The sequence below is a fragment of the Pseudonocardia bannensis genome (genome assembly GCF_012911875.1).
Lineage (GTDB): Bacteria > Actinomycetota > Actinomycetes > Mycobacteriales > Pseudonocardiaceae > Pseudonocardia > Pseudonocardia bannensis.
In genome coordinates, this window is record NZ_JAAXKZ010000016.1 from 1 (window position 1) to 56,480 (window position 56,480).

Below are 56,480 nucleotides of genomic sequence, written 5' to 3' on the forward strand. Positions count from 1 at the left end.
CCCGGGCCCACCGGCCCCGGGTGGACGGCCACCGGTCCCGCCGGGGGGAGCAGGGCCCCGGCCGCCCGCCGGTGGCCCGCCGCGCCCGTCCGGGCCGGGTGGTCCCGCACCGCGTCCCGGGATGCCGCCGGGCCCCCCGCCGCCACCCCCTGGCCGCGCCGGCCCGCAACGCTTCCGGCCGAACGGCCCGGCCACCGGACCGCAGGGCGGACCGGGTGGGGCGCCGAACCCCGCTGACATGGGGCTGCTCACCCACGACGAGACGGGCGCCCAATCGGTCGCCCGGGCCGGCGGCCTCGCCGTCGCCGAGCGCTCCGACGGAAACCGGTCGCAGTCCGGTCCAGGCGGGCCGTCGGGCGAGCCGGGCGAGGGACGGAAGATCATGTGGCGACGCATCCGGCGGGCGTTGTACGTCCTGGCCGGACTCATGGTCGTCGGCCCGCTGCTGGCGTTCGTGATCGGCTGGATGATCTTTCCGGTGCCGTCGGCGGACGACACCGCGGTCACCCAGGTGGCGAACTTCACCTACGCCGACGGCAGCCCGCTCGCCACCGTGCGCCCGGACAACATCAACCGCACCAAGGTGACCCTCGACCAGGTCCCGCCGGACGTGCGGGAGGCGGTGCTCTCCGCTGAGGACCGCAGCTTCTTCTCCAACCCGGGCTTCGACATCACCGGTATCGGCCGTGCCGTGTGGAGCCAGCTGACCGGCGGCATCGGTGGCGGGTCGACGATCACCCAGCAGTACGTGAAGGTCACCACCGGCCAGGACCAGTTCTCGCTGTGGCGCAAGTACAAGGAGCTCGTCCTCGCGGTCAAGGTCTCCAAGCAGCAGAGCAAGGAACAGATCCTCGAGAACTACCTCAATGTGATCTACCTCGGGCGCGGGGCCTACGGCATGCAGGCGGCGAGCCAGGCCTACTTCGGTAAGGACGTCCAGCAGCTGGGCGCCTCCGAGGGGGCCATGCTCGCCGGCCTCATCCAGTCACCCTCGCGCTGGGACCCCGCGAAGAACCCGGACAAGTCGCTGGAGCGCTGGAACTTCGTGCTCGACGGCATGGTCGCGCAGGGCTGGCTGCCCGCTGCCGAGCGGGCCGGGTTGAGGTTCCCGCAGTGGATCCCGCCGGCCCCGGCGAGCGGTGGCATCCCCGGGGACAGCCGTGGGCACATCTACAACCAGGTGCGTGCGGAGCTCGAGGAACGCGGGATCACCGAGCAGGAGATCAACACCGAGGGTCTGACGATCACCACGACGATCGACCCGGCCAAGCAGGAGGACGCGGTCGCCGCGGTCGAGAAGGTCATGAAGGGCCAGCCGGACAACCTGCGATCGGCGCTGGTCTCCGTCGACCCGAAGACCGGGGCGATCCTCGCCTACTACGGCGGTGACAACGGCGTCGGCCTGGACTACGCCCAGGTGCTCAAGCAGCCGGGTTCGTCGTTCAAGCCGTTCGTACTGGCCGCGGCGCTGCAGAGCTCCCGGCCGATCGGCCTCGGGACGCTCTACGACGGCTCCTCGCCGCAGACGCTGGCCGGGACCGTGGTGAACAACTCCGAGGGCTTCAACTGCGGGCAGTGCTCGGTGAAGACCGCGATGACACAGTCCATCAACACGATCTTCTACCGGATGGCGCTGGACGTCGGGCCGGCCAAGGTCGCCGAGGCCGCGCACAAGGCCGGTATCCCGGAGGACCTGCTGCCCGGACCGACCGGCGGCATCTCGCTGGGCGACAAGGAGGTGCACCCGGTCGACATGGCGTCGGCGTTCGCCACCTTCGCCGCCGACGGCGTCCGTCGCGAGCCGTACCTGGTCTCGCGGGTGGAGGCATCCGACGGCCGCGTGCTCTACGACCGCGGCACCACCTCGGGCCAGCAGGTCTTCTCGCAGCAGATCGCCCGCAACGTCACCGAGTCCATGACGGACGTGGCGACGTCGTCGCGGATCGGGTTGTCCGACGGCCGGCCCGTGGCCTCCAAGACGGGCACCGTGCAGCACCCGACGATCCAGGGCCAGAACAAGGACGCCTGGACGGTGGGCTACACGCCGTCGGTCTCGACCGCGGTGTGGGTCGGAACCGACGACAACTCGCCGATCAAGAACGCCGGTGGACGCCCGGTCTTCGGCCGGATGCTGCCCGGGTCGATCTGGCAGGCCTACATGAACACGGCGCTGAGCGGGACGCCGCGGGAGCAGTTCTCCCGGTTCGTCCCGCTCGGCGCGCCGCCGGTCTCGGAGAACTCCGGTGGCTCGTCGGAGCGCACCCGCTCGGGAGACTCCTCGGACGGCTCGCGCTCGCCGCGCTCCCGGGACTCCGATTCGGCGGACTCGACCCGCGACAGCGATTCCGAGGACTCGCCTCGCCCCGGCCGCTCCGGCGAATCGGACGGCAGGGGCGGCTCGGACGGCAGGGGTGGGTCGGACGGCAGGGGTGGCTCGGGCGGCTCGGAGGACCCGGGCGACTCGTCGTTCGGCCCCGACGACCAGTTCGACTTCCAACCCGACAACCGGGACGCACCGGCCTCGTTCCGGGAGCCTGCGACGGCGGCACCCGGGTGATCGGGCGCGGCCCCGGGACCGGGGCGACCCGGGTCCGGACAGGCCGCGTCGTCCCGTCGTGGAGCGAGCCGCTCGCGATCGCGGCGAGCCGGCTCGTGGGTGGGCCACTCGGACGGCACGCGCTGGTCGGGCGCAGCCGGTTCTGGACACCGCTGCGCGTGGTGCTGCTGCTCGCCGTCGCGGTGCTGGCGCTGAGCTGGCTGGGCAAGGCACCGTGCCTGCAGCAGTACGCGGGCGAGGACGGCACGCCCGCCCTGGACTGGCGCAACAACCGCCAGTACGTCGCGATGTGCTACTCGGACACGGTCCCGCTCTACGGGATCGAACGGCTCGACGTCGGCGCGCTGCCCTACCGCGACCCCTGGGTGGAGGAGCCCGGGACGCCGTCGGAACGGACCCGGTACATGGAGTACCCGGTGCTCACCGGGTTCTTCCAGTGGACGAACGCCCGGCTCGCCGACGGCTGGTTGTGGCTGGCCGAGCGGTTGCCGCTGCCGTCGGCGCTGCCCGTGGTCGTCTACTTCGACATCTCGGCCACCTGGCTCGCGCTCGCCTGGCTGGCCGCGGTGTGGGCGGTCTGCCGGCTGCGGCCGTCCCGGCCCTGGGATGCCGCGCTGGTGGCCCTGTCCCCGCTCGCGCTGGTCCACGTGTTCACCAACTTCGACGCGCTCGCCGTGGCCGCCGCGGCCGCCGGGCTGCTCGCGCTGGCCCGGCGCCGGCCGGTGCTGGCCGGGTTGCTGATCGGTATCGGCGGGGCGGCGAAGTTCTTCCCGATGCTGTTGCTGCTGCCGATCCTGCTCGTCGGGTGGCGGCGCCGGGACGTCGGCACGGCCCTCCGGACGATCGTCACGGCGGTGGCCGCCTGGGGGGCGGTCAACGCCCCGGTCGCGCTGGCCTACACCCCCGGGTGGTGGGAGTTCTTCCGGCTCAACCAGACCCGGCCGGCCGACCCGGACTCGCTCTACTTCGTGCTCAGCCACTTCACCGGGTGGCCCGGCTTCGACGGGGTGCTGCAGCCCGACCAGCCACCCGCGGTGCTCAACGCGGTGAGCCTCGCCCTGTTCGTGCTGTGCTGTGCGGGGATCACGGTTCTCGCCCTGCGCGCACCACGGCCGCCCCGGCTCGCGTCGCTGGGGTTCCTGGTCGTTGCGGCGTTCCTTCTGGTGAACAAGGTGTGGAGCCCGCAGTACTCGCTGTGGCTCGTACCCCTGGCGGTGCTGGCGCTGCCCCACTGGCGGCTGCTGTTCGCCTGGATGGCGATCGACGCGCTCGTCTGGGTGCCGCGGATGTACTACTACCTGACCCCGGAGAACAAGGGCCTGCCCCCGGACTACTTCCTCGGCACGGTGCTGCTGCGCGACGCCGTCGTCGTGCTGCTGTGCGTGCTCGTCGTCCGGACCGTGCTCCGCCCGTCGACCGATCCGCTGCGCATGTTCGACAGGGACGATCCCGACTGGCCCGCGCGCCCGGGGCGTCCCCGGCTCCCGGTCATCGCTGCCGGCGGCGCACGGGTTTCGGTGCCGACCACGTCGCATCCACCGCGCACACCTTGACGTCCACCCGGCCCAGCGGCAGCGCATGGTCGCGCATCCGGCCCTCGGTGAGGTCGGTGCTCACCCCGGAGGCCTTCTTCGGCCAGGTCACCCACACCGCCCCCGGACTTCTCGCCGACACCGGGCCTGCGCGGCAACGGGGAGCCGGAACAGCCCGGTGAGGTGTGCATCACAGCGGCACAGCGTAGGCCGGGGGCGCACGGTCCGGCAGAGTCGAGCGGCGGGCCCGGTGCGAGTGGAGGACGTCGGCGTGGCAGACCTGAGAGAGTCCGTGGCCGATGCCCTGGGCGCCTTCGACCGGCGGCCGGTCGACCGGCCGGAGCTGAAGGTGGCCGCGGTCGCGATCACCTTGGTCACCACGGGGACCGACGACGCCGACCTCGCGGACGGCCTGGCTTTCCTGCTCACCCGCCGGGCCACGACGCTGCGCAAGCACGCCGGCCAGTGGGCGCTGCCCGGCGGCCGGCTCGACCCCGGGGAGACCGCGGCACAGGCCGCGCGCCGGGAACTGGCCGAGGAACTCGGGCTCGAGCTGGGTGCGGACGCGGTGCTCGGGCTGCTCGACGACTACCCGACCCGTTCCGGCTACGTCATCACCCCGGTCGTGCTGTGGGCCGGGCCGGTCGGCGAACTGGCGCCGAACCCCGACGAGGTCGGGGAGGTGTACCGGATCCCGCTCCGCCAGATCGACGTCGAACCGCGCTTCCTGACGATCCCGGAGTCCGACGCCCCGGTGATCCAGGTGCCGCTGTTCGACCGGTTCGTCCACGCGCCGACCGGTGCGGTGCTCTACCAGTTCCGCGAGGTCGTGGTGCAGGGCCGCCCGACCCGGGTGGCACACCTGGAACAGCCGGTCTTCGCCTGGCGTTGAACGCCCGCCCCGTCCGGATGCGTCGTGGTCCCTCGACGCGGTCCGGCGGCTCGGTCAGGTGGCCGAGGGCTCCGGGTCCCGGTCTCCTGGGAGCACCGGGGCCGCCCGCAGGAACAGCACGAACAGCACCGCGAGCAGCGCGGCACGCCCCCATACACCGAGCGCGACGGCCTGCGCCGAGAACCCGCTGAAGATGTCGAACTGAACCCCGGACTTGATCGCGTAGAACCAGCGGAAGATGCCGATCCCCATCGCGAGATCGGCCAGCAGGTAGGCGGTCACGACGCTCCACGGCACCTGCAGCAGCACGAAGTACGGCACCAGCCAGAGCGTGTACTGCGGGGAGTGCACCTTGTGCAGCAGCAGGAAGCCGCACAGCATCGCGGCGCTGACCCCGATCCACGGGTAGACGCCCTCGCGGCGCCAGCGCCGCCACCCGACGGCTGCGGCCACGGCGAACGACAGCAGCACCAGCGCCGGGGACAACCAGTCGACCGTGTTCTGGAAGGCCGCGTTGCCGGGATCGGACGCGGGCCGGAAACCCCAGAACCAGATCGAGTTCGTGGTGATGTCGACCTTGCGCAGCTGCTGGAACGTGAACGACGCCCGCCAGCCCTCGTAGCCGGCGATCGCGAACGGCAGGTTGACCAGCACCACCGTCAGCGCAGCGGCAACCGGCACCCGCAGCGCGCCACGCCAGTCGAGACCGGCCCCGTGCAGCCCGTCGGCCCGCCCACCCCGGGTCAGCACGTACAGCGCGAGGGGCAGCACGAACGCGCCCGGGTAGAGCTTGAACGCGAACCCGAGGCCGAGCAGGACGGCCGCGACGGTGGCCCGCTGCGGTAGCGGCCGGGTGGTGCGCCGGCCGTGGACCGCGAACACCGCGCCCACCGCGCACGCCACCACCGGCAGGTCCCAGTTGTGGAACGCGTAGAGCACCAGCGGCGGGCCCAGCGCCCACAGCAGCGCCCGCCACCGGGCCAACCGGCCCAGCAACCATCCGGTGAGTAGCCCGAACGGGGCCATCAGCAGCGCCGACCCGAGCAGGAACCCGCCGTCGGTGCTCGCGAAGAGCGCCCCACCCCAGATCAGCAGCCCGGTGAGCACCGGGTACTCCACGGTGCCGCCCACGAGCTTGCCCTCGGGGGTGATCGAGCCGTCGACGTAGGGGAACACGTGCCGGTCGACGTCGCGGCCCAGCCAGAGGTGCTGGATGTCGGAGTAGCAGACGTCGCGGTCGATCCGGACGTCGTAGTCGGGGATGGAGCGGCCGGCGCCGTCGAACCCCGGGCCGACGCAGCGGGCCTTGTGGGCGAGTCCGAGCGCCAGCGCGACGCCGGTGAGCAGCACGAGGACGGCGAGCACGAGCGCCCCGGGCGAGTGTCCGCCCCACGGCCGGCCGGCGGCCGACGGCCGCACCCGGGCGAGCCGCCGGGCCGGACCGACGACCGTCCCGGTCACATAGCCTCCGTGCCGTCGCCCGCCGGGTGCGGGACCGCCGGTGGTGTGTGCGACGGCGGCCTCGCCGGCCCGGTCACGGTCCCCCGCCGAGGCTCGTCGGCGCCGCGCCCGGCCGTGCTGCGCTCCATCGTGACCTCGCAGGCTCGGTCACGACCCCAGCCGCTCGCGCAGGAACGCGATGTCCGCGGCCTGGCCCTCGGCCGGGGTCTCCACGACCACCGGCGCTCCGGCGGCGGCGCACACCGCGGTGAGCAGGTCCGGGGAGATGGTGCCGGCGCCGATGTTGGCGTGCCGGTCGCGGGCGGAGCCGAACTCGTCGCGCGAGTCGTTGAGGTGCACCAGGTCGATCCGGCCGGTGATGGCCTTGGCCCGGTCGACGACGTCGACGAGGTCCTCGCCCGCGGCGAACGCGTGGCAGGTGTCGAGGCAGAAGCCGACGCCGAACTCGCCGACGGCGTCCCACAGCCGGGCCAGCGCGTCGAACCTGCGTGCCATCGCGTTGTCCCCGCCCGCGGTGTTCTCGATGAACACCGGGACCGCGAAGCCGCCTTCCTCGACCTGGCGGGAGATGAACTTGCGCCAGTTCGCGAAGCCCTCCGCCGGGTCCTCGCCCTTGGTCACGTGGCCGCCGTGCACCACCAGGCCGATCGCCCCGACCTCGGCGGCGGCCGTGGCGTGCTGCACCACGAGTTTGCGGGACGGGATGCGGATGCGGTTGTTCAACGACGCCAGGTTGACCACGTACGGGGCGTGCACCACCACGGTGACATCGCCGTCGCGCAGCTGCTCGGCCTGCGGATGGGTGGGCGGCTTCTTCCACCCCTGCGGGTCGGACAGGAAGAACTGGACGATCTCGGCCCCCCGCTCGGCGGCAGCGCCGGCCGGATCGTCGTCCCGGACGTGGGCCCCGATGAGCATGTTCCAGAGACTAGTGTTCGGTCCCGACGCCCCCGCCGCCGGACTCGCGGCGCATCCGCCCTGGTAACCTCGACCAGTCGCCCTGACCGCCGTCCTACCTGGGACGGCGTCCGACGAACCGCTCCGGGGGTACCCGGCGGTCCGATTCTGTCGGGGCACGGTGAGAACCTCCTGTCGCGGATGCCCCGCGGCCGTTCTGAGTCCATAGGAGGTGAGTGGTTCTCATGCGTCACTACGAGATCATGGTGATTCTCGACCCGAGCCTGGACGAGCGCACTGTGACGCCGTCCCTGGAGACCTTCCTCAACGTCATCCGTGGCGATGGTGGGTCCGTCGAGAAGGTCGAGGTCTGGGGCAAGCGCCGGCTCGCCTACGAGATCGCCAAGAACCCCGAGGGCATCTACGCCGTCCTCGAGGTCACGGCCGAGCCGGCCACCGTCGCCGAGCTCGACCGTCAGCTGGGTCTGAACGAGTCGGTCCTGCGGACCAAGGTGCTGCGTCGCGAGCGGCGGCGTTCGCCGGCTCCCGCCAGCGCCTGAGGAGGCCGTCATGGCTGGCGAGACTGTCATCACCGTGGTCGGCAACCTCACCGCCGACCCGGAGCTGCGGTTCACCCCCTCCGGCGCCGCGGTCGCGAACTTCACCGTTGCGTCCACCCCGCGCACCTTCGACCGCCAGTCCGGCGAGTGGAAGGACGGCGAGGCGCTGTTCATGCGCTGCAACATCTGGCGCCAGGCCGCGGAGAACGTGGCCGAGACGCTCACCCGCGGCATGCGGGTGATGGTCACCGGTCGGCTCAAGCAGCGGTCCTTCGAGACCCGTGAGGGCGAGAAGCGCACCGTCGTGGAGCTGGAGGTCGACGAGGTCGGCCCGTCGCTGAAGTACGCCACGGCCAAGGTGAACAAGGTCAGTCGTGGCGGCGGCAGCGGAGGCTTCGGCGGTGGTGCCTCCGCCGCCGGCGGCGGAGGCGGTTACGACGACCCGTGGGGGTCCGCGCCGCCCACCGGTAGCGCCCCGGCCGCCGACGACGAGCCGCCGTTCTAGAGCACGACCCAGACAGACCACTCTCCCGCCCGGTGACGGGCGGACACCGAGCACAACCAGGAGTAAGCCCTCATGGCCAAGCCCGTCCTGCGCAAGCCGAAGAAGAAGGTGTGCGCGTTCTGCAAGGACAAGGCTCAGGAGATCGACTACAAGGACACCGGCCTGCTCCGGAAGTTCATCTCCGACCGCGGCAAGATCCGGGCCCGCCGGGTGACCGGTAACTGCCGTCAGCACCAGCGGGACGTCGCCGTCGCGGTCAAGAACTCCCGCGAGGTCGCCCTGCTGCCCTACACCTCGACCGCTCGCTAAGGAGGAGACGTGAAGCTGATCCTCACCGCCGATGTGCCCAACCTGGGCGCGCCCGGCGACATCGTCGAGGTCAAGGACGGCTACGGCCGCAACTACCTGCTGCCCCGCCAGCTGGCCATCCCGGCCACCCGCGGTGCCGAGAAGCAGGTCGCGGCCATCAAGCGCGCCCAGAAGGCCCGCCAGATCCGCGACCTCGGGCACGCCCGCGAGGTGGCCGGCCAGCTCGGGAACCTGTCGGTCACGGTCAAGGCCAAGGCCGCCGGCGACTCGGGCCGGCTGTTCGGCTCGGTCACCGCGGCTGACGTCGTCGACGCGGTGCGCGCCGCCGGCGGCCCGCCGATCGACCGTCGCGCCGTCGAGGTGCCCGGCCAGATCAAGACCGTCGGCAACCACGCGGTGACCATCCGGCTGCACCCCGAGGTCACCACGGAGCTGGGCGTCGAGGTCGTCGCGAGCTGACCGGTTCGGACCACGCGTCAGAGTGGTCCGTCTGATTACACACCGTCACAGGGGCGGGACGCGGGCTTTCGGGTCCGGTCCCGCCCTTGCGTCGTTCCGAGTCGATCTCACCCCCTGCCGCACGAAGCGACCGTTCACCGTTCGAGGTCGCCCGTGCGGGGGTGTGTATGGTGACGCCGGCATCGCTCAGTGACATCCTGACCGCGCCGGGTGGCCCTGCGCGACACGCCGAAGACAGGGGTGTCGCACGACACGCCAGACAAAGTTGTCCACAACCGTGGATAGCCCTCTGAGCTGGGAAAACGACTTTCTGCTCGAGGTTGTCCCCATGCAATCCACAGCGGGGTCCCGACGCCGTCCTGGGAACGGCTGATTTCGTCCCCAGGCCGTCCCCAGGTCTGTGCACACCGGCTTTTGATCCTCGGCGACCGCAGGCCTAGCCTCGCCGTGCCGGAGCACGTGTGTTCGCTCCGCCGCGCCGACCGTTCACCGAGCAGCGACCGGGTGACCATCGCGCGGATCGAACTTTTGTTCGATACTATGCCGAGTGGGGGTGACGCTGCGTATGGCGGTGACGGACGATCGGCCGGCCGGGCGTCCGCGTCCGGTGCGGGCGGACGACGCAGCCGAGGCGCCGTCCCCGTTCGACCGGCAGCCGCCGCAGGACCTGACCGCGGAGCAGTCGGTGCTGGGCGGGATGCTGCTCAGCAAGGACGCGATCGCCGATGTCGTCGAGGTGCTGCGCCCGGACGATTTCTACCGGCCGGCGCATCAGACGGTCTACGACTGCATCCTGGATCTCTACGGGCGCGGCGAGCCGGCCGACGCGGTGACCGTGTCGGCGGAGTTGCAGCGCCGCGGGGAGCTGATCCGGCTCGGCGGCGCCCCGTACCTGCACACGCTGATCGCGACGGTGCCGACCGCGGCGAACGCGGCGTACTACGCGGAGATCGTGGCGGAGAAGGCGATCCTGCGCCGGTTGGTGGAAGCCGGGACCCGGATCGTGCAGCTGGGCTACCACGGGGCCGAGGGCGCCGAGGTCAACGACGTGGTGGACCGGGCCCAGGCGGCGATCTACGAGGTCACCGAGCGGTCCACGAGCGAGGACTACGTCGCGCTCGAAGAGCTGCTGCAGCCGACGATGGACGAGATCGACGCGATCGCCTCCCGGGGCGGCGTCGCGTTGGGGGTGCCGACCGGGTTCGCCGATCTGGATGCGGCGACCAATGGGCTGCATCCGGGACAGATGATCGTGGTGGCGGCGCGGCCGGGGCTCGGGAAGAGCACCCTGGGGCTGGACTTCGCGCGGTCCTGCTCGGTCAAGCACGGGCTGACCAGCGCGGTGTTCTCCCTGGAGATGAGCAAGTCCGAGATCGTGATGCGGTTGCTGTCGGCGGAGGCGCGGATCCGGCTGGCCGACATGCGGGCGGGCCGGATGAGCGATGACGACTGGACCCGGATGGCGCGGCGGATGAGTGAGATCAGCGAGGCGCCGTTGTTCATCGACGACTCGCCGAACCTGACGTTGATGGAGATCCGGGCCAAGGCGCGGCGGCTCAAGCAGCGCAACGACCTGAAGCTGATCATCCTGGACTATCTGCAGCTGATGACCTCGGGCCGCAAGGTGGAGTCGCGCCAGCAGGAGGTCAGTGAGTTCTCCCGGCAGATCAAGCTGTTGGCCAAGGAGCTCGAGGTGCCGGTGGTGGCGATCAGCCAGCTCAACCGGGGCCCGGAGCAGCGCACCGACAAGCGGCCGATGCTGTCGGACCTGCGCGAGTCCGGCTCGATCGAGCAGGACGCGGACATGGTGATCCTGCTGCACCGCCCGGACGCGTTCGAGCGGGACGACCCCCGCGCGGGCGAGGCGGACCTGATCCTGGCCAAGCACCGTAACGGGCCCACCAACACCATCACGGTGGCCCACCAGCTGCACTACAGCCGCTTCGCCGACCTCGCCCACGGCTGAGCAGCCCGGACGGGCTGCCGGCTTTCGGCTCCGAGGTCGGATGCCATCGCGCTGTGCCGGGGCACGTCCGCGCACGTCGGTCCGGCCCGCTCCGCCGGTCCAGCCTGCGGTGATCGCCTGTGGCGGACCACGGCGGGGTCGCCGCCACCTGCCGGTGTCGCCCACCGGTTCCGGCCTGCGGTGACCTCCTGTGCGACGTCCTGTGGCGGACCCGCGGCGGGGCCACGGTCACGTGCCGGTGTCGCCCACCGGGTGCGTGTCGCCGTGGGCGGCGGCGGTTCCTGCGCTCAGGACGCGGACGCGGCGGAGTCCCGCAGGGGTGGCGAGGACGATCAGCCGATCCTCGTCGGCGAGGGCCTGGTCGGGTGCGGGCGGCGGGCCGCAGCTCGGGGTCGAGCTCCTGGCCCCGCAGCGCGGTATGGATGCGGTACGGATGTTGCCCACGTCGTCCTGGTCCACCAGCGCGAGAGCCTCCGGCCTCCTCGACGACCCGCACCATGGGTAACCGGCTGATCCTCGGCCCGTGGTTGCGCTCCCCCGAGCGCAGGAGGAGGGTCACGTGGTCCTCGGTCCGGGAGACCAGTTCCTCCGCCGGCCGAAGGGCCAGCGGGTTGTTCCCGCTCACGACGAGGGCCGGAGCGCGACCCGGACTCCCTGCGGGGCGACGGTCAGCGCTCAGGCCGGGCCGGGCCGCGGGGTGCTGGCCTCGGTGTAGGCGAGGGCGAGGGCCAGGAGGGTCAGCACGATGCCGGTTCCCGCGATGGGGATGGCGGCGGTGGCCCCGCCGAACAGCAGCAGGACGAGACCCATGATGAGCAGCACGCGGGGCATCACGCCTGCACCGCTCATGCTGCGGGGGCCGGGCCGGCCCGCGCGCTTCTGACCGAGGGTGCCGAACAGCCGGACGAGGTCGGGATCGCTGACGGTCAGGTCCTGCTCGATGCGGGCGAGCACCCCACGTTCGCGGTCGCTGAGCAAGGACTACCCCCAGAGCTGTCGGCCGGTGCGAAGACAGGGACGAGACCCTGGCTCCACGCTGACCCGGGGCATGACGTCGCCCATCAGGGTAAGTGACCCAATCGTGATCTACCCGGCGGGCCGGCGCCCCCGGCACGGGAGCCTCAGCGCGCGAGGTGCTCGACGATCAGCCGGGATGCGTCGTCGGCGCACTCGATCGTGGCCAGGTGTGCCGCCGGCAGCACCTCGAGCCGGGCTCCGGGGATGCCCTCGGCGATCGTGCGAGCATGCGGCTCGACGGGGGTGGACGGGTCGGCCGCGCCGGCGATCACCAGGGTCGGGGCGGTGATGGACGGCAGCCGGTCACGATGGTCCCACACCTCGATGGCCTGACAGCTGGCCAGGTAACCCGCGTCGGGCGTCTCGGCGACCATCGACGTGGCCTCCTCGACGACCTCGGGGTGCGCGGCCGCCCACTCCGGCGTGAACCAGCGCTCCACCACGGTCGCGGCGATCGGAGCGGTGCCGCCGTCGGCGACGGCGGCGATCCGGTCGGTCCAGGCCGTGCTGTCGGGGAAGTGCGCGGAGGTGCAGCACAGCACGAGCCGGCGCACCCGGTCCGGGTGTTCCGAGGCCAGATGCATCCCGACCATGCCGCCCATGGACAGGCCGCACCAGTCGAACTGCTCGACGCCGAGCGAGTCGAGGGTGGCCAGCACGTCGCCGGCCAGGTCGGGCATCCGGTACGGCCCGTCGGGGACCGGCGAGCCGCCGTGCCCGCGGTGGTCGAGCCGGATCACCCGGAACCGCTCGGCGAGTGCCGGGATGTTGGGCCGCCACATGTCCAGCGTGCTGCCGAGGGATCCCGACAGCACCAGGACCGGCGCCTCGGCGTCGTCCTCCGGCCCGTCGATCACGTGGTTCAGCAGTACGGCGTCGCTCATTCGGTCGCTCCCTCGGTGGTGCGGTCGGGGTTGCGGTCATCGGGGTGGCTGCCGACCGTACGCATACCGCGCAGCGTCTCCAGCTCGCGGGCACTCGGCGCAGCGGTGACCATCAGGTCCGGGGAGACCTCCAGGTCCCAGCCCGTCTCCGCCCGCACCTGCTCGACGGCGATCCCCGGGTGCAGCGCGGTGAGCACCAGCTCGCTGGTCTCCGGGTCGGGCTCCAGCACCCCGAGGTCGGTGATCACCCGGACCGGGCCGGCCCCGCGCAGCCCGAGCATCCGGCGGTCCAGCGGTCCGGTGCCGTACCCGACCGACGTCACGAAGTCGACCTGCTCGACGAACGCCCGCAACCGGTGGCGCATCACGATGGACACCTCGCGGCAGGACGCGGCGATCTCGGGAGCGCCGCCGGACCCCGGGAGCCGCACGTCGGGTTCGGTGTACTCGCCGATGACGGTCGTGTTGATGTTGCCGAAACGGTCGAGCTGGGCGCCGGACAGGAACCCGACGTCGATCCGCCCGGGCTGCAGCCAGTAGTTGAAGACCTCCGGTACCGAGACCACGGTCAGGGCCGAGTCGGTGAGGATGCCGTCACCGATCGACAGCGGCAGCTCGGCCGGTCTGGTGTCCAGCGTGCCCGACTCGTAGACCAGAACCAGGCCGGGGGCGTGCAGCCGGCGGGCGAGGTTCGCGGCGGTGGAGGGCAGGCCGATCCCGACGAAGCAGACCTGGCCGTCACGCAGTGATCGGGCGGCGGCGATGCTCATCATCTCGTCGGCGGTGTAGTCCGGGGACGAGGCGGCCGCCCCCATCGCGGCCTCCGATGCGGTACTCACCTCTGCACCCCCAGCTCCCGCAACCAGCCGGTGAAGGCCTGCCGGTCGCGACTGATCGTGTCCCATGCCCGGTAGGCGGCGTTGTCGCGGTCGTAGTAGCCGTGCGCGTAGGACGGTGCCGCCCCGCCCGGCACCTCGGCCACCGCGGTGACCGCCCACGACGGCAGCACCACGGCACCCGGGACGGGGGTGAGCTCGTCGACGATCTCCTCGACGGTGACCAGCGATCGCTTCGCGGCGAGCACGGCCTCCTTCTGCACCCCGGTGATTCCCCAGAGCTGCACGTTGCCGGCGCGGTCGGCCCGCTGCGCGTGCACGATCGTGACGTCCGGGTTGAGCGCGGCGACGGCGGCCAGCTCCTCCCCCGTGAACGGGCAGGTCACCGTGGAGATCGTCGGCGTGTGCAGGGGCAGGTCGGTGCCGGCGTAACCGCGCAGCACGGCGAACGGCAGCCCCGATGCTCCCGCCACGTACCGGTTGGCCATCCCGGCGTGGCTGTGCTCCTCGATCTCCAAGGGGGCCGGCCAGCCGTTGCCCAACGCGTCGCGCAGCCGGTGCAGGGAGCCGACCCCGGGGTTGCCGCCCCAGGAGAACACCAGCTTCGACGCGCACCCGGCGCCAATCAGCTGGTCGTAGATGAGGTCCGGGGTCATGCGGACCAGGGTGAGCTCCCGCCGTCCCTGCCGGATGATCTCGTGCCCGGCCGCGAACGGGATCAGATGGGTGAAGCCCTCGAGGGCCGCGGTGTCACCGTCGTGCACCAGTTCGGCCACCGCCTCGGACAACGACACGATCTTGGCCACGGCCGAACGCTAGCTGCCCGTCCCGACCCCGGCAATCGATCGGTCCGCTGGCCGGAAGATCGGCCCTTTCGCGCCGGGGCGTGCCGCGCCGGCCCGGCCCCGGTCCAGGCCCGCGTGGTTGCGACGGTTCTGCGCCGTTCGTCCCGATCAACGCCCCTCGTGCGGCGCGGACAACTGCGGCTCCGGTCACGATCGACCATCGGCCCGGGGGTCCCGGTGCCAGGGTGGGCGCATGGTCAGCGCTCATCTCGAGACCCCGGCGGCCGCTGCGGGCCGCTTCCCGCTCGGTGACGGCCCGGGGGTGCACCGCCTCGGCTACGGCACCCTGCAGCTCACCGGACCCGGCGTGTGGGGCCCGCCCGCCGACCCGCCGGCCGCCGTCGCCGTCCTGCGCCGTGCCGCGGATCTCGGCGTGGAACTCTTCGACACGGCCGACGCCTACGGCCCGGAGGTCGCCGAGAACCTCGTCCGCGAGGCCCTGTACCCCTACGACGGCATCACGGTGGCCACCAAGGCCGGGCAGCTGCGCCCGGGGCCGGGCGAGTGGCACCCGTGCGGGCGGCCGGAGTACCTGCGCCAGCAGTGCGAGCTGAGCCTGCGCCGGCTCGGGGTCGAGCGCATCGACCTGTTCCAGCTGCACCGGATCGATCCCACGGTGCCGGCCGCCGAGCAGTTCGGCGTCCTCGCAGCGTTGCAGACGGAGGGCAAGATCGCGGCGGTGGGGCTGTCGGAGGTCTCGGTCGAGCAGATCGAGCAGGCCCGGCAGGTCGTCGACGTGGCCACCGTGCAGAACCGCTACAACCTCGTCGACCGCGCCAGCGACGCCGTCCTGCGTTACTGCACGGAGCAGGGCATCGGTTTCCTGCCGTGGTTCCCGATCGGCTCCGGCGCGCTCGCCGAGCCGGGCGGCGTCGTCGCGGAGATCGCCGGGGCGCGCGGCCTGAGCACGGCGCAGGTCGCGCTGGCCTGGCTCCTGCAGCGCTCGTCGGTCATGCTGCCGATCCCCGGGACCTCGTCGATCTCCCACCTCGAGGACAACTGCCGGGCAGCCGGACTCGAGCTGGACCTGGAGGCCGTCGCCCTGCTCGACGCCGTGGGCTGACCAGGCCGGTCACCGGCGCATTCATACGTACGTCTCAGTCGTACGTCTATGCGCCCTCGGCGCGGTCCCTGTCGTCGCGGCCGGCACGCTCGGCGGTGCGCGTGATGTTGCGGACCATGCCGCCGAAGACGATGCCGTGGAACGGTGCCACCGACCACCAGTACAGGTGCCCGGCCAGGCCGTGCGGGACGAACACGGCCTTCTGCCGGTAGACCGAGCCCGTGGACCCCTCGGGGGCGGACGTCACGGCCATCTCCAGCCAGGCCCGGCCGGGCACCTTCATCTCGGCACGCAGACGCAGCATCCAGCGCGGGACGCCGGGCCGGTGGTCAGCGCCGGCGGAGGCTCGGCCCACGGCGCCGTCGTCGATGTGCTCGACCCGCCACCAGTCCAGTGCCTCGCCGGTGTGCAACTGGTCCGGATCACGCCGGCCGCGTCGTAGCCCGACCCCGCCGGCCATCCGGTCCATCCAGCCGCGGACCGCCCAGGCCAGCGGGAACGAGTACCAGCCCCGCTCGCCGCCGATGCCTTTGATCACCTGCCACAGTTCCTCCGGGCCGGCCGGGCTGGCCTGCTCGCGCTCGTCGAGGTACACCGTGCCGCCGGACCACTGCGGGTCGCTCGGGAGCGGGTCGGACGCGAGGTCCGCGACCGATGCGCCCGACCAGCGCGTCTCCACGTCGCCGTTGCTGATCCGGGCCAGTGCCAGCTCGACGGCGCGGTCGTAGCCGATCCGGCCCTCCGGCGGATCCGGGACGTGGTCGAGGATGTCCTGCTCGCGGCACACCACCTCGTGCACCAGCGACTCGATCAACGGATCGGCGATGCCCTTCGGCACCGGGGTCACCATGTTCACCCAGTGCGCCGACAGGTGCGGGGTGAGCAGCGGGACCGGGACGACGTGCCGTCTCGGCAGCCCGGCCACGGCCGCGTAGCGCTGCATCATGTCCAGATAGGTGAGCACCTCCGGGCCGCCGATGTCGAAGGTCCGGTTGACCTCGGCCGGCAGCCGCGCGGCGCCGATGAGATAGCGCAGGACGTCGCGGACGGCGATCGGCTGGATGCGGTTGCGCACCCAGCGCGGGGTGAGCATCAGCGGCAGGCGCTCGGTGAGATAGCGCAGCATCTCGAAGCTCGCCGACCCCGAACCGAGGATGACCGCGGCCTGCAGCACGGCGGTCGGTACGCCGCTGCGCAGCAGGATCTCCCCGACCTCGGTGCGGCTCGCGAGGTGCGCCGACAGCTCCGCCTCGTCCGGGTGCAGCCCGCCGAGGTAGACGATGCGTCGCACCCCGGCCTCGCGCGCCGCCTGCCCGGCGATCAGGGCGGCCCTGCGGTCCCTGGCGGCGAAGTCGGTGTCCGACAGCGAGTGCACCAGGAAGTACAGGACGTCGACGTCGGCGCAGGCGCGCCGCATGCTGTCGGCGTCGAGCAGGTCGCCCTGCACGACCTCGACCTGCCGCGCCCACGGCACGTCGCGCAGCTTGTCCGGATTGCGGACCAGGCACCGCACGGTGGCGGCCTCGCCGTCGTCCGCGGCCGCCTCGAGGAGACGGGGCGCGAGCCGCCCGCCGATGTAACCGGTGGCGCCCGTGATCAGGTATCGCACCCCGGTATGGTCCCGCGCCGAGCGGCCACCGGCAGCTCGACGACGGTCAGGACGACGGGCCCCGGCGGGCGAAGCGGCGCAGCAACTGCGTCGACCGGGGCGGCCCGACACGGTGAACGACCGCGGGGTCGACCGGATGGGCCTGCCGCGGATTGACGGCGTTCACCGCGGCGGGGTCCTGCTCGGCGGGCGCGGTGAGCGACCGGGCCGCGGCGTTGATGACCGCCAGCAGCGGGACCGCGAGCAGCGCGCCCGGGATGCCGGCGATCACGACCCCGGCGGCCACCGCCAGTACGACGGCCAGCGGGTGCAGCTGCACGGCGCGGCCGAGCAGCAGGGGCTGCAGGACGTGGCCTTCCAGCTGCTGCACGGCGATCACGATCGCGAGGACCACCAGCGCCTGGATCGGGCCGTTGGCCACCAGGGCGATGAGCACCGCGACGGCGCCGGTGACCACCGCACCGACGGTCGGGACGAACGCGCCGAGGAAGACCAGCGCGGCCAGCGGGATCACCAGCGGCACCCCCACGATCCACAAGCCGATGCCGATGCCGAGCGCGTCGACGATGGCGACCAGCACGGTGGCGCGGGTGTAGCCGACGAGGGATGCGAAGGCCCGCCGGCCCGCGACGTCGACGCGCCGCCGGCGGATCCGGGGCGCCCCGCGGAGCAGGAAACGCCAGATCCGGGGCCCGTCATAGAGGAAGAAGATCAGCGCGAACAGCGCCAGCGCGAGCCCGGCGGCGAGTTCGCCCACGGTCGCGGCGGTGCTGAGCGCCCCGGTGGTGAGGGCGTCGCGGTTGTCGCTGATGGCCTGGCCCAGGCGGACGGGCAGGTCCTCCAACTGCGTCGCGGGGATCCTGAGCGGCGGCCCGGCGAGCAGCTGCTGGATGGAGGCGAAGCTGGCGGTCAGCTGGGCCTGCAGGGCCGCGAACCCGCTGATGAAGGTGTTGATGACGAACGAGAGCATGCCGCCGATCAGCGCCAGCCCACCGACCAGGACCAGAGCGGTGGCCGGGCCGCGCGGTACCCGGCGGGCCAGCAGCCACTGCACCATGGGTGCCAGCAGGGCGCTCAGCAGGACAGCGATGGCGACCGGGATGACGACGATCCGCAGCTGGATGATCAGGAAGACGAGCAGGCCGAGGGCAGCCGCGATCACGAGCAACCGGGCACAGACCTCGGAGGTCACACGTAGCGGGGTCGGGATGGGGGACGGCCGGCGGCCGGCGGCGACGCCGTTCGCCTGGGACCCCGGGGCCGGCGTCGCTGAGGGCGGGGCCGGAACCCTCGGTTCGGGCGCGACGGGCGGCGGCGACAGGTACGCCTCGGGCGGTGTCGCGCCGTCGCCGTCCGGCGTGCCGGCCTCGTCGTGGTTCATCTGCGAACGGTAGCCCTTCAGCCGGCGACGCAGGGCTTTTGAGGGCGGCGGACTCAACCTGCGGGCGGCACCGGCACGGAGTGGTAAGACATCGCCCGGCGGTTTCTCGATCATGAACGGACCGTGGTCCGTCTCGCCCGCGTCGGCCTGTGACAGTCGGGTCGAGGCTTCCGAAGGTCGGTGCGGTGATGACTCCGCTGTGCAACCGAGAGGCCGCATGTGGAGTAGTGCGCAAGACAAACGATTACGCAGAGATGAATTACACCCGTGTGATTGACCTCCAAGCGAGGAGATACTGCGCTGAACGGGACGGCGACGACTACGCAGTGAAGTTGCGGGGGTGGACCGGCCGGGGCGGCCGCGCCTGCTCGAGGCCGCCGGAGCCCGCGCCGGGACGCGACCACGGTACGTGCGGCGGGCGCCGGTGCTGCGGATCCAGCGGCGACGACACGCGCTGCACCTCCGTTGATCTGCCTGCCTTCGTGCGCCCGGTCGCACCGGTGGACCCGCTGGCCGCCTTCCGTCGCGACCCGCTGACCGCGCCCATCCCGATCCAGGCGCTGACGACGCCGCCGCCCCGGGAACCGGTGTACCGGTCGCGCCGTGCGACCCCGTCCGAGGGGGCACACGCCATGCCGGAGCGCGCGGGCCGGCACCGCCAGTTCGCCCCGGTCCGCGCGGGAGCCGGACGCGAGTGGTGACCCGCGGCGCTGACGCGCCGCACCAGGCAGCGACCGCTGGGGAGCGGGTCGCAACAGGGCCGGTGCCCTGGGATCCGGACGACCACCCGGCTCCCAGGCTCCGGCCCTTCGTCTGTCCGCCGCCGGATCAGGCCTGGTCGAACATGGTGGCGTCGTGCTGCTTGCCCGTCTCCACCGCGAGTGACCAGGCGAGCGCCGCCGGCGTGGGCGGACCGGACGTGCCCGCCGCGCCGATCCCGACCACCGGATCGGCACCGGATGCGGTGGTCGGCGACCGCGGGGCGGGGGCGGTGCCGGCCGCGCGCAACCCGGCCGGTGCCTGCTCGAGGTGGCGCAGCGCGGGTGCCAGACGCGCCATCAGGTCGCGTAGCGCGTCGAGCGCCTCGGACACCCGTCGCACCCACTCCAGCAGCCGGTTCGCCCAGTGCAGCGCCCGGTGCACGAGCAGCCCGGCGACGGCGAGCAGCCCGACGCCGGTCCCCGCCGCGACGATGTTCCGCAGGAACGTGGTGATCAGGTCGGCAACCGCGCGCGCCAACTCGTCGCGCACCACCGCGCGGACCGCGAGCACCAGGGCCCCGGCCTGCTCCACGATGACAGCAGCCACCCGGGCCGCCGCCGCTGCAACCACTCCGGTCGTCACCAGGCCGTGGGCGACGGGCCGGTAGGCCTCGATCGCCGGTCCGCGCCAGGGTGCGGTGTCGGTGTCGACGACCGTCCGCAGGTCCGCCGCCGCCGCGTCGGCCTCCCGGGCGATCCGTTGCCAGGCCGCGCTCAGCGCCTCGATCGCCGACGGGTCGCCGGCCAGCTGGTCGAACGGCTCCCGCAGGTGCGGGACGTGCTCGATGAGCCAGCCCAGCCCGGCTGCGACGAGTTCGGTGAGCGGGTCCGCCATGAAGGCGGCGACCTCGGTCGCCCCGCTCATCACGTTCAGCAGCCCGCCGGCCCAGTTCCCCTGGACGACCGCGGACTGCAGGTCGGCGATGCTGTCGAGCAGCCGGGCGCCTTCGGTGGGGTCCTCGGTCGCCACCGGTGCGGCGGCCCGGCCGCTCCCGGGCGCGGTCACCGCCCGAACCCGTCGCGGATCCGGCGCTCCACCTCGTCGTAGGCCGCGGCCATGCCGTCGATGCCGCGGGCGGCAAGGTCCACCAGTGCGGCCTGTCCGCCCAGCCCGTCGGCCGCGGCCGCGGCCAGCGCGAGCGCGTCGCCGGCGAGCGCGGTGCCGATCAGACCGAACGCGTCGGACCGCAGGGTGATGGCTGCGGCGGTGTCACCGGCCCGGTCGAACCGTCCGGCCGCCTCCCGCAACCGGCTGGCGTGTGCGCGCATCGCGTCGGTGTGTACCGCGAATCCGTCGTGTCCCATGCCGGTATCCGACGGATGGCCGGGCCGTCCGGTTCCCTCGGGATCGCCGTCGGTGCATGCGTCCCCGTGATGATCAACCGAGACCGCGACGAGACCGGGACGGCCGGGGGGACGGCCTAGGCTCATCTGAATGTGGACCAACTGGTCCGGCGGCCGGGAGTGCCGGCCGCGGGCGACCGATCGACCGCTGGACGAGGCCGGGGTGATGGCGGCCGTCGCCCGCGCCGCCGACCGCGGCCTGCGGATCCGCCCGGTCGGCGCCGGTCATTCGGACAGCCCGCTCGCCGTCACCGACGACGTCCACCTGGACTGCTCGGCGCTGACCGGGATCGTGTCGGTCGGCACCGACCGGGTCCGGATCCGGGCCGGAGCCACCCTGGCCTCGCTGCACACCGCGCTGGCCGAGAAGGACCTCGCCCTCGACGTCGTCCCCGACTCGGACGCGCTCACGATCGCCGGCGCGATCGGCACCGGCACGCACGGCAGCGGCGCCGCGGTGGGATCGCTGTCCGCTCAGGTGACCGGGGTCCGCCTGGTGGACGGGCTGGCGGCCGTGCGCCGGTTCGAGGGGGCGGACCTCGATGCCTTGCGGACCGGGCTCGGCGCGCTCGGCGTGCTCACCGAGGTGGAGTTGCGGGTTGTGCCCGCTGCGCTGCTGCACGTTCACGAAGAGCCCGGGACACCGTCGGAGCTGCTGGAGGACGGCGGTGTCCTCGACCGGCACCGGTGGGCCGAGGTGGAACTGCACGTGCCGAGCGGCGAGGCGATCGCCCGCTGGGGGGACGTGATCGAACCCGGGTCCGAGCCCCCGCCGCCGCGCCGTGATCCGGTGCGGGCCGCGGCCGCGGGCTCCGCGGAGGCGCTGGGCCGGATGGTGTCGTGGCTGGCGCCGGGGGTGTGGCGCTCACCGCGGTGGGGCGGATCGGCGACGGGCCCGGCGCACCGGCTGCTGGTCGATCCTCGCCCGCAGCGGGCCGAGTTCACCGAGTGGGCGCTGCCGCGGGAGGCACTCGACGCCGCCGTCCGCGAGCTCAGCGCGGCCACCGCCGCCCGCGGTCTGGAACTGAAGGCGCCGGTGCTGGTCCGGGTCGGTGCCGCGGAGTCCGGCTGGCTGCATCCGGCGTTCGGCCGGACAACCGGCTGGATCGCGGTGCGCGCCCCCCGCGGCACGGACTCGGGGCCGTTGTTCGATCTGGTCGGCACAGTGCTGACCGCGGCCGGCGGCCGCCCGCACTGGGCCGGGCGCCACGACTGGACGGCGGCCGAGGTCGATCAGGCCTACCCGCGGGCGGCCGAGTTCCGCCGGATGCGCGACCAACTGGACCCGCAGCGCCGGTTCGCCAGCACCCACCTGGACACGGTCCTCGGCCCCTGACCCGCGACTCACCCGCACACATACGCCGACTCGCGGGACGACACCCGCGAGTCGGTGTATTTCGGTGTGCGAGTTGCGGTCAACCGGCGCGCAGCCGGTCCGCGACCGCCCGCACGGCCCCCTGAGCCGCCGCCCGGTCCACCCGGGTCGGCTCGGTGTCGGCCAGCACCTGCTCGCCGGCCACCCACACGTCCCGGACCAGCCGGGCGCCGCCCGCCCACACCAGGTTGGACAGCAGTTGCGCGTCGTCGTCCGGCGCGACGAAGGCCGGATCGTCGAGATCGACGTGCACCAGGTCGGCCCAGCGCCCGGCCTCCAGCGCGCCCAGGTCGTCGCGCCCGATCGCGGCGGCGCCGTCGCGGGTGGCGAGCAACAGCAGGTCCGCGGCGGTCAACGCCGCGGCGTCCCCGCTGCTCACCCGGGCGAGCAACCCCGCCAGCCGGGCCTGGTGCCACAGATCCAGATCGTCGCCGGAGGCCGGCCCGTCGGTGCCCAGGCCGAGCCGGACCCCGGCCCGGCGCAGGTCCACGACCCGGGCGATCCCGGCGGCCAGCTTCGCGTTCGACCCGGGACAGTGCGCGACCGCGGCGCCCCGCCCGGCCAGCGTCGTGATGTCGGTGTCGGAGAGCTGCACCCCGTGCGCAGCCAGCACCCGGCCGTCGAGCACGCCGAGCTGATCGAGCATGGCGGGCACCGAGCCGTACGCGGCGCGCTGCGCGGAGTCCTCCTCGGCCGACTCCGCGACGTGGATGTGGACCAGCGCCCCCCGATCCCGGGCGTGTTCCGAGACCGAGGCCAACGCCTCGGGCGGCAGCGTGTACGCCGCGTGCGGGCCGTAGCCCAGCTCGATGCGCTCGCCCGGGCCCGATCGCAGCCCGTCGGCGTCGATGCGGGCGGAGATGTCGTCGCGCATGTCCTGCCAGCTGCCCAGCCGGTCCCAGCCCGGCACCGCGATGATGCCGGGTGTCACGAGCGCCCGGGAGCCGGTGGTCCGCACCGCGTCGATCACGGCGTCGGTGAAGAAGTACATCTCGACGCTGGTCGTGCAGCCGGTGCGCAGCAACTCCACGCAGCCCGACGTCATCCCCGCGTGCACGTCCTCGGCGGTCAGCCGCCCCTCGGCCGGCCACATCACGTCCTGCAGCCAGCGCAGCAACGGCAGGTCGCCGCCCATCCCGCGCAACATCGTCATCGGGGTGTGGCAGTGCGTGTTGACCAGGCCCGGCATGAGCAGCCCGGGCAGGGCGCGCACCGGTGCGTCGGACGGCGGCGCGTCGGCACGTGGGCCGGCCCAGGCGATCCGGCCGTCGGCGTCGACGTCGACGACCGCGTCGCGCACCACCGAACATGCCGGATCGCAGGGGAGCGCGATCGGCGCGGTGAACCGCAGCGGGCCGGCGGCGGACGTCACCCCACCCACGCGCGGTCCGCCCTCACGGTGCCCATGCTCGAGCCCGCGAGCGGCTCATCGGTGCCCATGCTCGAGCCCGCGAGCGGCTCATCGGTGTTGATGCTCGAGCCCGCGAGCGGCTCATCGGCGCGGCTCCAGCAGCGAACGCAGCGACCGGAACGGCGGCAGCCAGGCACCCTCGTCGGGCAGCGTGTCGAGGGTCATCCGGGGCAGCGGCTCGCGGAACACGCCCTCGATGTCCTCGAGGTCGAGGAAGTCGATGACCTCGGAGTTCAGCGCGAAGTTCGCATACTCCCGGAACCCGATGACGGTGACCGCGGTGTTGTGCTCGACGAGCTTCTCCAGCGGCTCGCGGAACGCCCGGCCGTCCCCGGAGGCCACCACGACGTGCTGCAGCGCGCCCTCGGCGGCCCGCAGCTCGATGTGCCGGAGCATGTCGTCGTCGACGTCGCTGTCCTCGGTCACCTTCGGCTTGGCGAAGACGCCGAACCCGACGTTGCGCAGCGCCTCGACCCACGGGCGGACGACCTCGGTGCTTCCGGGCACCACGTTGGTGAACACGGTCGCCTCGGCGATCGCGTCCGGACCCGCCAGGTCCAGCAGCCACCGGCCGACGGCATCGAAGCGCGGACGGAACGTCGCGGTCGGCCGTGCTCCGAGCAGTGAGCCGAGGCTCATGTCCATATTGGGCGCGTCCCAGACCAGCAACACCCGGGGAGCGGGGCCGGAGGTCGTCACGATGCCCGCCGCGGCGAGCAGGTAGTGCTCATGGTCTCCGACCCTATCCCGCTTCCCCCGGTCCCGGCCGCTCGCGCGCCGGTCGACGTCAGACTGTGCGGGTGGCAGAGATCTCCGAGACTCCGGTGGACGGCGCTGACCCCGCGATCCGAACGGCCCGCGACACCGCGGCAGCCATGGAAGGCGCGGACGCCGCCGCGCGCGGCGCCGGGATCCGGCTGCTCGACATCGGACCGGGGCGGGCCCGGGTCGCGCTGACCGTGGCCGAGCAGCACCTCAACGGCCACGGCATCTGCCACGGTGGCTACCTGTTCCTGCTTGCCGACTCGGCCATGGCCTACGGCTCGAACAGCCACGGGGTGTCCGCGGTCGCCTCGGGCGCCGACATCACGTTCCTGCGACCCGCCCACCTCGGGGACGAGCTCGTGGCCGAGGCGGTCGAGCGGGCGCTGGCCGGCCGGTCGGGGCTCTACGACGTCACGGTCAGGACCGGTGACGGCGGGGTCGTCGCGGAGTTCCGGGGCCGGACCCGGACCGTGCCCGGGCTGCCCGGCCCCACGGCCGGCTGACCCTCAGGGCGAAGGCGGCAGGAACGCGGGGCGGGCGTCGGGGTCGGGTTCGTCGTAGTAGCGGTGGTACACCGCGGTCAGGGCGCCCGACACCGGGGGCACGATCCAGCTCCAGTCGGCGGGGCAGCTGCGCCCGGCGCTCTCCTCCTTGGCCACGTGGGTCAGGAACCGCTCCGACTCGGTGTGGTGGTCGGCCATCGTCACGCCGGCCTCGTCGAAGGAGTACTGCACCGCCCGGACCAGCTCGATCAGTGCGCGGTCGCGCCACAGGGTGCGGACCGAGCTGGTATCGAGTCCGAGCCGGTCGGCGATCACCGGGAGCAGGTTGTAGCGATCGGTGTCGGCGAGGTTGCGGGCACCGATCTCGGTGTTGAGATACCAGCCGTTGAACGGAGCCGCGCCGTAGTGCACGCCGCCCACCACCAGGGGCATGTTGCTGATCGCCGGGACCGCGTGCCAGCGCAGCCGCAGGTCGGCGAACCAGGCGAACTCGGGGTGCTGCAGCGGGACCTCGTGGACGGCGTCCCGGGGCAGGTCGAACAGCTCGGGACGGCCGTGCGTGCCGGTGATCATCAGTGGCAGCACGTCGAACCGGCCGAGCGGTTCGGGTCGTGACCATCCGAGCGCGACGACCTGGTCGGTGAAATCGGCGTACCGGGGGTCGCCGCGCACCCCGCCGTCGGGGAGGCGGTGCCCGGCGTAGCGGATCAGCTGCTCGTTGACGATGCGCGGGCCGGGGCCCTCCGGGCCGTCCGGGGCGAACACGGTGATGGTGGATCGGATGCGCCCGTCGCGGGTGGCCTCCCGCAGATGCTCGACACACTCCGCCGCGACGTCGGCCGGGGCGGTCACGTGGCGTCGGTCGCGCACGCGCAGCCCGTTCCAGTACAACCGGCCGATGCAGCGTGCGGAGTTGCGCCAGGCGACGCGGGCCCCGAACGTCAGCTCCTCGGGGGTGTGCCGGTAGGTGCCCGTCGTCGCGATGTCGCGGAACACCTGGCGCAGGCGGCGGTCCAGCGGGATCAGCGGGCGCGTCTCGGCGTAGAACTGCTCGAGGAAGGTGCGGGCCTCGTCGGGGTCGACCGGCTGCGGCCTCGTCGGCGGCGGCGCCGGGTGACCGCCGGAGACCGGGCAGCCGGCGTCGGGTGCCGAACGCGGGTGGACGACGGTACCCATGAATCCGGATCGGGCACCCGTCCCCTCGACGAGAGCGGTCACTGAGGGCCTCCGCCTTCACTCGCCTGGTGCCCCCGGATCGGGGCGATCCATTTGTACTAGGTCACTCTGCGTATGTCACTGTTAGCCTATCCGTGTCTCGTCTGATACAGCAGATCACGCACAGGACGGCCTTCGACTACGGCGCGTTGCTCGAATTTGGTCAACGGCCGCCAAACGGGACGCGGCGTCCAACCGCCCGGCTCGTCGGCAGACGTGTTGCGCAGTGCCGGTTCGGCGTCACACACCGTACGCATCTGCGTGGCGTAGTCCGCCCAGTCGGTGGCCAGGTGCAGGGTGCCGCCGGGGGCGAGCCGCGACGCGGCGAGCGCGACGAACTCGGGCTGGACGAGGCGGCGCTTGTGGTGTTTGCGCTTGGGCCACGGGTCCGGGAAGAAGATCCGGATACCGGCCAGCGAACCCGGCGCGATGACCTCCTTCAGCAGGTCGACGGCGTCGCCGCGGAGCAGCCGCAGGTTCGACAGCCCGGCGTCGGTGATCCGCATCAGCAACTGCGCGAGCCCGGGTTCGTAGATCTCCACGGCGAGGTGGTCGGTCTCCGGGGCGGCGGCCGCGAGCGCCGCCGTGGACTCCCCCATGCCGGAACCGATCTCGAGCACGAGCGGGGCGGTGCGTCCGAACCAGTCGGCCGGATCGACGGGCCCGGAACCCGCCTCGGTCACGACGTCCGCGACGTCGCGCCCGTAGACCGGCCACCACTGCGTCCAGGCGTGCTGCTGGCCGTCGGTCAGCCGGGTGCGGTGGTGGACGAAGCTGGGGATCCGACGGTGCGTCGCGGGGGTCGCGGTCTCAGACACCGGAGCACACCGGCCTTCCGGCGCTGCGCATCGACGGATGCTGTGCATGCCTCTCGGCGGCGGGCCGGGTCACGGGAGGGTCTCCTCAACTGTCGGGGTGACCGCGCCCGGGAACCGGACACGTCGGGGCCGGGCGCGGTCGTTCTGCCGGCGGTCGACGCGCCGGTGCTCGGCCAGCCAGGGTACGCAGCAACCCGCTGGTCCCGGACACGGTCCTCGGCGACGTCACAGAGCCACCACGACGACCCGGCGGCCCACGACGCCGCCCGCCGTGACCGTTTCGTGACCGGAGGCTCGTACTTGTACGCATCCGGTCGTGACCCTCGATCGTCATCCTCACCGTATGTCTGTGCCGATGGAGCGCGAGGACAGGATCGCCGCCCTGGCCGCCGAGCTGGGCCGGCTCGGGCGGCGGTTGGACGACATGGGGACGGAGCTGATCTCCCTGAGCACCGGAGGCGCGACGTCCGAGGGGACCGCGCCGCCGGTGCAGCAGCCGGCGCCCGCGCCACCGGAGCCCGGCCGTCCGGCGTACCCGAACGCGGCGCACCCGGGCCCAGCCGGGCCGGACGCAGAGGCCGACGCCGGTCACCCCGGTGCCGCCTACCCGGGCGCTGGTTACCCGGGCGCTGGCTACCCCGACGCGCGCTATTCGGGCGCCGCCTACCCCGGCGCGGGCTATCCGGGCATCGCGTACGCCGGTGCCGCGTACGCCGGCGCGGGTCACCTCCGGGAGGCCCACCCCGATGCCGCGTACCCCGGCCCGGCCCGGCCGGACCCGGCGGACGCCGGCGCGGGGCGCCCGGGCGCGACGTATCCGAGCATCGCCCACCCGGGGCAGTGGCCGCCGGGCTACGCGCAACCCGGCCGGCCGGCGCCCTCGACCTACCCGTCGTATCCCGGCCGGTACCCCGTCGCGCACCCGGGCCCGGCCCGAGGACCCGGCCCGCTGCGCACCTGGCTGTCCTCACTGTCCGGGGCCCGGCTGCTGGCCTGGACGGGCGCGGGCGTGACGTTGCTCGGCGTCGTCCTGCTGCTGGCGCTCGCGGCGTCCCGCGGCTGGTTCTCCCCGGCGGGGCGGGTGATCGCGGGCGCGGTCCTCGGCGTCGCGCTGGTGGGCGTCGCCGTCCGGTTGCATCGCCGGGAGAGCGCCCGCACCGGTGCGCTCGCCCTGGCCGGCACCGGCATCGCGACGCTCTACCTGGTCGTCGCCGCGTCGACGGCGCTGTACGGGTTCCTGCCCGCCGTGGCCGGTCTGCTTCTCGCGCTGCTCGTGGCGGGCGGCGGGCTCGCGCTGGCCGACCGGTGGGGCTCCCAGCTGCTGGCCGGGGGTGCAGTGGGCGGAGCGGCGGTGTTGGCCCCGGTGGTCACCGGCGGCTTCGTGCCGTTGCTCGTCGGGTTGGTCCTGGCTCTGCAGGTGGCGGCGCTACCGGTGGTCCTGCGCCGGCAGTGGCCCTGGCTCGCCGCCGTCGCGGCCGCCGGGCCGGTGCTCTTCGGCTCGCTGACGGCCCTGGTGTCATCGTCGGGGGCGGACCGGCCGTGGACCGTCGCGGCCGTCGCCGCGGTGCTGGTCGTCGGGCTGGTGGGTGCGGTAGTGGCGGCGCGGGTGGTGCCGGTCGGGCGTGCGGCCGGACTGCTGGTCGCCGCTCCCGTGCCGGCGCTGGTGGCGTCCGGTGCCATCGGTGGGTGGAGCGGGGCGGCACCGGCCGCCGGCGCCGCCCTGCTGCTCCTCCTGCTGGCGGCCTGGACCCGGCTCGACCGGGTGCTGCGGATCGCCGCGCTGGCCGCCGGTTCCGTCGCGTTGTTCCATGCCACCGCCGTGGCCCTGGACGGCGCGGCCGAGACCGCCGTCCTGCTCGGGCAGGCGCTCGTGCTGGTGGTCGTCGCCGCCGCGCTGCGGTCGCGCGTTCCGCTGGTCATCGGCGGGGCGTACGGGGTGGTGGGGGTCCTGGCCGCGCTGGCCACCCAGGTGCCGCCCGTCGCGCTGGCGACGTTCCCGGCGGCCCCGTTCCTGGTCGGGGGGCGGCCGCAGACGTCTGCGCTGGTCGCCGGGATCGGCGTGTCCGCCCTGGTGCTGGCGTTCGCGGTGGCCGTCATGGTCTCCGCCGCCCGGGTCGGGGTGCTGACGGCCGACCGGCGCACGGCCCAGCTCTGGGTGCCCGCCGGGCTCGTCGCGCTCTACGGCGCTGCCGGGCTCGTCCTCACCGTCGCGCTGCTCGTCTCCCCGGACCGCACCGGCTTCGTCGCCGGCCACGCCGTCGTGTCCGTGTCCTGGACAATCGTCGCGCTGGTGTTGCTGGCGCGCGGCATCAGCCGGCCCGCATTGCGGGTCTCCGGTCTCGTTCTCGTGGCCGCCGCGGTCGCCAAGCTCATCCTGTTCGACCTCGTCGCGCTCGACGGCATCGCACGCGTCGCCGCCTTCCTCGGTGCGGGACTGGTGCTCCTCGCCGCCGGGACCCGCTACGCGCGGCTGGTCGCGGAGGCGGAGACGGAGGACGGTGGTGGGCCGGCAGCCGGGCCCGCCGGGGCCCGGGGCCCGGTCCAGGGCCCGCCACCACCCGGCCCGGGGCGCTGACCGGACCGGTCCGGGCCCGCCGGCGCCGCCGTCATGACCGCGGCGCCGGCTCCACCCGCTCCAGGAACGGCCCGAACAGATCCGGTACCGCATCCTCGGCGAAGCGCAGTCCTGCGGACTCGCCCACGTCGTGCGCCGAGAAAGCACCCGCCGCGGTGCTGGCCGTGATCGTGATCAGCCCGGCTCGACGCTGGAAGACCGACTGGGTGGCCGTCCAGCCGATGACCCCGTCGCGCTGCAGGGCGACCGTGCGGCGCCGCAGTGTCCCCGACCGCGTCACGAGGTAGCGCCCGGTGATCCCGTGCCCGAGGTTGCGGTAGGCGTCCAGGGCGAGCGCCAGGGCGACCGGCGTGACCACCACGGCGACGACGCCGGCCAGGACGAGCAGCACGCCGTCCACCGACAGCCCGAGCACCGCGAGCCCGAGCACCGGCACGGCGGCGGCGGCCAGGGCCCGGCGCAGCCGGCGCCCGCGAGCGGCGGGCGGGTGCGGGGTGAGCCGGACCGACGCGGTCGGGGAGACCGGTTCGCCGAGCACGACCGCGGCGACGCGCTCGGCGAGCGCCCGGGGCGCGGCCGGCAGCAGCGTCGCGTGGTCGGTGCTGTCGTCGTCGAAGCCGGTGCCGAGCCCGGCGGCCAGGGCGTCGACCCGTGCAGCGCCGGCGAGCCGGTTGCCGAGCGGTTCCACCAGGCCGACGCCGCGCAGCCGGCGCTCCTCCAGCGAGATGGAGCGGGTGGTCAGCAGTCCGCGGCGGACCCGCAGGGTTCCGCCGGGCTCGCGGTCGAGCCGGAAGTTCCACCACGTCTCGACGAACAGCCCCAGCGACCCGAGCACCCCGGCCGACAGCGCCGCCGCGGCCAGCACCGCGACGACCCCGGCCGGCGGCAGCACGGCGAGCAGGTCCACCGCACGGCGGAGCACGGAGTCCCGCAACCCGATCCAGTCCGCGACCTGCAGCAGCACCCCACCGGCCACCAGCCCCAGCAGCGGCGTGGTGAACGACAGCGGTGCGTACCGGATCCAGTGCGGGTCCAGGCTCGCCAGCCGGCCGTCCGCCGCCTCGGGCGGGCAGCCACCGGCCGCGCGGACCCGGTCGAGCAGCACGGCGCGCAGCCGGTCGCCCTCCTCGCGGGCGACGGGGCGCAGTTCCAGCGTGGACTCCCCCGCACCGCTGCGCTGCCCGGTACCGATCCGCACGACGACGAGACCGAACGTGCGCTGCAGCGGGTCGGCCGTCATGTCGACGCTGCGGACCCGCTCGAGTGGCAGGCTGCGCCGGGACCGCAGCAGCACCCCGGTGCGCAACTCCACCCGGGACACGCCGATGCGGTAGCGCGTCCGGTGCCAGCGCACCCCGTCGTAGAGCACACCGGACATGACGAGGGCAGCGGCCGCGGGAAGCACCCAGGCGAGGGCGAACCCGACCGAGTGGCCGGCGGCGAGCCCGAGTACCGCGGGCACGCCGGCGCCGGCGGCGACACCGGTCATCAGAACGGCGGTGACCGCGATGGTGCGCCGGTCCAGTGCCGTCCAGTCGTCCCGGGGGCTGTCCGTTCCCGCCTCCACCTCCGTCGAGACGTCGATCACGTGGCGTCACCCGGGATGTGGGCGGTCGCCGCGGCGAGGTGCTGGGCGAGGTCGGCCGCGACCTCCCGGTTCAGTCCCGCCACGGTCACCGCGCCCTTCGCCGATGCTGTCGTCACCACCACGGTGGTCAGCCCGAACAGGTTCTGTAGCGGCCCCCGGGTCATGTCGACGGTCTGGATGCGCGACACCGGGGCCACCCGCCACTCCTGCCACAGGTAGCCGGACCGGGTGTAGACCGCGGTGTCGGTGATCTCCCAGCGGTGCAGCCGGTACCAGCACGGCGGCAGGAGAACGCTCGCCGCACCGCCGAGCAGCACGAGGGCCGCGGCCGCCGCCAACCAGAGCCGGGCCGGCCCGATGAGCAGGCCGACACCGGTGAGCGTGAGCACGGTCGCGCCGGAGCCGAGCAGGCAGTGCGTGCGCCACCAACCGACCGCGCGGGCGTCGAGCGGATTGCGCGGCGGCCGGAGCCGCACCGTTCCGCCCGGCGCCGGCGCGGACGTTCCCCCCGTGCCCATTCCGCTCCGCCTCCCCCGATGTGCCATACGTTCGTCGGCCTCAACGATCGCGCCGTTCCACCGGTCGCGCTGTGTCAGCCTTCGGGAGGGCGCGTTGCCGCTCGGGCCGTTCACGATCGTGAACGGCCGGCGCGACGGCGGCCGCACCGGACACCCCCGCTGCGATGCTGCGGCCATGCCGGACCGGTACGCCGACGCGGTGCGAAGCCGCCGGGGTGAGCTGCGCGCCGAGCGGCTGCGGCTGATCGGCGGCCACCGCGCCGAGATCCGGACGAGCCTCGCCCTGACCAGGCTCGTGGTGGCCGCCGAACTGGCGGCCACCATGGCGGCGCTGGGCCGGGAGATCCGGGAACACGTCGTCCGTGCCGACCGCGCGGGTCGGCGCCGGCTGCCGGGCCTGGTGGCGGCCGCGGTGGATCGGGCGGAGGCGGAACTCGAGCGCGCCGTGGCCGGTGTCGCGCTCCCCTCGGTGCGCCGGATCGCCGCGGAACGGTCGGTGCTCGCGGACCTGACCGTCGCCGGCATCACCCCGTCGGGCACGCGTCCCCGGGTGTCGGCCACGCTGCCCGTTCCCGAACCGCCCGTCGGTGCACTGCGCGCCCTGCTGCTGGCGGGTTCGTCCGGAGGGGCCTGGCGGCTGGCGGTGCTACCGGTGGCCGGGCTGCCGGTGCTGGGCCTGCCCGCGCTGGGCGGTGTCGCGGTGCTGCCGCTCGCGGCCGCGCTGGGACTGGTGGCGCTCGCCGCGACCGCCTGGGCCCGGTGGGTGGCCGCCGACCGGGCCCGGTTGGGCCGTTGGACGGCGGAGGCGCTGGCCGTCGCGCGGTCCGGCCTGGAGGCGGAGCTCGGGCGGCGCCTGCTGGATCTGGAGCAACGCGCCGGCGCGGCACTCGACGTCGCGGTGGCCCGGCGGCGGGCCGACGTGGACGCCGAGCTGCGCGGGCTGGCCCCGGTGCGGGAGGAGGCCGCCCGTGCGGCGGAGTGAGCACGATCCGATCCCGCGGTCGCCGGGCGCGGTCGACGACCTCGAGGACCTCGACGACCTCGACGACGGGAACGGCCTGGAAGGCCCCCACGGCTACCCCGACCGTCCCGACCCGGCCGGGAACCGGGACCCCGCCGGCCCCGGCCGGTTCGGCGTCCCCGTGGCGGACGGCGCCGACACCGACGGCGACGGGGACCCGGACACGCTGGTGCTCACCGAGGACGACGATCTGGTGTTGCACACCGATCTCGACGGCGACGGACTGGCCGACCAGGTGCTGCGGATCGGCTCCGACGGGGCGTACGTGGCCGGGCCGGCCGCACAGCGCGCCGCCGGGCCGGGCCGGGCGGTGCGCGACGGCGCGGCCGCGGGCGCCGACACGGCCGATCTCGCCGGGATCGACCCGGACCCCGGCCCGTGGTGGATGCCGTGGCGCTGACGCCGGTCGGCCGACCGCTGATCATGTCGTGGCGTCGGGATAGGTTTCCGGGGTGGCGATCGAGAGCATCGACCCCCAGTTCCGGGCCCTGCCGCTGGCGGCGCTCGCCGATGCGGCGCTGAGCCGCGCCCGCGAGCTCGGCGCCGAGCACGCCGACCTGCGGGTCGAGCGCATCGTGTCCCAGTCGATCAATCTGCGCGACGGCCACGTCACCGGTGTCTCCGACGCCACCACGGTGGGGCTCGCCGTCCGCGTCGTCGTCGACGGGGTCTGGGGTTTCGCCTCCCACGTCGAGCTGACCCCGGCCCGGTCCGTGGCCACCGCCGAGCAGGCCGTCGCCGTCGCGCGCACGCTCGCTCCGGTGGCCCGGGAGCGGGTCGAGCGGGCGGCCGAGCCGGTGCACGCCGACGCGGTGTGGGTGTCCGACTACGCGATCGACCCGTTCACCGTGCCCACCCGGGACAAGGTCGATCTGCTCACCGAGTGGTCACGCCGGTTGCTCGCGAGTGACGGCATCGACCACGTGCAGGCCGGGGTGGCGCAGGTACGGGAGAACAAGTTCTACGCCGACCTGGCCGGGACGCGGACCACCCAGCAGCGGGTCCGGGTCGCGCCGTCGTTCACCGCCACCGCGGTCGACCGGGCGGCCGGCGGGTTCGAGACGATGCGCACCCTCGCACCGCCGGTCGGCCGCGGCTGGGAGTACCTGACCGGCGACGGCTGGGACTGGGACACCGAGCTGGCGCAGATCCCGGAGCTGCTGGCGGAGAAGACGAAGGCGCCCTCGGTCGACGCGGGCGCCTACGACCTGGTGATCGACCCCACGAACCTGTGGCTGACCATCCACGAGTCGGTCGGGCACGCCACCGAGTACGACCGCGCGATCGGCTACGAGGCCGCCTACGCGGGCACCAGCTTCGCGACCCCCGACCAGCTCGGCACGCTGCGCTACGGCTCACCGGCCATGCACGTCACCGGTGACCGGACGGTGCGGCACGGGCTCGCCACGGTCGGGTTCGACGACGACGGCGTGGCCACCACCGAGTGGGACCTGGTGCGCGACGGGACCCTCGTCGGCTACCAGCTCGACCGCACGTTCGCGCCCCGGCTGGGTCTGGAGCGGTCCAACGGCTGCGCCTTCGCCGACTCCCCGCACCACGTGCCGATCCAGCGGATGGCCAACGTGTCGCTGCGACCCGACCCGGCCGTGGACCGCTCCACCGACGATCTGATCGCCGGCGTCGAGCGCGGCATCTACGTCGTCGGCGACAAGTCGTGGTCGATCGACATGCAGCGCTACAACTTCCAGTTCACCGGGCAGCGCTTCTACCGGATCGAGAACGGGAGGCTCGCCGGGCAGCTGCGCGACGTCGCCTACCAGGCCACGACCACGGACTTCTGGGGTTCCATGGAGGCCGTCGGCGGGCCGTCCACGTGGCGGCTCGGCGGCGCCATGAACTGCGGCAAGGCCCAGCCCGGCCAGGTCGCGCCGGTCAGCCACGGTTGCCCGTCCGCGCTGTTCCGCGGGGTCAACGTGCTCAACACCCAGCAGGAGGCGGGGCTGTAGATGCGTGCTCAGGAGATCGTCGAGCGGGTGCTGGAGCGCTCGGCGGCGCGGGGTGTCGCAGCCGGCTGCGTCGTGGTGGTCAGCGAGACCAGCGAGGCCGTGCTGCGCTGGGCGAACTCGACGATGACGACCAACGGGCACTCCACCTCACGGCGGCTGTCGGTGATCTCGCTGGTCACGGTGGACGGCGGCACCGCGGCGGGCGTGGTGAGCTCGAGCGCGGCGATCACCGAACCGGCCGAGCTCGACGAGCTCGTCGCGGGCAGCGAGCAGGCCGCGCGGGACGCCGGGCCGGCGCGCGACGCCCAGCCGCTGCCGGAACCGGCCGGTGACGACCCGACCTGGACCGACCCGGCGGCGGAGACCTCGATCGCGGTGTTCGGCGGGCTCGCCGGCGGTCTCTCGGACGTGCTGGCCGGCGGTCTGCGCCAGTACGGCTTCGCCAGCCACTCGCTGACCACGCTGTGGCTGGGCACCTCGGCCGGGGTGCGGCGGCGCTGGGTGCAGCCGACCGGGTCCGTCGAGCTGAACGTGAAGACCCCGGATCTGAGCGGCTCGGCGTGGACCGGGACGGCGACGCGCGACTTCTCCGACGTCGACGTGGTGGCGCTGGCCGCCGACGCCGGGCGCCGGCTCGACTGGGGCAAGCGCCGCGTCGCGCTCGACCCCGGGCGGTACGAGACGCTGCTGCCGCCGTCCGCGGTGTCGGATCTGATGGTCTACCTGGCGTGGTCGATGGAGGGCCGCGCGGCCCAGGAGGGGCACAACGCGCTGGCCGGCCCGGACGGCCCCCGGGTCGGGGAGAAGCTCACCGATCTGCCGCTCACGCTGGTCAGCGACCCGGCCGCGCCGGGGCTGGAGTACGAGCCGTTCCTCGTCACGACCGGTTCGGGCGACGGGATCAGCGTGTTCGACAACGGCGCCCCGCTGCGCCGCGTCGAGTGGGTCCGCGAGGGCGCGATCAACGAGCTGGTCTACTCCCGTGCCGAGGCCGCCGAGTTCGGCACGAGGTTCACCCCGGCAGGGGACAACCTGCTGCTCACCGGTGGCTCGGCGGCGTCGCTGGACGAGATGGTGGCCGGCACCGACCGGGGCCTGCTGCTGACCTGCCTGTGGTACATCCGGGAGGTCGACCCGGCCACGCTGCTGCTCACCGGGCTGACCCGGGACGGGGTGTACCTGGTGGAGAACGGCGAGGTCGTCGCCGAGGTCGGCCACAACTTCCGGTTCAACTTCTCCCCGCTCGACGTCGTGCGCCGCACCACCGAGGTCGGGGCGACCCGGCGCACGCTGCCGCGGGAGTGGAAGGACTGGTTCACCCGCGCCGCGATGCCGCCGATGCGGGTGCCCGACTTCAACATGAGCTCGGTTTCGCTGGGGCGGTAGCGGCGCTGACGGAGTGCCGGGGGCGTGCGGCGTACCTCCGTCCCCGGAGGTGGAGTTGAGTGGAGGGCACGCGCCGATGACGTCGCGGACGCCGATCGGGTTCCGTGAGCGGGAGGGCCGGGCCTTTGTCGTACGACGTGATCAGCGCGTACACCCTGGTGGTCGGTGACGACGACGGGCCGGCGACGGTGAGCGTCCACGCCACCGCGGACGAGGCCTGGCGTGCGTTGGACCGGGAGGTGCGGGCGCGGTGCGGGTTGCGTCCCCGTCCCCGCCGGGTCGCCGACGCCGACGCGGCCACCCGCTTGGCCGACGCCTGGCGGGCCGCCGATCCGGAGGTCCGGTTCTGGAACGTCACGGCCCACCGGTTGCCGATCCTGCTGCCGACGATCGCCCGGCGGCCGCTCACCGCGGCCCGCTGAGGCTCGGCCCGCGGGAACGGATCGGGGTCAGGACGCCGGCGGCACCGGATTGGCGGGCCGGCGGTTCTGCTCGGCGATCCGGTGCTGCACCCCGGCGGAGATCGTGACAGCGCGCCGGCGCTCACGGATGCGCAGCAGCACCAGCATCGAGACGCCGTAGGCGACGCCCACGACGACCAGCACCACGCCGAACTTGGTGACCATCGTCTGGAGGGCACCCTCCACGGGCACGTCGATGGTGGAGATGATCGCGAGCACGCCGAGGGTCAGCAGGTGGAACAGGACCGTCAGGAGCTGGTTGAGCGAGTGCGCCGTCTCCTTGTTCTGGAAGACCTCCTCCAGGAACGGCTCACCGCTCATGAACAGCACCCGTCCGACCGCGACTGTCAGTCCGACGGCGATCACGAGGAAGACGAGGTACTGGGCCGTGGTCATCGGGGTCCTCCTGCGTTCCGTGGCCGAGCGGACACTCTTAGTCAGGGAGGTACCCGATCTCCGGGGCGACTATGCCTGGCTCGCGTGGGAGGTGCGGTTCACGCCGATCCGGGCGGTCCGAGCAGGGCACGTAGCCGCTCGAGCAGGTCGTCCACCCCGAGGTCGTCGGGTAGCGGCGTGCCGACGAGGGTGCGCAGGTAGAGGCCGTCCCCGACGAGTTGGACGAGCCAGGACAGGACCGGGTCGGTGATCTCGGTGCGCAACGCCGCGAGGCCGTCGGCGTCGACGACGGCGAGCGCGTCGTGCACCCCGGGGCGCCCGTCGGCGATCCGCAGCGCGGCGAGGTAGGTCCGGGTGAGCCCGCCGGGTGATCCTCCCCCGGGCGCGGAGGTGCGCAGGTAGTAGTCGATCGGGCCCTCGGCGGCGGTGCGCATCGCCTCGGCGTCGGCGGCGCTGCGCCGGCGCAGCCGGTCGAGGAGCCCGGCGGCGAGCGCGTCCTTGGACGAGAAGTGGTAGAGCAGCCCGCCCTTCGAGACGCCGGCGGCGGCGGCCACGGCATCCAGGGTGGCGCTCGCCGGGCCGCGCTCGATCAGGAGCGTCTCGTAGGCGTCCAGGACGCGGTCGCGGGCGCTCGACACGACGTGAGTGTAGGCGACCTCACGTCGTCACCCGGCCGGTGGCCTGGGAATATCGAGCTTCTATGTACCGTCTGGACGGTACAGCTCTGGCGTCCACCGACGCCCCCCACCCGCGCTCACGAGGCGCCGCTCGAGGACTCCGCATGACCATCACGCTGCCGCGCACCCCGGCACGCCCGGCGCCCACCCGCGCCGGCCGCCGGGAATGGCTCGCGCTCGTCGCCCTGTTCCTGCCGACCCTGCTCGTCGCGATCGACAACACGATCCTGAGCTTCGCGCTGCCCGCGATCAGCTCGGCTCTGGCGCCCAACGGCACCGAGCTGCTGTGGGTGGTCGACATCTACCCGCTGGTGCTCGCGGGGCTCCTGGTCACCATGGGCACGCTCGGGGACCGCATCGGACGCCGGAGACTGCTGATGATCGGCGTCGCCGGGTTCGGCGCGGTGTCCCTCGTCGCCGCGTTCGCCACCGACGCCACCCAGCTCGTCGCCGCACGGGCCGTGCTGGGCTTCTTCGGGGCGATGCTCATGCCGAGCACCCTGGCGCTGCTTCGCGCGCTGTTCGCCGACCGCGGGCAGCGCCGGACGGCCCTCGCCATCTGGGCCACCGGCTTCGCGGCCGGGGCCGCGCTCGGACCCATCGTCGGAGGCCTGCTGCTCCAACACTTCTGGTGGGGCTCGGTGTTCCTGGTCAACGTGCCGGTGATGGTGCTGCTGCTGGTGCTCGCCGCGGTGCTGCTGCCCGAGTCGCGGATGGCCGCGCCGGGGCGGATGGACCCGTTCGGCGTGCTGCTGTCGCTGCTCGCGATGGTGCCGCTGGTGCTGGCGATCAAGCTGGTGGCGTGGAACGGCGTGACACCCGCGTCGCTCGGTGCGCTGCTGGTCGCGGGACTGGCCGGGCTGGCCTTCGTCCGGCGCGTCCGGGCGCAGACCCGAGCCGGCCGTGAGCCGGTGCTCGACGTCGAGTTGTTCGCGGCCCCGGTGCTGCGGCTCGCGGCACTGGCCAACGCGACGACCATGTTCGCGCTCACCGGGGTGCTGTTCTTCTCCGCCCAGTACCTGCAGCTCGTGCTCGGCCACACCCCGATGAGGGCCGGCCTGCTGCTGCTGCCGGGCTTCCTGGCGACCGTGGTGTCCGGCCTGGTCGCGGCCCGGCTGGCCCGGTGGTTCCCGCTGCGCACGCTGGTCCCGACGGGCCTGCTGCTCGCCGCGGCCGGCTACCTGCTGTGCGCCCTGCTCGGCGCCGGTTCCGGCGCGGCCCTGCTGATCGCCGCGAGTGTCCTCGTCGGCGTGGGAATCGGGCTGTCCGAGACGCTGGCCAACGACGCGATCATGACCGCGGCACCGGCCGACCGCGCGGGTGCCGCCTCCGCCGTCTCCGAGACCGCATACGAGATCGGCGCCGTGCTCGGCACCGCCGTGCTCGGTAGCGCGATGACCACTGCCTACCAGAGAACGGTGCAGGTTCCGGCGGGTCTCGACCCGGCCTCGGCCACCGCCGCGCGGGAGACCCTGGGCGGCGCGGTCGACGTCGCGGCGGGGTCGGCCGGTCCCGCCGGGCCGGGTCTGCTCGCGTCCGCGCAGGCGGCCTTCGCGCACGGTGTCCAGCTGACCGCGGGTCTCGGGACGGCCGTGCTGGTGGCGGTCGCGGCCACCGTCGTGCTGGGCCTGCGCCGCTCCACCCCGGCCGCCTCCTGACCGCCCTCGGGAGGCTGCCGGGGTCAACGGCGCACGGCGTCGTCGGCGAGCCGGGCGGCCAGTTCCCGCACCGCGGTGCGCAGCTCGTCGGGTCGTCGCACCGTGAACCGCCAGCCCAGGCCGGCCAGCAGCTGGGCCATCCCGTCCAGACGTTCCGCGCGGCCGCGTAGCAGCGCGCCGTCCGGGTGCTCGGCGAGCGCGCCGACGGTGCGGGGCAGCCGGCGCCGGACCTCGGCGACCGGGGCGTGCAGCACGACCTCGACCTCGCTCGCGTAGGGCACCTCGGCCAGCCTCGCCACGACGTGTCCCACCGCGTCGAAGCCGGCCGGCGGGGTGAACGCGGCGCGGGTCGCGCGGACGGCGTCGATCCGGTCGAGCCGGAACGTGCGCACGCCGTCACGCCGGTGGTCGTGTCCGGTGACGTACCAGCGTCCGGCGTGGAAGACCAGGCCGTAGGGGTCGAGCTCGCGCTCGCCGGCCGCACCGCTCCACGAGGTGTAGCGCAGCCGCACCCGGCGGTGGTCCCGGGCGGCCTCGCCGAGGGTGAGCAGTACGTCCGCGGACGGGGCGGTGCCGGGACGCGCGGCCGCGGTGAAGCCCAGCGTCTCGGCCACGGCCCGGGTCCGCTCCCGCAGCTCCGCGGGCAGTACCCGTTCGATCTTGGCGCGGGCACTGTCGACCGCGGGCGCGGCGGCGTGCAGCCCGCTCCGCTCGGCGGCGATCAACCCGAGCACCACGGCCACCGCCTCGTCGCCGCTGAGCATGAGTGGCGGCAGCTTGTACCCGGGCAGCAGCCGGTACCCGCCGTGCCGTCCGCGCGCGGCGACGACCGGCACGCCGATCTCCTCCAGGGTCCGGATGTGCCGGCGGACGGTGCGCTGGTCGATCTCCAACCGCTCGGCGATCTCCGGGCCGGTGAGTCCCGGGCGGGCCTGCAGCAGCTCGAGCAGGGCGAGGACCCGGCCGGCTGTCGGTGCCATGCGGCGAAGTCTGTCAGAAATCAGGACGGGTTCGGCCCGCATTCGTTCGTACGGTTCTCCCATCGCGCCGGACGAGGAGGATGACATGGCAACGTATGTGCTGGTCCCGGGCTTCTGGCTGGGGGCGTGGGCGTGGGACGAGGTGGCCGCGCCGCTGCGCGGGGCGGGCCACGCGGTGCTCGCGTTGACGCCGGCCGGCCTCGCCGAGCGGGCCGGCGACGGACCGGACGTGACCGCCGAGGCGCACGTGGCCGAGGTCGTCGAGGTGCTCCGGGCGCGCGATCTGCACGACGTGGTGCTGGTCGGGCACAGCGGCGCGGGCCCGACGGTAACCGCTGTGGCCGAGCGGGCACGCGAGCGGATCGCCCACCTGGTGTTCGTCGACACCGGCCCGTTGCCGGACGGGATGGCCCAGATCGACTTCAACCCGCCCGGGGCGCAGGCGTGGATCGCGGAGCAGATCGCGGCGAACGGCGGCTGGTACCCGCTGCCGGCTGCCCCACGGCTCGCGGAGCTGGGCGCGAGCACGGCCGGGCTCGACGACGAGATGCTCGATCTGCTGCGCAGCTGCGCGACGCCCGAACCCGGTGGCGTGCTCACCGGCGGGGTGCGTCGCGGCACGCCGGACCCGAGCCTGCCCAAGACCGTCGTCGCGTGCAGCTTCACAGCGGCCGACGCCAAGGGCCTGATCGATGCGGGGGTGCCGGCGTTCGCGGAGATGGCCGGCCCGGAGTGGTCGATCCGCGAGCTGCCGACCGGTCACTGGCCGATGTTCTCCGAGCCCGCGGCGCTGGCCGGTCTGTTGGCCGGTCTGGCCTCGTGACGCGATCGGATGCCAGTGGCGTCCGCAGGCGTGAGCATCTCGGAGAAGGCCGCTGAACTGCTGCGACTCGCTGCCGCAGTCCCGGCTCGCGGAGCTCGGAGTGGCCCGCATCTCCTTCGGCCCGTGGGCCCGGCGCTCGGTGCTGACCCAGCTGGCCCGCCTCACGAGCGCCTGCTCGCCGGCGGCGCCCTGCCCGAAAGCGCCCTTCCGCTTACTGAATCGTGACACGCTGCGGTTTCGTCCTCGCGGAACCGCAGCATCGGTCTCGGTCCCCGGCTTCCGTCGCAGTTGCCCGAGAGCGAATCAGTGATGTCATCAGGTGACCTGCATAGTGGTAGATGCTGCCGTACCGAACGGCTTCGACCGACCATCGCCTCTCTGACCTGCGGCAACCGCCCTTCTGAATCGATTACATGATCGGTCCTGTGAGTGAATCGACAGTTGCCGACTGTGGGGGAATCCCTGGCCCACCGGTAACCTCTGGTCCCATCGTTTCCCCGCCACATCCGGCCGTACCGGGCCTGGGTGGGCGCAAGCATTCCCGCGGTCGGGTATGGCCCGGCCAGGTAGGAGACAGGACGAGATGACTGCAGCGACCGTGCCAGGGATCGACGACGCGCCCACAACCAACGCTCGCCTTCTGTCCTGGGTGCGTGAGGTCGCGGAGCTGACCAGGCCCGACCGCATCGTGTGGTGCGACGGTTCGGACGCCGAGTGGGACCGGGTGACGTCCCAGCTGGTCGAGGCCGGGACCTTCGTGAAGTTGGACGAGGCGAAGAAACCCAACTCGTTCTGGGCCGCCTCCGACCCCAATGACGTCGCCCGGGTCGAGGAGCGCACCTTCATCTGTTCGGTCGACGAGGCCGACGCCGGGGTCACCAACAACTGGATGGCCCCCGCCGAGATGAAGTCGATCATGACTGAGCTCTACCGCGGCTGCATGGCCGGCCGGACGATGTACGTCATCCCGTTCTGCATGGGTCCGATCACGGCCGAGAAGCCGATGCTGGGCGTCGAGATCACCGACTCCGAGTACGTCGTGGCCTCGATGAAGATCATGACGCGGATGGGCGCCTCGGTGCTCCCGCTGTTCGACGGCCCGGCCGGCGACGACTTCGTCCCCGCGCTGCACTCCGTCGGTGCCCCGCTCGAGCCGGGTCAGCAGGACGTGCCCTGGCCGTGCAACGAGACCAAGTACATCGTGCACTTCCCCGAGGAGCGGCTGATCTGGAGCTACGGCTCCGGCTACGGCGGCAACGCGCTGCTGGGCAAGAAGTGCTACTCGCTGCGCATCGCCTCGGCGATGGCGCGCGACGAGGGCTGGCTCGCCGAGCACATGCTGATCCTCAAGCTGATCAGCCCCGAGGACAAGACGTACTACGTGGCCGCCGCGTTCCCGTCGGCCTGTGGCAAGACCAACCTCGCCATGCTGGAGCCGACCATCCCGGGTTGGAAGGTCGAGACGCTGGGCGACGACATCGCCTGGATGCGCTTCGGGGAGGACGGCCGCCTCTACGCGGTCAACCCGGAGTACGGTTTCTTCGGCGTCGCGCCGGGCACGAACTGGAAGACCAACCCGAACGCGATGCGCACCATCGAGCGCGGCAACTCGCTGTTCACCAACGTCGCCCTGACCGACGACGGCGACATCTGGTGGGAGGGCATGGAGAACGAGCCCTCGCACGCCACGTCGTGGAAGGGCAAGGACTGGACCCCGGCCGACGGCGAGGCGGGCGAGCCGTCCAGCCACCCGAACTCGCGGTACTGCACGCCGATGTCGCAGTGCCCGGTGCTCGCGCCGGAGTGGGACGACCCGAAGGGCGTGCCGATCTCGGCGATCTTCTTCGGTGGCCGTCGCAAGGAGACCATCCCGCTGGTCACCGAGTCGCGCGACTGGCAGCACGGCACGTTCATGGGCGCCACGCTGTCGAGCGAGAAGACCGCGGCCGCGACCGGTGGGCTCGGCCAGGTCCGCCGCGACCCGATGGCCATGCTGCCGTTCATCGGCTACAACGTCGGCGACTACTTCCAGCACTGGATCAACGTCGGCAAGGGCGCGGACGCCGACAAGCTGCCGAAGATCTTCTACGTCAACTGGTTCCGCCGCGGTGAGGACGGCCGCTTCCTGTGGCCGGGCTTCGGCGAGAACAGCCGCGTGCTCAAGTGGGCCATCGAGCGCCTCGAGGGCAAGGCCGCGGCGGTCGAGACCGCGATCGGCTACGTGCCGACCGCCGAGGCGATCGACATGCAGGGCCTCGACACCCCGATCGAGGACGTCGAGGCCGCGCTGAAGGTCGATGTCGAGGAGTGGAAGACCGAGATCCCGCTCATCGAGGAGTGGTTCGACAAGATCGGCGCCAAGCTGCCGACGTCGATGCGTGACGAGCTGGAGGCGCTCAAGCTCCGCCTCGGCGTCTGACCCGCTCCCGGGCGGCGGTACCACGGCACCGCCGGTCCCGGGAATCGCTTGACCTCACCGGCCCGTCGCGACCTCCGCGGCGGGCCGGTGGCATGACCCGGTGTGGTTCCTCATGCTCGTCACTGCGTGGTTCAACTCGATCGAGCCGCAGTTGCCCCCGGGGTGCCGTTCTTCCACTGATCACAGTTCGCCCGGGTGCCGGTGAGCGTGTTGTGCCGTGGCGATCGTCCACCGCAAGACCCGTGACGAGGCGACGTCCCCGGGCGTCGGCGACCTGGACGGCACGGGCCGGCGCTGAGCCGGTTGAGTGAGCCCGGGGGTGCGCCCTGGTCGGGTACCACGGAGCGTGATATAGGTCGCTCCACAGCGCTCTGACCAGCCGGTCCTGCTCGATCCGGACACACTGCCGGGTGGCTGGATCTTCTCGCCGAGTGACATTCGGGCGGGAATTTGACACCCTTCGGTGTGCCCAAAGATCGACTTTGCCCTCTGAGCGACGCGGAGAGTCACCATGCAGCGTCGCTTGATTGCGGTCGTGCACCATTGGGGTGGAACATCTCGGGGATCTGCGCGATACATCCTGTAACCGCTGAGCACTCGGCGGCCAGGTGGAGGTGACGGAAGTGCTGAATGTCGGACCGTCGAGTTCCGTCGACGACGACGCTCACCTGATCACGTTCGTCGACCGGCTGGCCGACGCCGGTGGGGACGCTCGGACCACAACCGCCAGGAAGCAGATCCAGAAGAGCATCGAGGCCGGCGAGGCCCCTGCCGGGTTGCGCCGCCTGGCCGAGGCGTTGGCGGCCGTCGGGGACGGCCCCCCGCCGCAGCGACGTCCCGTCGACGACCCCGCCTCGGTGGTCGCCGCCGTGCGTGGCGACAACCTGGTGGTGCTCGACGAGTTCGACCCCGAAGCGGTCGCCGCGGCGGTCACCGCGCTGCTCGCCGACGGGCGCCGCGTCGTCGTCACCGCGGCCGACCGCGCCGAGCTCATCGCCCTGCGTGACGTGCTGCCCGCTCAGATCTACGGCCACTGCCTGGACCGGCTTCCCCCGCTCTCGCCTGCCGAGGTGCGTCAGCTGCGGCGCCTGCTGGCCACGGCCACCCCGGCCCGGCGCGCCCGCAGCGGCCAGCAGCTGCCGGCGCCGGAGTCGCTCCCCTCGGTCGACGAGATCGCCGAGCTGTGCCACCGCGCCCGCCGCGCCCGGACGGGCGGCGGTGGGCCGGCCGACCTGATCCCGGGCCTGCTGGCCGGGATCGAGGCCGAGCGGCGCGATGCGGTCACCTCGGTCGCGCGTTGTGTCGACCGTTCGCTGGGTGCACTGCGGCCCCGGGAGGACCGGGCGTGGGCCTGGTCGCTGCTGTCCGATCTCGTCTACAGCCGCCACCGTGCCGCCTTCGAGCGGCTGGTCGAGGACACCGCGCAGGCCACGATGGCGGCCGAGCGCGCCCGCACGAGCCCGCCGATCAGCGTGGTCGGGCCACTGCCGACCGGGGCGGGCGAGATGCTCCGCCGCTACCTCGCCTTCCTGCAGTCCGGCGGTCGGTCACGGGCGTACTTCCGTTCTGCCGCCCAGCGGGACGTGCAGCCGGCGCTGCGCCAGATCCGGGTCGGTGGCGTCGTCCCGGAGACCATCCAGCAGGTCCAGGCGGCTGTCGAGCACGTCGACCTCGCCGAACGGTTGACCAGGATCGACGCGGCCTGTCACGAGGTGGGCATCCCCGCCCCGCGCAACGCCGACGAACTGGCCGAGCTCGCCGACGGCCTGACCCGGATCGGGGCGGCCGCGCGGTCGGTGGGCGCACTGCGCCACGACGTGCTGTTCATCCACCCCAACTCGCCGATCGCGGTGCCGGACCTCACCGCAGCGGAGCAGATCGCCACCGCGATCATCGACCTCGCCGACCACGGGTCCCCCGCGGAGGCCCACCAGCGGCTCGACCGGCTCGCGGACGACCTGGCCGGGCAGGCTCCGGTGGCGGCGACCGCGCCGGAGCACGACAGTGCCGTCATCGCGTTGCGCGAGCGGGACCCGGCGGCCTACGCGGCCGCGCTCGACGCGCTGTTCGCCGCCCGCCGCGACGTGCTGGACCAGCAGTCCTGCACGGCTCTGCTCGACCGGCTCCGGCAACACGCCCCCCGGCTCGCCGACGCGTGGGCGGCCGAGAGCGAGTCGGGGGCGTCGGGTTTCGGCCTGGCCTGGTTCGTCGAGGTGGATCGGCTGCTGGAGGCCCTGCCCGCGCCGGACAGCGCCGACGTCGTGATGGTGCTCGGCGCCGGTGAGCTCGGTGTCGACCGGCTGCTGCTCGCAGCGGTCGCCCCGCGGCTCATCGCCGTCGTCGGGTCCGGGGCGCGTCCGGCCGGCGGGGCGCCGTTGTTGAGCGTGCTGCAGCGGGCGGCGGCCCTGGTGATCCGTGGCCGGGCTGCGGCGCAGGGCAGCGACGCGCGGGTCGTCCGGCTGCCGTCGGGCCCGGCCGGGTCACGATCGGTGGGCGTGGCCGACCGGGGCCAGGTGAAGCAGGCCGGGGCCTGAACCGGCACCGGAACCGGCACAGCCTGCCAGGTCGTCCGTCCGGCACCGGGCAGCGCTCCGCCGGTGCGGTGGCCGCCGCGGCGATCCTCAGCCCGACGCCGGGCCCGTGTTCCGTGGCGGGGCAGCGGCCCGGACCGCGTCCTCGACGCGGGCGAGCAGGACCAGCGGGTCGTCTGCGGGGCCGGCGACGTCACGCTCCCAGGCGTCCGGTGAGTTCTCCGCCACGGGCCGGTGCAGCGTCCACAGCCCAGGCTCGGGATCGTCGCGCCGCAGTCGCGCGACCGGGGTCGCCGTCCAGGCCGCCCCGAGCTCGGGGAACGTCGGCGGCCGTCGATCCAGGATCGTCACCTCGTCACCGGAGGTCGTGTAGGCGATCTGGCGCAGCGCGCGCTCGTCGTCGGGCACGTGGGCGGTGCACCAATGGGACAGACGTACACGAATCTCCTCGGGAACCGACATGCCGGGATCATCCCCCGGGCAGCGGCTACCGTCGACTTCCATGAGCGATCAGCATCCGGTCAGCCGGTTCGGTGCCGTCGAACTCGAGGACATGCCCGCCGACCTCCGCGAGCGCATCGGCGTCATCGCAGAGAAGTCCGGTTTCGTCCCGAACATCTTCCGCGCCCTGGCCCGGCGCCCGGCCGAGTTGCGGGCGTTCCTCGACTACCACGACGCGCTGATGGAGCGCAGCGACGGATTGAGCAAGGCCGAGCGGGAGCTGGTGGTGGTGGCGACGTCCGGGGCGAACCACTGCACGTACTGCGTCGTGGCGCACGGCGCGATCCTGCGGGTGCGCACCAAGGACCCGGAGATCGCCGATCGGGTGGCGACCAACCCGTACGCGGTCGAGCTGAGCCCCCGGGAGCGCGCCATCGTCGATCTCGCCCTGTTGATCGCGACCGACTCGGCCACGCTGACCGAGGCCGAGCTCGACGACGCGCGTGCGGCCGGGCTGACCGACGACGAGATCTGGGACGTGGGCGCCATCACCGCGCTGTTCGCGATGTCGAACCGGCTGGCGCACCTGACCGCCCTGCGCCCCAACCCGGAGTTCTACCTGATGGGGCGACTGCCGCGCTGAGGGTCTGAAGACGGCCGCTCGGTCGCCTGCGCTTCGGCGGACTCCGCCTCCCGCTCCGCGAAAGCAGTCTGTCGGTCGGCCTCCGGCAACGGCACCGTCGAGGACGCTCTGCGGCGGCGCCGGGCCCGGATCCTTCCCGGAGCGGGCCGTCGCGTCACGGGTAGGACGCCGATCGGCCGGATCACGGCGAATCGCATGGTTGTGCCCGGCGCGACCGGTGGGTCGTCAGAGCACCTTCGACAGGAACGCCCGCGTCCGCTCGTGCTGCGGATCGGCCAGCACCGTGCGGGGTGCGCCCGCCTCGACGATCCGCCCCTCGTCCATGAACACCAGCGCGTCTCCGACCTCGCGGGCGAAGCCCATCTCGTGGGTCACCACGACCATCGTCATCCCGTCGGCCGCCAGCCCGCGCATGACGTCGAGGACCTCCCCGACCAGCTCCGGGTCCAGTGCCGAGGTCGGCTCGTCGAACAGCATCAGCCGCGGGTGCATGGCGAGGGCCCGGGCGATGGCGACCCGCTGCTGCTGGCCGCCGGACAGCTGGGCGGGGTAGGCGTCGCGCCGGTCGGCCAGGCCGACCCGGTCGAGGAGTTCGACCGCTCGGCGGCGGGCCTGCGCCTTCGGAACGCGGCGCACGGTCACCGGGGCCTCGATGACGTTCTCCAGTGCCGTCCGGTGCGGGAACAGGTTGAACCGCTGGAAGACCATCCCGATGTCCTGGCGTTTCCGGGCGATCTCGGACTCGCGCAGCTCGTGCAGCTTCCCGCCGGACTCGCGGTAGCCGATCAGCTCCCCGGCCACCCGCATCCGGCCCGCGTCGATGCGCTCGAGGTGGTTGATGCAGCGCAGCAGCGTGGACTTCCCGGAGCCGGACGGCCCGATCACGCAGCACACCTCGCCGGGCTGCACCGTGAGGTCCACCCCGCGCAGGACCTCGGTCCGGCCGAAGCGCTTGTGCACCCCGGACGCCTCGACCATCGGCACCTGCGGCCCTCCCGCCTCCGTCACGGTGCGGCCTTCCGCGGGAAGAGCGCCGGTCCGGTGCGTTCGGGGGTCAGGCCGCGGCCGTAGCGGCGCTCCAGGAAACCCTGGCCGACGGTCAGGATCGACGTCAGTGCGAGGTACCAGACGGCGGCGACGATGAGCAGCGGGATCACCTGGAAGTTCTGGTTCGAGATCCGCTGGGCCGAGGTCAGCAGCTCGAAGTAACCGATCACCACGACGAGCGAGCTGGTCTTGAGCATGGAGATCGTCTCGTTGCCGGTCGGCGGGATGATCACCCGCATGGCCTGCGGGAGGATGATCCGGCGCAGCGTCTGGGCCCGGCTCATCCCCAGCGCCCCGGCCGCCTCGTTCTGCCCGGGGTCCACCGACAGCAGCCCGCCGCGGACGATCTCGGCCATGTACGCGGCCTCGTTGAGCCCGAGCCCGAGCAGGCACGCCGCGAACTGGGTGATCAGCACGTTGGTGTCGACCGAGACGAACTCCGGGCCGAAGGGGATCCCGAGCGAGAGCCGCGGGTACAACGCGGACAGGAAGTTCCAGAACAGCAGCTGGGCGATCAGCGGAGTACCGCGGAACAGCCAGATGTAGCCCGCGGCGGCGCTGCTGAGGATGGGGTTCGGGGACTGCCGCATGACGGCCAGCGCGATCCCGCCGACGATGCCGATGAGCATCGACAGCGCCGTCAGGACGAGGGTGTTGCGCAGTCCGTTCAGGATCGGCTCGGAGAACAGGTACTCCGCCACCACGTCCCAGCCGAACCGCTCGTTGGTGAGCACCGTGTTCACGGCCATCGCGGCGAGCACCGCGAGCACCGCCACCGCGAGCCACCGACCGGGATGCCGGACGGGGACGGCGGTGATCGGCACCGGGGCCGCGCCGGTGTCCTCGCGCGCGGGTCGCGACGTCCCGTCGGTCGGCGCGGCCACCGGTGTCAGCTCCGGATCTCGGAGCTGGGGATCGCGCCCTCGCCGACGCTCCACTTGTCGAGGATGGCCTTGTAGGTGCCGTCGGCCATCAGGGCCTGCACCGCCCCTTGGACCGCGGAGGCGAACCCGGCCTGGTTCTTGGCCAGCACGATGCCGTAGGGCGCGGTGTCGTACTGCGAGCCGACGACCTGCAGTTGGTTGCCGGTGGTCTGCACCGCGTAGGCGATCACGGGGGCGTCGGCCAGCATCCCGACGATGCGGTTGGACGTCAGCGCCAGCGTCACGTCGGTCTGCTGCTGCAGCTCGGTCACCTGGATCGGGGCCTTGCCGTTGTCCACGCAGCTGGCGTTGCGGGCGGCGAGGTCCTCGACCTGCACGGTTCCGGCCTGCACGCCGATCGCCCGCCCGCACAGGGTGTCGAGGGTGACCCGGTCCGGGTTTCCGGCCCGGGTGGCGAGGCTGGTGCCCGCGGAGAAGTAGCTGACCATGTCGACGGTCTGCAGGCGCTCGTCGTTGATGGTGAACGACGACATGCCCAGCTCGTAACGACCGCCCTGGATGCCGGGGATGATGCCCGGGAACGCGCTGTTCTGGAACTCGGCCGCCAGCCCCAGCTTCTGCGCGACCGCGGTGCCGAGATCGACATCCATCCCGATGATCGTGCGGCCGTCGGTGTCGACGAACTCGTTCGGCGGGTACGAGGCGTCGGTACCGAACACGATCTTTCCGTCCGCCGAGATCGGCGCCGGCACCTGAGCGGCCAGCGCGTCGTCCTTGGCCACCGCGGGCAACGGGGCGGTGCTCGGGCCGGCCGCCGTCCCACCACCGCTGCCGTCGCCACCGGATCCGCAGCCCGCCAGTGCAACGGCGAGCGCGGCTACGGCGAGCGCGGCCGGGACGCGACGGCGGATGGAGGGGAGCACGGCGACCTCCGGGTCCAGGGGTTGGGGCACGCCGGGATGCTCTCACCTCGGCGGCGCGCCGGACAGTCGGACGCGACACCCTGTAACCGGACAGCCTCCCGTCCGAGACATGACGGACACCCGGAGCAGGCACGTGCCCCCCGGGTCGCGGAGTGACGGATGCCCTGCGTGACCAGGTGTCGAGGAGTCACCGGTACCAGCCCGTTCCGGGGAGGCGGTTGACGACAGCGGCGCCGGGGTACGGGAACTCGGACATACTGCCGGCTCGTTCGGCAGATAAGAGTCACACGATCGACGGAGGACGGCCATGCCCCTGTTCAAGAAGTTGGCGACGCTGGCCGGTGCGGCCGAGGCGGCCCGCCGCTACGCGAAGAAGAACCCGGAACAGGCGGCTCGGTTCGTCGACCAGGCGGCCCAGTTCGTCGACAAGCAGACCAAGGGCAAGTACTCGGGCCAGATCGACGGTGCCGCGCGCAAGGTCAAGGGCGCGGCCGGTGTCGGCCAGCCCGGCCGGCCGGGTCACGGCCAGCAGCCGTACGGCCAGCAGTCGTACGGCCGGCCGGGCGCCGCGCCCTACGACCGGCCCGCCGACGGCACCGGGTACGGCGCCCATCGGGAGCGGCGCCCCGGCGTCTGAGTTCCGGCTGCGGACGTCGCTGCGGTTGCGCCGTCCACCTGTGCTCCGGACCGATCTTGTGGCCCGAGGTCCTGCCCGTGAGGGTGGCGCCGTGCCAGGATCGTGTTGACGAACACAGTCGAGTGCTGGGCCGGCCGCCCACACCCCGGGTGGCCGGCCCGGCACGACCAGGGCCCACCACAAGGGGTCCGGGTCGTGAGCACAGGAGGCACCGTGTCCCAACCGCAGGCCTGGAATCCCGCCGATCCTCGATCTCGTCCCAGCCGTGAACAGGTCCTCGCCGGGTTGCGGGGTACCGACGCCGGCGGCCCCGAACTCGTCCAGTTGCTCACTCCGGAGGGTGAGCGGCTCTCCGACCGGCGTTTCGACCCGTACGCCGAGGACGTCGACACCGCCGCGCTGCAGGCGCTCTACCGCGACATGGTCCTGGTCCGCCGTGCCGACCGGGAGGCCAACGCGCTGCAGCGGCAGGGCCAGCTCGGCATCTGGGTCCCGTTGCTCGGTCAGGAGGCCGCCCAGATCGGCGCCGGCCGGGCTCTGGCGCCGCAGGACATGGCGTTCCCCAGCTACCGTGAGCACGGCGTGGCCTGGTGTCGTGGCGTCGATCCGACCGACCTGCTCGGCATCTTCCGCGGCACCGACAACGGCAGCTGGGACCCGATCGCCACCCGCTTCAACCTCTACACGATCGTCATCGGCAACCAGTGCCTCAACGCGGCCGGGTACGCGATGGGCCAGCGTTTCGAGGGCAAGGTGGGGGACGCCGAGACCGCTGAGGCGACGATGTGCTTCTTCGGCGACGGCGCCACCTCGCAGGGCGACGTGCACGAGGGTTTCGTCTGGGCCGCGGCGTACGACGCCCCGGTCGTCTTCTACTGCCAGAACAACCAGTGGGCGATCTCGGTGCCGCTGGAGCGCCAGACCCGGGTACCGCTCTACGAGCGGGCCCAGGGCTACGGCTTCCCCGGCATCCGGGTCGACGGCAACGACGTGCTGGCCTGCCTGGCGGTGAGTCGCTGGGCGCTGGAGGAGTGCCGCACCGGCAACGGTCCGGTGCTCATCGAGGCGTTCACCTACCGGATGGACGCGCACACCACCTCGGACGACCCGAGCCGCTACCGGCTGGCCGACGAGCTGGAGTTGTGGAAGCTCAAGGACCCGATCGAGCGCGTGCGGGTCAACCTGGTGCGCGAGCACCACGTCGGCCAGTCCTACTTCGACGACGTCGCCGCCGAGTCCGACGAGCTCGCCGCGCGACTGCGCGAGTTCTGCTTCGCGATGCCGGACCCGGCCCCGGACCGCATGTTCTCCGAGGTCTACGCCGAACCCTCGCCGCTCGTGGAGGACCAGCGCGCGGAGTTCCTGGCCTACCACGCGTCCTTCGCCGACGGACCGCTCGCGGGTTCGAGCACCGGACAGGGGGTCTGAGATGGCGACGCTGACGATGGCGAAGGCGCTCAACGACGGCCTGCGGGCCGCGATGGAGCGCGACCCCAAGGTGATCATCATGGGTGAGGACGTCGGCAAGCTCGGTGGCGTCTTCCGGATCACCGACGGCCTGCAGAAGGACTTCGGCGAGCAGCGCGTGCTGGACACGCCGCTGTCGGAGTCGGGCATCATCGGCACCGCGGTCGGGCTCGCGATCCGCGGCTTCCGGCCGGTGTGCGAGATCCAGTTCGACGGCTTCGTGTTCCCCGGCTTCGACCAGATCGTCTCCCAGCTGGCGAAGGTGCACTATCGCTCGCAGGGCAAGGTGACGATGCCGGTGGTCGTGCGGATCCCGTTCGGCGGCGGGATCGGCGCGGTCGAGCACCACAGCGAGTCCCCGGAGTCGTTGTTCGCGCACGTCGCCGGGCTCAAGGTGGTGGCCTGCTCGAACCCGTCCGACGCCTACTGGATGATCCAGCAGGCGGTTGCGAACGACGATCCGGTGATCTTCTTCGAGCCCAAGCGCCGGTACTGGGAGAAGGCCGAGGTCGATCCCGGGGCGGAGCCGCCGCCGCTGTTCTCCTCGCGGGTGCTGCGGACCGGGTCGTCGGTGACCGTCGCAAGTTATGGACCGCTGGTGCGCACGTGCCTGGACGCCGCCACCGCCGCGGTCGCGGACGGTGTCGACCTCGAGGTGATCGACCTGCGGTCGCTGTCACCGCTGGACCTGGATCCCGTGTTCGACTCGGTTCGCCGGACCGGGCGGCTCGTGGTCGTGTCGGAGGCACCGTCGGAGTCGTCGGTGACCGCCGAGGTCGCAGCCCGGGTGCAGCAGGAGTGCTTCTACTCCCTGGAGGCGCCGGTCCTGCGCGTGACCGGGTTCGACACGCCCTACCCGCCCTCCAAGTGCGAGGACGACTACCTTCCCGATCTCGACCGGGTGCTCGACGCCGTCGACCGCGCGCTGGCCTGGTGACCGCGATGCGCCGCGAGTTCCGCATGCCCGACGTGGGTGAGGGGCTGACCGAGGCCGAGGTCGTCAACTGGCACGTGGCCCCGGGCGACACCGTCGCGGTCAACCAGATCATCGTGGAGATCGAGACGGCCAAGGCAGCCGTCGAGCTGCCGTGCCCGTACGCGGGGACGGTCGGCGAACTGCTGGCCGAGCCGGGACAGACGATCGAGGTCGGCACGCCGATCCTCGCGATCGAGACGGGGGAAGCCGCCGCGGCAGCGGGGCCCGAGGCCGGCGCGAAGATCGGTGAGGCGGGCGCCGACGGGCGGATCGCCACACTGGTCGGCTACGGGCCGCGGCAGGGCACGGCGAGCAGGCGGCCGCGGCGGACGGCGCCGGCCCCGGGTGCGACGGGCCCGGGTGCGACGGGCCCGGGTGCGACGGCTCCGCCGACGCGAGCTGATCAACGTCCCGGTGCCGCGAGCCGCGCGGATCGTGGTTCCGTGCTCCCAACCGCTGATCACCCCACCTGGCAGGCCGCGGCCGCGCCGGCAGACGCGGCCCCGGGGGCCGACGTCGCGGCGCCGGTGGACGTCACCGCGCCGGCGGCGGCCGCCCAATCCGCCGCGACGCCACAAGCGGCCGATCGTGGCGGGGGCGCGGTGTGGGACGCCGGCCTCGTCCCGCTCGCCAAGCCCCCGGTGCGCAAACTCGCCCGCGATCTCGGGCTGGACCTGCGGGCGATCCCCGGGACCGGGCCGGATGGGGTGATCACCCGGGACGACGTTCAGGCGTTCGCGGCCGCCGCACCTACGGCGCCGGCCGCCGCACCTACGGCGCCGGGTGTACCCGCGGCGCCCGGCGTACTCGCGGCGCCCGGTGCGCCGACGGTACCCGGCGCTCCCGTGGTGCCCGGCGCTCCCGTGGTGCCCGGCGCTCCCGTGGTGCCCGGCGCTCCCGTGGTGCCCGGCGCTCCCGTGGTGCCCGGCGCTCCCGTGGTGCCCGGCGCAGTCCTGCCGCCTGGCGCGCCCGCGCCGTCCGCGGGCGCGGAGCCGGTGGCCCCGGGCGTCCGCCGGGAACCGATCCGTGGTGTCCGCAAGGCCACCGCAGCGGCCATGGTCTCCAGCGCGTTCACCGCCCCGCACGTCACCGAGTTCCTGTCGGTCGACGTCACCGCGACGATGGCGCTGCGCGACCGGCTGCGCGGTGCCCGGGCGTTCGCCGGGGTCAAGCTGACCCCGCTGGCGTTCGTGGCGAAGGCGGTCTGCCTGGCGGCCCGGCGCACTCCGGAGGTGAACGCGAGCTGGGACGAGGCGGCGGGCGAGATCGTCTACTACGACCGGGTGCAACTCGGCATCGCGGCGGCGACCCCGCGCGGGCTGGTCGTCCCCAAGATCCGCGACGCCGACACCCTCGACCTGCGGGGGCTGGCCGCCGCCCTGGGCGAGCTCACCGAGACCGCCCGGGCCGGGAAGACCGCGCCGGCGGACCTCATCGGCGGCACGTTCACCATCACCAACGTCGGCGTGTTCGGCGTGGACACCGGCACCCCGATCATCAACCCCGGGGAGGCGGCGATCCTCGCGGTCGGGGCGATCAAGCCAACGCCGTGGGTGGTCGACGGTGAGCTCGCGGTCCGCACCGTGTGCCAGCTCGCCCTGTCGTTCGATCATCGGCTGGTCGACGGCGAGCAGGGCTCCCGGTTCCTGGCCGACGTCGGCGCGCTGCTGGAGGATCCGGGGATCGCCCTGACCTGGTGAACTGTGATCGCGACCGGGAGCAGGATCGCGGTCGTCCGCGTTATAGGGGTATGCCGTTCGTCCTGCTGTATCTCGTCGTCGAGATCGTCGCGCTGGTCGCCCTGGGCTCCTGGATCGGAGCGGGGTGGACGCTGCTCGTCCTGCTGGCCGGGTCGGTGCTCGGCCTCTGGCTCGCGCGGCGCGAGGGAGTGCGGGCGGCCCAGGCGCTCACCGAGGCGGTGCGCAACCGCCGTGTCGCGCATCCGGAACTGACCGACGGCCTGCTGGTCGCGGCGGGCGGCCTGCTGCTGTTCGTCCCGGGCCTGGTCACCGACCTGGCCGGGCTGTTGCTGGTGCTGCCGCCGACCCGGGCGCTCGTCCGGCGCCGGCTCGTGCGGGCCGCCGAGCGGCGCACGCCCGGGCTGCGTACCGCCCGGATCCGCGCCGACGGCCCGATCGTGGACGGCGATGTGGTGACGACCGGGCCGGGCGGGTTCGGTTCGTCCGGCAGCGGGTCGTGGACGGCACCGCGGGCGGTCCGGAGCGCGGCCGGCGAAGGGCCGGCGAAGGGCAGCGGCGCCGATCGGGCCGACGCAATCGTCATCGACGGCAGTGTCATCGACGGCAGTGTCGTCGAGAGCGGGTCGATCGATGACTCCCATGACAGGGAACACGGATCCCGCTGAGACGATTCGTTCGATCGAGCGGGTGGACCTGCCGTCGAATTCGGATTTCCACCGGGGCTGCCGGTCGGCGGCCGGCAGCCCGCGGCCGAGATGATCTTATTCGACGTTGATGAACGACGTGGTGACCATTTCCATGGGCACTACACCGTTGTTGAATCCGGTGGCCGTTCCGGTGAGGATGAGCAGCCCCGTCGTACCGGCGAGTAGGGCTCGGGTCGCCGCCAGCACGCCTGCCTTCCGCTGCGACTTCTTCTGCGGGTACCGCAGCGGCAGCGTGTTCCGGGTCTTACGAGCCAGTCTGTGCTTTCCCCCGCGTCGGTTCATGAAATGCACCCCCAATGACTCGATTAGGCCAAACGAGTGTCAACTCGCGGGCGCCGTTCGCGCTAGTCCAAGCGTGAATATCACCCGAACGAGCACGTATCAGGTGTGCGCTGCGACGAATGGGGGTCTCCGGCCGAGGGCTCGTACTCCGGATGCCGGAGCCGGCTCGTAACGAGAGGGGTGCCGGGGGACGTCCCGCCCCGCGTCTCAGGGGAGGAGAGTCCAGGCGGTGCTGCAGCGGGCGGTGACCCGCACCGGTTCGGGCTCGAGCCCGAGATCGTGCACGTCCACGGCATCCTCGGCCCGGGCGGCCATCCGGTAGGCGATCGGGGCCCCGTGCTCGGCGGCCTCGGAGAGCCGGCGCAGCGGACCGAGCCGCCCGCCCAGCGCCGCCGCGTAGCCCTCGGCCCGCTCTCGCGCGTCGGACACCGCTCGTCGCTGGGCCGATCGCAGCGCCGCCGACGGGTCCGCCAGGGTCCAGCGGGGACCGTTGAGGGCAGCCGGCTCGGCGGAGACGAGCGCGTTGAGCAGTTCCTCGAGCACTGCCACATCGGTCACCAGCAGGGCGAGATCCTCGCTCGCGCGGCAACCCGACGGCCGGTTGCCTCGCCACTCGGTGTGCACCCACAGCCGGCGGCTGCGCACGGTCAGCCCGGGTGTCGAGAGCGCGGGCTCCGCCGCGGCGACCCGTTTCCCGAGGTCTCGGACGGCGCTCGCCCGGTCGCGACCGGTCGCGGAGAAGGTCACGTCCAGTTCGGCCCGGTCCGCGACCTGCTCGTCCCAGCCGGTCCCCTCGGTCACGATCTCC

The 56,480-nt window shown here is 73.1% G+C and carries 53 protein-coding genes (1 of these 53 running past the window's edge); 28 read left to right on the forward strand and 25 right to left on the reverse strand.

Translation table 11 applies throughout. The features are described from left to right. Positions 1-238 precede the first annotated feature (238 nt). The 3 genes from HF519_RS06860 to HF519_RS31010 all read left to right on the forward strand — a co-directional run bounded on the left by HF519_RS06860 (position 239) and on the right by HF519_RS31010 (position 4,981). Entirely contained in the window at positions 239-2,557 is a 2,319-nt protein-coding gene (locus tag HF519_RS06860) for a transglycosylase domain-containing protein (protein ID WP_169411247.1), read from the forward strand. A gap of 95 nt (positions 2,558-2,652) precedes the next feature. Then, positions 2,653-4,110: a glycosyltransferase family 87 protein gene (locus HF519_RS06865; protein ID WP_312859943.1), complete on the forward strand. Its 1,458-nt coding sequence runs from the start codon at positions 2,653-2,655 to the stop codon at positions 4,108-4,110. 250 nt (positions 4,111-4,360) lie between these two features. Then, entirely contained in the window at positions 4,361-4,981 is a 621-nt protein-coding gene (locus tag HF519_RS31010) for an NUDIX hydrolase (protein ID WP_312859944.1), read from the forward strand. A 54-nt stretch (positions 4,982-5,035) separates the two neighbouring features. Here HF519_RS31010 and HF519_RS06875 read toward each other — a convergent pair whose 3' ends face one another. Beyond that, complete coding sequence (locus HF519_RS06875) at positions 5,036-6,442, reverse strand: glycosyltransferase family 87 protein (RefSeq protein ID WP_438826382.1); 1,407 nt, start codon at positions 6,440-6,442, stop codon at positions 5,036-5,038. A gap of 147 nt (positions 6,443-6,589) precedes the next feature. Then, positions 6,590-7,360: a deoxyribonuclease IV gene (locus HF519_RS06880; RefSeq protein WP_169411253.1), complete on the reverse strand. Its 771-nt coding sequence runs from the start codon at positions 7,358-7,360 to the stop codon at positions 6,590-6,592. Between the two features lie 224 nt (positions 7,361-7,584). Here HF519_RS06880 and rpsF point away from each other — a divergent pair, with 224 nt between their 5' ends. From rpsF to dnaB, 5 genes are all read left to right on the forward strand, one after another. Then, positions 7,585-7,899, forward strand: a complete 315-nt coding sequence (rpsF, locus tag HF519_RS06885) for a 30S ribosomal protein S6 (RefSeq protein WP_169411347.1) — start codon at positions 7,585-7,587, stop codon at positions 7,897-7,899. A 10-nt stretch (positions 7,900-7,909) separates the two neighbouring features. Then, complete coding sequence (locus HF519_RS06890) at positions 7,910-8,404, forward strand: single-stranded DNA-binding protein (protein WP_169411255.1); 495 nt, start codon at positions 7,910-7,912, stop codon at positions 8,402-8,404. 72 nt (positions 8,405-8,476) lie between these two features. After that, on the forward strand, positions 8,477-8,713 hold the full coding sequence (gene rpsR, locus HF519_RS06895; protein ID WP_013678623.1) for a 30S ribosomal protein S18: 237 nt from the start codon (positions 8,477-8,479) through the stop codon (positions 8,711-8,713). 9 nt (positions 8,714-8,722) lie between these two features. Next, positions 8,723-9,172, forward strand: a complete 450-nt coding sequence (gene rplI, locus HF519_RS06900; RefSeq protein ID WP_169411257.1) for a 50S ribosomal protein L9 — start codon at positions 8,723-8,725, stop codon at positions 9,170-9,172. 565 nt (positions 9,173-9,737) lie between these two features. Further along, the gene (gene dnaB, locus HF519_RS06905) at positions 9,738-11,138 is read left to right on the forward strand and encodes a replicative DNA helicase (protein WP_169411349.1); all 1,401 of its coding nucleotides are present in this window, start codon (positions 9,738-9,740) and stop codon (positions 11,136-11,138) included. A 228-nt stretch (positions 11,139-11,366) separates the two neighbouring features. On the opposite strand, the gene HF519_RS06910 is transcribed toward dnaB, so the two are convergent. The 5 genes from HF519_RS06910 to HF519_RS06930 all read right to left on the reverse strand — a co-directional run bounded on the left by HF519_RS06910 (position 11,367) and on the right by HF519_RS06930 (position 14,681). Next, entirely contained in the window at positions 11,367-11,597 is a 231-nt protein-coding gene (locus HF519_RS06910) for a hypothetical protein (RefSeq protein ID WP_169411259.1), read from the reverse strand. A gap of 216 nt (positions 11,598-11,813) precedes the next feature. Continuing rightward, on the reverse strand, positions 11,814-12,116 hold the full coding sequence (locus tag HF519_RS06915) for a DUF3040 domain-containing protein (RefSeq protein ID WP_169411261.1): 303 nt from the start codon (positions 12,114-12,116) through the stop codon (positions 11,814-11,816). A gap of 143 nt (positions 12,117-12,259) precedes the next feature. Continuing rightward, a complete protein-coding gene (gene pcaD / locus HF519_RS06920; RefSeq protein WP_169411263.1) occupies positions 12,260-13,039 on the reverse strand; it encodes a 3-oxoadipate enol-lactonase in 780 nt (259 codons plus the stop codon). Beyond that, positions 13,036-13,854 (reverse strand): CoA-transferase subunit beta, encoded by an 819-nt coding sequence (locus HF519_RS06925; RefSeq protein ID WP_169411351.1) that lies wholly within the window; start codon positions 13,852-13,854, stop codon positions 13,036-13,038. Before HF519_RS06925 ends, pcaD begins: the two co-directional genes overlap by 4 nt. A gap of 20 nt (positions 13,855-13,874) precedes the next feature. Then, on the reverse strand, positions 13,875-14,681 hold the full coding sequence (locus tag HF519_RS06930; protein WP_169411265.1) for a CoA transferase subunit A: 807 nt from the start codon (positions 14,679-14,681) through the stop codon (positions 13,875-13,877). 232 nt (positions 14,682-14,913) lie between these two features. Between HF519_RS06930 and HF519_RS06935 the strand changes: the two genes are divergently transcribed. Next, positions 14,914-15,783, forward strand: coding sequence for an aldo/keto reductase (locus HF519_RS06935; RefSeq protein WP_169411267.1), 870 nt, complete (start codon positions 14,914-14,916; stop codon positions 15,781-15,783). A gap of 46 nt (positions 15,784-15,829) precedes the next feature. Here HF519_RS06935 and HF519_RS06940 read toward each other — a convergent pair whose 3' ends face one another. Together HF519_RS06940 and HF519_RS06945 are read right to left on the reverse strand one after the other, a co-directional pair. Continuing rightward, a complete protein-coding gene (locus tag HF519_RS06940; protein WP_169411269.1) occupies positions 15,830-17,392 on the reverse strand; it encodes an SDR family oxidoreductase in 1,563 nt (520 codons plus the stop codon). 46 nt (positions 17,393-17,438) lie between these two features. After that, entirely contained in the window at positions 17,439-18,773 is a 1,335-nt protein-coding gene (locus HF519_RS06945; protein ID WP_169411270.1) for an AI-2E family transporter, read from the reverse strand. A gap of 482 nt (positions 18,774-19,255) precedes the next feature. On the opposite strand from HF519_RS06945, the gene HF519_RS06950 reads away from it, so the two are divergent. Beyond that, the gene (locus HF519_RS06950; protein ID WP_169411272.1) at positions 19,256-19,474 is read left to right on the forward strand and encodes a hypothetical protein; all 219 of its coding nucleotides are present in this window, start codon (positions 19,256-19,258) and stop codon (positions 19,472-19,474) included. 127 nt (positions 19,475-19,601) lie between these two features. Here the strand turns inward: HF519_RS06950 and HF519_RS06955 are convergent, their stop codons facing one another. Together HF519_RS06955 and HF519_RS06960 are read right to left on the reverse strand one after the other, a co-directional pair. Continuing rightward, positions 19,602-20,540 carry a hypothetical protein gene (locus HF519_RS06955; RefSeq protein WP_169411274.1) on the reverse strand — a complete coding sequence of 313 codons (939 nt, stop codon included), beginning with the start codon at positions 20,538-20,540 and terminating at the stop codon, positions 19,602-19,604. Beyond that, entirely contained in the window at positions 20,537-20,839 is a 303-nt protein-coding gene (locus HF519_RS06960; protein WP_169411276.1) for a type VII secretion target, read from the reverse strand. The genes HF519_RS06955 and HF519_RS06960 overlap by 4 nt, the downstream gene beginning before the upstream one ends. 130 nt (positions 20,840-20,969) lie before the next feature. On the opposite strand from HF519_RS06960, the gene HF519_RS06965 reads away from it, so the two are divergent. Further along, positions 20,970-22,214: a D-arabinono-1,4-lactone oxidase gene (locus HF519_RS06965; protein WP_169411278.1), complete on the forward strand. Its 1,245-nt coding sequence runs from the start codon at positions 20,970-20,972 to the stop codon at positions 22,212-22,214. A gap of 79 nt (positions 22,215-22,293) precedes the next feature. Here HF519_RS06965 and HF519_RS06970 read toward each other — a convergent pair whose 3' ends face one another. Further along, positions 22,294-23,625: an amidohydrolase family protein gene (locus HF519_RS06970; RefSeq protein WP_169411280.1), complete on the reverse strand. Its 1,332-nt coding sequence runs from the start codon at positions 23,623-23,625 to the stop codon at positions 22,294-22,296. A gap of 120 nt (positions 23,626-23,745) precedes the next feature. After that, positions 23,746-24,363 carry an NYN domain-containing protein gene (locus tag HF519_RS06975; RefSeq protein ID WP_169411282.1) on the reverse strand — a complete coding sequence of 206 codons (618 nt, stop codon included), beginning with the start codon at positions 24,361-24,363 and terminating at the stop codon, positions 23,746-23,748. Between the two features lie 176 nt (positions 24,364-24,539). Here HF519_RS06975 and paaI point away from each other — a divergent pair, with 176 nt between their 5' ends. Then, positions 24,540-24,932, forward strand: coding sequence for a hydroxyphenylacetyl-CoA thioesterase PaaI (paaI, locus tag HF519_RS06980; protein ID WP_169411353.1), 393 nt, complete (start codon positions 24,540-24,542; stop codon positions 24,930-24,932). Positions 24,933-24,935: 3 nt separating this feature from the next. On the opposite strand, the gene HF519_RS06985 is transcribed toward paaI, so the two are convergent. Both HF519_RS06985 and trmB read right to left on the reverse strand, forming a co-directional pair. Beyond that, positions 24,936-26,108 carry a nitric oxide synthase oxygenase gene (locus HF519_RS06985; protein ID WP_169411284.1) on the reverse strand — a complete coding sequence of 391 codons (1,173 nt, stop codon included), beginning with the start codon at positions 26,106-26,108 and terminating at the stop codon, positions 24,936-24,938. A 128-nt stretch (positions 26,109-26,236) separates the two neighbouring features. After that, on the reverse strand, positions 26,237-26,965 hold the full coding sequence (gene trmB / locus HF519_RS06990) for a tRNA (guanosine(46)-N7)-methyltransferase TrmB (RefSeq protein ID WP_312859945.1): 729 nt from the start codon (positions 26,963-26,965) through the stop codon (positions 26,237-26,239). Positions 26,966-27,308: 343 nt separating this feature from the next. Here trmB and HF519_RS06995 point away from each other — a divergent pair, with 343 nt between their 5' ends. After that, complete coding sequence (locus HF519_RS06995; RefSeq protein ID WP_169411288.1) at positions 27,309-29,540, forward strand: DUF2339 domain-containing protein; 2,232 nt, start codon at positions 27,309-27,311, stop codon at positions 29,538-29,540. A gap of 31 nt (positions 29,541-29,571) precedes the next feature. Here the strand turns inward: HF519_RS06995 and HF519_RS07000 are convergent, their stop codons facing one another. After that, positions 29,572-31,029 (reverse strand): PH domain-containing protein, encoded by a 1,458-nt coding sequence (locus tag HF519_RS07000; protein WP_169411355.1) that lies wholly within the window; start codon positions 31,027-31,029, stop codon positions 29,572-29,574. 95 nt (positions 31,030-31,124) lie between these two features. Continuing rightward, a complete protein-coding gene (locus HF519_RS07005) occupies positions 31,125-31,646 on the reverse strand; it encodes a PH domain-containing protein (protein WP_169411290.1) in 522 nt (173 codons plus the stop codon). A gap of 175 nt (positions 31,647-31,821) precedes the next feature. Here HF519_RS07005 and HF519_RS32210 point away from each other — a divergent pair, with 175 nt between their 5' ends. The 5 genes from HF519_RS32210 to HF519_RS07030 all read left to right on the forward strand — a co-directional run bounded on the left by HF519_RS32210 (position 31,822) and on the right by HF519_RS07030 (position 36,442). Further along, the gene (locus HF519_RS32210) at positions 31,822-32,628 is read left to right on the forward strand and encodes a hypothetical protein (protein WP_169411292.1); all 807 of its coding nucleotides are present in this window, start codon (positions 31,822-31,824) and stop codon (positions 32,626-32,628) included. Then, positions 32,615-33,067, forward strand: a complete 453-nt coding sequence (locus HF519_RS07015; protein ID WP_169411294.1) for a DUF6802 family protein — start codon at positions 32,615-32,617, stop codon at positions 33,065-33,067. Before HF519_RS32210 ends, HF519_RS07015 begins: the two co-directional genes overlap by 14 nt. Positions 33,068-33,119: 52 nt before the next feature. After that, positions 33,120-34,634 (forward strand): TldD/PmbA family protein, encoded by a 1,515-nt coding sequence (locus HF519_RS07020; RefSeq protein ID WP_312859947.1) that lies wholly within the window; start codon positions 33,120-33,122, stop codon positions 34,632-34,634. Beyond that, entirely contained in the window at positions 34,635-36,020 is a 1,386-nt protein-coding gene (locus tag HF519_RS07025; protein ID WP_169411296.1) for a metallopeptidase TldD-related protein, read from the forward strand. It begins immediately after the preceding gene. Positions 36,021-36,145: 125 nt separating this feature from the next. Further along, positions 36,146-36,442: a hypothetical protein gene (locus HF519_RS07030; RefSeq protein ID WP_169411298.1), complete on the forward strand. Its 297-nt coding sequence runs from the start codon at positions 36,146-36,148 to the stop codon at positions 36,440-36,442. Positions 36,443-36,469: 27 nt separating this feature from the next. Here the strand turns inward: HF519_RS07030 and HF519_RS07035 are convergent, their stop codons facing one another. Together HF519_RS07035 and HF519_RS07040 are read right to left on the reverse strand one after the other, a co-directional pair. Next, a complete protein-coding gene (locus tag HF519_RS07035; RefSeq protein ID WP_211169644.1) occupies positions 36,470-36,877 on the reverse strand; it encodes a hypothetical protein in 408 nt (135 codons plus the stop codon). 98 nt (positions 36,878-36,975) lie between these two features. Continuing rightward, the gene (locus HF519_RS07040) at positions 36,976-37,515 is read right to left on the reverse strand and encodes a TetR/AcrR family transcriptional regulator (RefSeq protein WP_169411300.1); all 540 of its coding nucleotides are present in this window, start codon (positions 37,513-37,515) and stop codon (positions 36,976-36,978) included. Between the two features lie 143 nt (positions 37,516-37,658). Here HF519_RS07040 and HF519_RS07045 point away from each other — a divergent pair, with 143 nt between their 5' ends. After that, positions 37,659-39,212 (forward strand): MFS transporter, encoded by a 1,554-nt coding sequence (locus HF519_RS07045; RefSeq protein WP_169411302.1) that lies wholly within the window; start codon positions 37,659-37,661, stop codon positions 39,210-39,212. Positions 39,213-39,235: 23 nt separating this feature from the next. Here the strand turns inward: HF519_RS07045 and HF519_RS07050 are convergent, their stop codons facing one another. After that, positions 39,236-40,192 carry a helix-turn-helix transcriptional regulator gene (locus HF519_RS07050; RefSeq protein WP_169411304.1) on the reverse strand — a complete coding sequence of 319 codons (957 nt, stop codon included), beginning with the start codon at positions 40,190-40,192 and terminating at the stop codon, positions 39,236-39,238. A gap of 85 nt (positions 40,193-40,277) precedes the next feature. Here HF519_RS07050 and HF519_RS07055 point away from each other — a divergent pair, with 85 nt between their 5' ends. The 3 genes from HF519_RS07055 (at position 40,278) to HF519_RS07065 (ending at position 45,968) form a co-directional block, all read left to right on the forward strand. Next, a complete protein-coding gene (locus HF519_RS07055) occupies positions 40,278-41,015 on the forward strand; it encodes an alpha/beta fold hydrolase (protein ID WP_169411306.1) in 738 nt (245 codons plus the stop codon). A gap of 583 nt (positions 41,016-41,598) precedes the next feature. Continuing rightward, a complete protein-coding gene (locus HF519_RS07060) occupies positions 41,599-43,434 on the forward strand; it encodes a phosphoenolpyruvate carboxykinase (GTP) (RefSeq protein WP_169411308.1) in 1,836 nt (611 codons plus the stop codon). 623 nt (positions 43,435-44,057) lie between these two features. Next, positions 44,058-45,968 (forward strand): hypothetical protein, encoded by a 1,911-nt coding sequence (locus HF519_RS07065; RefSeq protein ID WP_169411310.1) that lies wholly within the window; start codon positions 44,058-44,060, stop codon positions 45,966-45,968. An 87-nt stretch (positions 45,969-46,055) separates the two neighbouring features. Here HF519_RS07065 and HF519_RS07070 read toward each other — a convergent pair whose 3' ends face one another. Continuing rightward, positions 46,056-46,427, reverse strand: coding sequence for a DUF3024 domain-containing protein (locus tag HF519_RS07070; protein ID WP_169411312.1), 372 nt, complete (start codon positions 46,425-46,427; stop codon positions 46,056-46,058). Between the two features lie 40 nt (positions 46,428-46,467). On the opposite strand from HF519_RS07070, the gene HF519_RS07075 reads away from it, so the two are divergent. Next, on the forward strand, positions 46,468-47,049 hold the full coding sequence (locus HF519_RS07075; protein ID WP_169411314.1) for a peroxidase-related enzyme: 582 nt from the start codon (positions 46,468-46,470) through the stop codon (positions 47,047-47,049). Positions 47,050-47,274: 225 nt separating this feature from the next. Here the strand turns inward: HF519_RS07075 and HF519_RS07080 are convergent, their stop codons facing one another. Genes HF519_RS07080 through HF519_RS07090 form a run of 3 tightly spaced genes read right to left on the reverse strand, consistent with a single transcriptional unit; the run spans position 47,275 to position 49,933 of the window. Beyond that, complete coding sequence (locus HF519_RS07080; protein WP_169411359.1) at positions 47,275-48,027, reverse strand: amino acid ABC transporter ATP-binding protein; 753 nt, start codon at positions 48,025-48,027, stop codon at positions 47,275-47,277. Between the two features lie 26 nt (positions 48,028-48,053). Next, complete coding sequence (locus HF519_RS07085) at positions 48,054-48,980, reverse strand: amino acid ABC transporter permease (RefSeq protein WP_169411316.1); 927 nt, start codon at positions 48,978-48,980, stop codon at positions 48,054-48,056. Between the two features lie 5 nt (positions 48,981-48,985). Continuing rightward, positions 48,986-49,933 carry an ABC transporter substrate-binding protein gene (locus HF519_RS07090; protein WP_312859948.1) on the reverse strand — a complete coding sequence of 316 codons (948 nt, stop codon included), beginning with the start codon at positions 49,931-49,933 and terminating at the stop codon, positions 48,986-48,988. 277 nt (positions 49,934-50,210) lie between these two features. Here HF519_RS07090 and HF519_RS32705 point away from each other — a divergent pair, with 277 nt between their 5' ends. The 5 genes from HF519_RS32705 to HF519_RS07115 all read left to right on the forward strand — a co-directional run bounded on the left by HF519_RS32705 (position 50,211) and on the right by HF519_RS07115 (position 55,348). Continuing rightward, positions 50,211-50,540 (forward strand): antitoxin, encoded by a 330-nt coding sequence (locus HF519_RS32705; protein ID WP_169411318.1) that lies wholly within the window; start codon positions 50,211-50,213, stop codon positions 50,538-50,540. Between the two features lie 213 nt (positions 50,541-50,753). Then, positions 50,754-51,968, forward strand: coding sequence for a pyruvate dehydrogenase (acetyl-transferring) E1 component subunit alpha (gene pdhA / locus HF519_RS07100; RefSeq protein ID WP_312859949.1), 1,215 nt, complete (start codon positions 50,754-50,756; stop codon positions 51,966-51,968). Between the two features lies 1 nt (position 51,969). After that, complete coding sequence (locus HF519_RS07105; protein ID WP_169411321.1) at positions 51,970-52,944, forward strand: alpha-ketoacid dehydrogenase subunit beta; 975 nt, start codon at positions 51,970-51,972, stop codon at positions 52,942-52,944. Positions 52,945-52,949: 5 nt separating this feature from the next. Continuing rightward, entirely contained in the window at positions 52,950-54,683 is a 1,734-nt protein-coding gene (locus HF519_RS31025) for a dihydrolipoamide acetyltransferase family protein (protein WP_246242722.1), read from the forward strand. 50 nt (positions 54,684-54,733) lie between these two features. Continuing rightward, on the forward strand, positions 54,734-55,348 hold the full coding sequence (locus HF519_RS07115) for an FxsA family protein (protein ID WP_169411323.1): 615 nt from the start codon (positions 54,734-54,736) through the stop codon (positions 55,346-55,348). Positions 55,349-55,879: 531 nt separating this feature from the next. Here the strand turns inward: HF519_RS07115 and HF519_RS07125 are convergent. Further along, positions 55,880-56,480, reverse strand: partial view of an SIMPL domain-containing protein gene (locus tag HF519_RS07125; protein ID WP_312859950.1) — the 3' portion only. The gene runs 35 nt beyond the window's last position; 601 of the gene's 636 nt are visible here — the last part of the coding sequence; its start codon lies off the right edge, out of view — the gene reads right to left on this strand; the stop codon is at positions 55,880-55,882.

Coding starts and splice junctions, on each gene's coding strand:
- HF519_RS06860 (WP_169411247.1), top strand. CDS start 239: ATGGGGCTGCTCACCCACGACGAGACGGGCGCCCAATCGGTCGCCCGG.
- HF519_RS06880 (WP_169411253.1), bottom strand. CDS start 7,360: ATGCTCATCGGGGCCCACGTCCGGGACGACGATCCGGCCGGCGCTGCC.
- rpsF (WP_169411347.1), top strand. CDS start 7,585: ATGCGTCACTACGAGATCATGGTGATTCTCGACCCGAGCCTGGACGAG.
- HF519_RS06890 (WP_169411255.1), top strand. CDS start 7,910: ATGGCTGGCGAGACTGTCATCACCGTGGTCGGCAACCTCACCGCCGAC.
- rpsR (WP_013678623.1), top strand. CDS start 8,477: ATGGCCAAGCCCGTCCTGCGCAAGCCGAAGAAGAAGGTGTGCGCGTTC.
- dnaB (WP_169411349.1), top strand. CDS start 9,738: ATGGCGGTGACGGACGATCGGCCGGCCGGGCGTCCGCGTCCGGTGCGG.
- pcaD (WP_169411263.1), bottom strand. CDS start 13,039: ATGAGCGACGCCGTACTGCTGAACCACGTGATCGACGGGCCGGAGGAC.
- HF519_RS06925 (WP_169411351.1), bottom strand. CDS start 13,854: ATGGGGGCGGCCGCCTCGTCCCCGGACTACACCGCCGACGAGATGATG.
- HF519_RS06935 (WP_169411267.1), top strand. CDS start 14,914: ATGGTCAGCGCTCATCTCGAGACCCCGGCGGCCGCTGCGGGCCGCTTC.
- HF519_RS06945 (WP_169411270.1), bottom strand. CDS start 18,773: ATGAACCACGACGAGGCCGGCACGCCGGACGGCGACGGCGCGACACCG.
- HF519_RS06960 (WP_169411276.1), bottom strand. CDS start 20,839: ATGGGACACGACGGATTCGCGGTACACACCGACGCGATGCGCGCACAC.
- HF519_RS06965 (WP_169411278.1), top strand. CDS start 20,970: ATGTGGACCAACTGGTCCGGCGGCCGGGAGTGCCGGCCGCGGGCGACC.
- paaI (WP_169411353.1), top strand. CDS start 24,540: ATGGAAGGCGCGGACGCCGCCGCGCGCGGCGCCGGGATCCGGCTGCTC.
- HF519_RS06985 (WP_169411284.1), bottom strand. CDS start 26,108: ATGGGTACCGTCGTCCACCCGCGTTCGGCACCCGACGCCGGCTGCCCG.
- HF519_RS06995 (WP_169411288.1), top strand. CDS start 27,309: ATGTCTGTGCCGATGGAGCGCGAGGACAGGATCGCCGCCCTGGCCGCC.
- HF519_RS07000 (WP_169411355.1), bottom strand. CDS start 31,029: ATGACCGGTGTCGCCGCCGGCGCCGGCGTGCCCGCGGTACTCGGGCTC.
- HF519_RS07005 (WP_169411290.1), bottom strand. CDS start 31,646: ATGGGCACGGGGGGAACGTCCGCGCCGGCGCCGGGCGGAACGGTGCGG.
- HF519_RS32210 (WP_169411292.1), top strand. CDS start 31,822: ATGCCGGACCGGTACGCCGACGCGGTGCGAAGCCGCCGGGGTGAGCTG.
- HF519_RS07025 (WP_169411296.1), top strand. CDS start 34,635: ATGCGTGCTCAGGAGATCGTCGAGCGGGTGCTGGAGCGCTCGGCGGCG.
- HF519_RS07035 (WP_211169644.1), bottom strand. CDS start 36,877: ATGACCACGGCCCAGTACCTCGTCTTCCTCGTGATCGCCGTCGGACTG.
- HF519_RS07045 (WP_169411302.1), top strand. CDS start 37,659: ATGACCATCACGCTGCCGCGCACCCCGGCACGCCCGGCGCCCACCCGC.
- HF519_RS07050 (WP_169411304.1), bottom strand. CDS start 40,192: ATGGCACCGACAGCCGGCCGGGTCCTCGCCCTGCTCGAGCTGCTGCAG.
- HF519_RS07055 (WP_169411306.1), top strand. CDS start 40,278: ATGGCAACGTATGTGCTGGTCCCGGGCTTCTGGCTGGGGGCGTGGGCG.
- HF519_RS07060 (WP_169411308.1), top strand. CDS start 41,599: ATGACTGCAGCGACCGTGCCAGGGATCGACGACGCGCCCACAACCAAC.
- HF519_RS07070 (WP_169411312.1), bottom strand. CDS start 46,427: ATGTCGGTTCCCGAGGAGATTCGTGTACGTCTGTCCCATTGGTGCACC.
- HF519_RS07075 (WP_169411314.1), top strand. CDS start 46,468: ATGAGCGATCAGCATCCGGTCAGCCGGTTCGGTGCCGTCGAACTCGAG.
- HF519_RS07080 (WP_169411359.1), bottom strand. CDS start 48,027: ATGGTCGAGGCGTCCGGGGTGCACAAGCGCTTCGGCCGGACCGAGGTC.
- HF519_RS32705 (WP_169411318.1), top strand. CDS start 50,211: ATGCCCCTGTTCAAGAAGTTGGCGACGCTGGCCGGTGCGGCCGAGGCG.
- HF519_RS07105 (WP_169411321.1), top strand. CDS start 51,970: ATGGCGACGCTGACGATGGCGAAGGCGCTCAACGACGGCCTGCGGGCC.
- HF519_RS31025 (WP_246242722.1), top strand. CDS start 52,950: ATGCGCCGCGAGTTCCGCATGCCCGACGTGGGTGAGGGGCTGACCGAG.
- HF519_RS07115 (WP_169411323.1), top strand. CDS start 54,734: ATGCCGTTCGTCCTGCTGTATCTCGTCGTCGAGATCGTCGCGCTGGTC.